The organism is Klebsiella sp. GN_Kp190 (assembly GCF_040061795.1).
Taxonomy (GTDB): domain Bacteria; phylum Pseudomonadota; class Gammaproteobacteria; order Enterobacterales; family Enterobacteriaceae; genus Klebsiella; species Klebsiella michiganensis.
Genome location: NZ_JBEAFN010000002.1, coordinates 1 through 57,671 on the forward strand (window position 1 = coordinate 1; position 57,671 = coordinate 57,671).

A 57,671-nucleotide genomic window follows, 5' to 3' on the forward strand; every position below is an offset into this window, starting at 1 on the left:
CGCGCTGCGCTTACCCGGGCTACAGGCTGGTGCGGTCTGGTTTTTTGTAGCCCGGGTAAGGCGTTACGCCGCAACCCGGGGAATGCGCCGGGGTTGATGCATTGGTGCGGTTTCTTCCCGGGTCGCGCTGCGCTTACCCGGGCTACAGGCTGGTGCGGTCTGGTTTTTTGTAGCCCGGATAAGGCGTTACGCCGCAATCCGGGAATGTTCAGCCTTCTTTCGCCGATTTATTGCTTTTTTACCCAAGCGCCGGTTTGCGCGTTAAAGCCCAGCGCCTGCATAAACGCCGCCATCACGCCGCGGTCTTCCGCGTCGGCATCCGCGATGCGCCAGCTGCTGATTTCCGGGTTATCCCTTAGCACCTCTTCCACTAAATACTGTCCGACGCCGCGACGGCGGGTCACTTCACGCACGCACAGCGCGCTGAGTTCGCTCTCAACGCCGTTTAGCGTTACGCGAACCGCGGCCAGCAGGCGCTCATTGAAGCGGGCGGCATAAATACGATGGCTCTCATCCAGAGCCAGCGCCGCGAGATCCTGCGACGGCCAGATTTTACCTAAGTCGATGCGATCCTGATCGCTGAAGTGCTGTAAACGAATAATGGTCAGTTTCATACGCGAGGGTCCAGTCAAAACAGAGGCTTTAGTGTATCCAAATTCCCTGCCAGGCGGAGCGCCGTTTTTTGCCTGTTCATCAGGGGATTCGTTTTCCTGGAAGGAGCAGGGTAGAGCAATTCATCATGGATCGAAAAATAAGCAGAATTTTAACCTGATATGTAGCGTTTTATTCCGCCTTATGTATCGTTATTTTATGCTGTTTACTGGACTTTTTTTGTTTATCTTCCAGCAAATACAGAATATTATCTTTGCTTAATCGCCTGAAAAATAGAGATTTTACTCTGTATTCAGGCAAAAAACCTCGCTAAACCATTAAAGATAATGGTAAAAGTAGCGTTGTTTAATAAAAGTACAGAATGCTTTTTAACCATAAAAATACAAAATATTTACACCACATCACGAACGGGGTTCTGCAGCATGAAAAGGAACGCGAAAACGGTTATCGCGGGGTTAGTCGCACTGGCGATGTCCCAGGCGGCTTTTGCCAAAGATATTAAGGTCGCCGTTGTTGGCGCGATGTCTGGCCCGGTAGCCCAGTGGGGCGATATGGAATTCAACGGCGCGCGTCAGGCGATCAAAGATATTAATGCCCAGGGCGGCATCAAGGGCGATAAGCTGGTTGCCGTGGAGTACGATGACGCCTGCGACCCGAAACAGGCCGTTGCGGTGGCGAACAAAATCGTCAATGACGGCATTCAGTACGTTATCGGCCACCTCTGCTCTTCTTCCACCCAGCCGGCATCCGATATCTATGAAGATGAAGGCATTCTGATGATCTCCCCGGGCGCGACCAACCCGGAGCTGACCCAGCGCGGCTATCAGTACATCATGCGTACCGCCGGTCTGGACTCTTCGCAGGGGCCGACCGCCGCAAAATACATCATGGAAACCGTCAAGCCGCAGCGTATTGCTATCATTCATGATAAGCAGCAGTACGGCGAAGGCCTGGCGCGTTCCGTCCAGGATAGCCTGAAAAAAGGCGGCGCGAATATCGTCTTCTTCGACGGCATTACCGCCGGTGAAAAAGACTTCTCCGCGCTGCTGGCGCGCCTGAAAAAAGAGAATATCGACTTCGTTTACTACGGCGGCTACTACCCGGAAATGGGCCAGATGCTGCGCCAGGCGCGCTCCGTGGGCCTGAAAACCGTGTTTATGGGCCCGGAAGGCGTGGGTAACGCGTCGCTGTCCAACATCGCGGGCGATGCGGCGGAAGGCATGCTGGTGACGATGCCAAAACGCTATGACCAGGACCCGGCCAACAGCGCTATCGTTGACGCGCTCAAAGCCGAGAAGAAAGACCCGAGCGGTCCGTATGTCTGGATCACCTACGCCGCCGTGCAGTCGCTGGCGCAGGCGATGGACCGGGCCGGAAGCCAGGAGCCGCTGGATTTAATCAAAGATCTAAAAGCTCACGGCGCGAAAACCGTGATTGGGCCGCTGAATTGGGACGAAAAAGGCGATTTGAAGGGATTTGAATTTGGTGTCTTCCAGTGGCACGCGGACGGGTCATCCACCCTCGCGAAATAAGCCATAAGACAAGTTATCCCACCGCCCGTGCAAAGCGGGCGGGTAGAAAAAGGTTACCTTATGTCCGAGCAGTTTCTCTATTTTCTGCAGCAGATGTTTAACGGCGTCACGCTGGGAAGCACCTATGCGCTGATTGCCATCGGCTATACCATGGTGTACGGCATTATCGGTATGATCAACTTCGCCCACGGCGAGGTCTATATGATTGGCAGCTACGTCTCCTTCATGATTATTGCCGCCCTGATGATGATGGGCATTGATACCAGCTGGCTGCTGGTTGCCGCCGGATTCGTCGGCGCTATCGTGATTGCCAGCGCCTACGGCTGGAGTATCGAACGCGTGGCCTACCGGCCGGTGCGCAGCTCAAAACGCCTGATTGCGCTGATCTCCGCCATCGGGATGTCCATCTTCCTGCAAAACTACGTCAGCCTGACGGAAGGTTCGCGCGATGTCGCGCTGCCGAGCCTGTTCAACGGCCAGTGGACGGTAGGCAGCAGCGATAACTTCACCGCCACTATCACCACCATGCAGCTGGTTATCTGGGTGGTGACGTTTATCGCCATGCTGGCGCTGACGCTCTTTATCCGCTATTCCCGCATGGGGCGCGCCTGCCGCGCCTGCGCTGAAGACCTGAAAATGGCCAGCCTGCTCGGCATCAACACCGACCGGGTGATTGCGCTGACGTTTGTGATCGGCGCGGCAATGGCGGCGGTTGCCGGCGTTCTGCTCGGTCAGTTCTACGGCGTAATCAACCCGTACATCGGCTTTATGGCCGGGATGAAGGCCTTTACCGCCGCGGTGTTGGGCGGCATCGGCAGCATTCCCGGGGCGATGATCGGCGGGTTGATCCTCGGTATCGCCGAAGCGCTCTCTTCTGCCTATCTCAGTACGGAATATAAAGACGTGGTCTCCTTCGCGCTGCTGATCCTGGTTCTGCTGGTGATGCCTACCGGTATCCTGGGCCGTCCGGAGGTAGAAAAAGTATGAAACCGATGCATTTTGCGATGGCGCTGCTGTCCGCGGTGATGTTCTTTATCCTGGCGGGCGTCTTTATGGGCGTGCAGCTGGAGCTGGACGGCACGAAGCTGGTGGTGGATACCGCCGCCGATATCCGCTGGCAGTGGATCTATATCGGTACCGCGGTGGTCTTCTTCTTCCAGCTGCTGCGTCCCATTTTCCAGAAAACCATGAAGAACGTCTCCGGGCCGAAGTTTATTCTGCCGGCTATCGACGGTTCGACGGTAAAACAGAAGCTGTTCCTGATCGCCCTGCTGGTTATCGCCGTGGCGTGGCCGTTTATGGTGTCGCGCGGGACGGTGGATATCGCTACCCTGACGATGATCTATATCATCCTCGGCCTGGGCCTTAACGTGGTGGTGGGGCTTTCCGGCCTGCTGGTGCTGGGCTACGGCGGTTTCTACGCCATCGGCGCCTACACCTTCGCGCTGCTGAACCACTATTACGGTCTGGGCTTCTGGACCTGCCTGCCGCTGGCGGGGCTGGTGTCGGCGGCGGCGGGCTTCCTGCTTGGCTTCCCGGTCCTGCGCCTGCGCGGCGACTATCTGGCGATTGTCACGCTTGGCTTTGGCGAAATCGTGCGCATCCTGCTGCTTAACAACACCGAAATAACCGGTGGCCCGAACGGCATCAGCCAGATCCCGAAACCGACGCTGTTCGGCCTTGAATTTAGCCGCAGCGCCCGCGAAGGCGGCTGGGATACGTTCAGCAACTTCTTCGGCGTGAAGTACGATCCCTCCGATCGCGTGATTTTCCTCTACCTGGTCGCTCTGCTGCTGGTGGTGTTAAGCCTGTTCGTGATTAATCGCCTGCTGCGTATGCCGCTGGGCCGCGCGTGGGAAGCGCTGCGTGAAGATGAGATTGCCTGCCGCTCGCTGGGCCTCAGCCCGACGCGCATCAAGCTGACCGCCTTTACCATCAGCGCCGCGTTTGCCGGTTTTGCCGGTACCCTGTTCGCCGCCCGTCAGGGCTTCGTCAGTCCGGAATCCTTTACCTTCGCCGAGTCGGCCTTTGTGCTGGCGATTGTGGTTCTCGGCGGTATGGGCTCCCAGTTCGCGGTGATCCTGGCGGCGGTTCTGCTGGTCGTCTCGCGCGAGCTGATGCGTGATTTCAATGAATACAGCATGCTGATGCTGGGTGCGCTGATGGTACTGATGATGATCTGGCGTCCGCAGGGGCTTCTGCCGATGACCCGTCCGCAGCTGAAGCTGAAAAATGGGCAGGCCAAAGGAGGAGAGCAGGCATGAGTCAGCCATTATTATCCGTAAACGGTCTGATGATGCGTTTTGGCGGCCTGCTGGCGGTCAACAACGTGTCGCTGGAGCTGCGCGAGCGGGAAATCGTTTCGCTTATCGGCCCTAACGGCGCGGGCAAAACCACCGTTTTTAACTGCCTGACCGGTTTCTATAAGCCAACCGGCGGCACCATTATGCTGCGCGACCAGCATCTGGAAGGGCTGCCGGGGCAGCAGATTGCCCGTATGGGCGTGGTGCGAACGTTCCAGCACGTGCGTCTGTTCCGCGAAATGACGGTGATTGAAAACCTGCTGGTGGCGCAGCATCAGCAGCTGAAAACCGGGGTTTTCTCCGGCCTGCTGAAGACGCCGTCCTTCCGCCGCGCCCAGAGCGAAGCGCTGGACCGCGCCGCGACCTGGCTTGAACGTATTGGCCTGCTTGAGCACGCCAACCGGCAGGCCAGTAACCTGGCCTACGGCGACCAGCGCCGTCTGGAGATTGCCCGCTGTATGGTGACCCAGCCGGAAATCCTGATGCTGGATGAGCCCGCGGCGGGGCTAAACCCGAAAGAGACCAAAGAGCTGGACGAGCTAATCGTCGAGCTGCGCAGCCATCACAACACCACCATCCTGCTGATTGAGCACGATATGAAGCTGGTGATGGGCATTTCCGATCGTATTTACGTGGTAAACCAGGGCACGCCGCTGGCCAACGGTACGCCGGAAGAGATCCGCAACAACCCGGACGTGATCCGCGCCTATTTAGGTGAAGCATAATGGTGGTGACGCATAAGATGGAAAAAGTGATGTTATCTTTTGACAACGTCAGCGCGCATTACGGCAAAATCCAGGCGCTGCACAACGTCAGTCTGCATATCAATCAGGGAGAGATTGTCACCCTGATTGGCGCCAACGGCGCGGGAAAAACTACTCTGCTGGGTACCCTGTGCGGCGACCCGCGCGCCTCCAGCGGCCGCGTGGTTTTCGACGGTAAAGATATTACCGACTGGCAGACGGCGAAAATCATGCGCGAAGCGGTGGCGATCGTGCCGGAAGGACGCCGCGTTTTCTCGCGGATGACGGTGGAAGAGAACCTGGCGATGGGCGGTTTTTTTGCCGACCGCGACCAGTTCCAGACCCGCATCAAATGGGTGTATGAGCTGTTTCCGCGCCTGCATGAGCGTCGGGTTCAGCGGGCGGGCACCATGTCCGGCGGCGAGCAGCAGATGCTGGCTATCGGGCGCGCGCTGATGAGCCAGCCGCGCCTGCTGCTGCTGGATGAGCCTTCGCTCGGTCTGGCGCCGATTATCATTCAGCAAATCTTCGATACCATCGAACAGCTGCGCGAGCAGGGGATGACTATCTTCCTCGTCGAGCAGAACGCCAACCAGGCGCTGAAGCTGGCAGACCGCGGCTACGTGCTGGAAAACGGTCACGTGGTGCTTGAGGATACCGGCGACGCGCTGCTGGCGAATGAAGCGGTACGCAGCGCCTATCTGGGCGGGTAGTGAAGACAAAACGCCCGGCATCTGCCGGGCGTTTTACTTGGCTACTACAGTTCCAGAGAGCGTTTCCACAGCATAAAATCATACTGTTCGAGCGCATCCGCTTTGGTGCGCCAGGTCCCACTGGCGGTGGCGATGATTTTCTCAAACAGGCCGTCGGCGATGTCCGCCAGCGGCGTGCCTTCGATAATCGGCCCGCAGTCATAATCGATAATATCCGGCATCTTTTTCGCCAGCGCGGAGTTGGTTGAAACCTTAAGCACCGGAACGATAGGGTTCCCCGTCGGCGTACCTAACCCGGTTGAGAAGATCACCACGTTGCACCCCGCCGCGACCAGGCCCGTTACCGCGTCCACATCGTTGCCCGGCGTGCAGACCAGCGAAAGGCCGCTTTCTCCCATCGGTTCGGCGTAGTCGCATACCGCGCTTACCGGCGCTCTGCCGCCTTTTTTCGCCGCGCCGGCGGATTTGATGGCGTCAGTGATCAGCCCATCGGCAATGTTTCCCGGGCTGGGATTATCGGCGATGGTGGTACCGAAGAAGTTCGCGACATGCTCATAGTTTTTCATCAGCGACAAAAACTTCTCTTTCAGCTCGCGGGTCGCGCAGCGTTGCACGATATCCCCTTCAGCGCCGCACAGCTCGGGGAATTCCGCCAGCCCCGACGCGCCGCCGAGGGCGACAAGACGATCCGACACTTCGCCCATCGCCGGGTTAGCGCTGATCCCCGAGAACCCGTCAGAAGCGCCGCACTTCACGCCGATTTTGAGGTGGGAGAGCGGGACGTCCTGCCGCTCGGCGACGGGGGCTTCGCGGATCGCGTTATAGGTTTCAGTCAACGCATCCTGCATCATTTTTTCTTCGCTACTCCAGTCCTGCTGTCTGAAGTAAATAATCGGTTTGTTGAAATTCGGGTTGCGCTTCGCCAGCGCGGCGTTGAAATCAACAATCCGCGCTTTTTCACAGCCGAGGGCAAAGACCGTCACGCCAAGAACGTTGGGATGATCGGAATAGGCGGCCAGCACGTCGCACATCGTCATGCTGTCCGAGGTGGCGCCGCCGCAGCCGGAATTGACGGTAATACAGCGGATGCCGTCAAGATGCGGGAAGGGCAGATGCCGGGTATCGTTTAATGCTCCTGCCGACGTCACCTGGCGAGCAAAATTTTTCAGGCCGTTATTGGCGTAGCCGAGGGCGTCGTTCAGCGCATCGGTGACGCGCTGAACGTTGCGGTTTTCACAGAATACCAGCGGAATGACCAGCCAGTAGTTCGCGGTGGCGACCCGGCCATCTTCGCGAACTATGCCCTTGAAAGTCCGCTGCTGCCAGGCGGAAACATCCGGCTGCTGCCAGTCATAGGGCGCGACGTCGTCAAGCGAAACCGGGGCCGCGTAGTGTTTGATATTCTCAGTGGTAATGGCTTCGCCGCGGGTGATGGGGCGCGTCGCTTTGCCGACCGGAACGCCGTACAGCGACACGATATCGCCGGGCGCAATATCCTCGGTGGCGAATTTATGTTTGGCTTTGACATCGCTACGCAGAACGTAGGCTTCATCGTTCCAGTGAACCCGCTGCTCTTTGCGTAAGTCCTGCAGCGCAACGATCAGGTTATCGGTAGGGTCAATTTTTAAGATGGTCTGCATGTTCATTATCCTTTGTTATAAGCGCATCAGGACTTAGTGATGGGGGACCGCGACGCCGTTTGTCGCTTTTCTGCCGGCAAGGGCGGCAATCAGCAGCGCGCAGCAGACGGTGATGAGCGACAGGGCGACCAGACCCGCCGAATCGTTGCCGAAGAAGGCATCGACCTCAACGCGAATCAGCGGCGCGAGGAAGCTGCAAAATGCGCCCATGGTGGTGCAAAAGCCGATACTGGCGGCCAGCGCCGAGCCTGACACAATCTGCGCCGGGAAAGTCCAGAAGATAGGTTGCACGGAGAGGAAGCCGATGGCCGACAGCGAGAGCGCGGCAATGGCGAGTACCGGGCCGGACCAGGCAGAAACAAACAGCCCCAGCGCCGCCGCCAGCATACAGATGACTGAAATCAGCACCCGACGGGCCGGCATTTTGTCCGCCAGACGCGGAATGTAATAGACGCCGACGGCGGAGCAGGCCCACGGAATGGCGGCGACCAGCGACTCCTTAAAGCCGAGGGTGGAGCCCATTAGCGAGGCGACTTGCGAAGGCAGGAAGAACATCAGCCCGTAAACGCTGATCTGGATGGTGCCGTAGATCAGCGCCAGGTGCCAGACTTTCAGGCTTTTCAGGGCGGTGCCGACGCTGCTGGTTTCCGTCTGCCGCTGCTCCTGCTGAAGCTGAGCAATCAGCGCCTTTTTCTCTTCGTCGTTCAGGAATCGCGCTTTGGCCGGCGTATCATCAAGCCAGAACCAGGCGAAGATCCCCATGATGACCGCCGGAATGCCTTCGATAAAGAACATCCAGAACCAGCCGGGTTTGCCGAGGAAGCCGTGCATTTCCAGAAGCGCCCCGGAGATGGGCGAGCCTAAGGTTAATGCCAGCGGCACGCCGAGCACGAAGATACCGACGACGGAGGCGCGAACTTTATTGGGAAAGTAGATTGAGGCCAGCAGCAGAATACCGGGATAAAAACCGGCTTCGCCTAACCCCAGTAAAAAGCGCAGAACAATAAACTGGGTTTCCGTCTGCACCAGTCCGGTGAGGGCAGAGAGAATGCCCCACAGCGCGGTGGTGATACTTAACCATTTTTGCGCGCCGATTTTATTCAGAATCAGGTTAGCGGGAATACCAAACAGCGCATAGGCGGCGAAAAAGATCCCCGCGCCGAGGGCGAAGGCGGAATTGGAGAGCCCAATATCCACCTGCATCGCCTCTTTGGCGAATCCCACGTTCACCCTGTCGATAAAGGCGATGAAGTACAAAATAAACATCAGTGGCACCAGGCGCTTCCATGATTTGGTAATCGCGGAATTGAGGGCCGGATTGTCGTAAGCTGTGATGGTTTTCATAATACCTCCGCGTGGGGGTCAGGCATTAATTTCAATACCAGCGCGGGAAAGTATCCGCAGAATACTTTCGGTCTGGCAGGTGGCGAGCGAGCTAAACGGTGGCGTGCAGCGGTCGGACTGAATAATTCCGCGCAGCTGTAACGCTTTTTTAAATGTTGGAATGAACGGATCGTTAACCGCGTAAATATCCATTAACCCATCCACTTTTTGCTGATACCGCGAAATTTTCTGCACATCGTTATCGTTAAATGCCTGCATCCAGTCGCGGAATATTTCAGGGCAAATATTGGATAACCCGCCAATACATCCATCGCCCCCCGCCAGGACATTGTGCGCGAAGTTATTGTCATAACCGGCATAGACTTCAAAATACGGTAGTTCAGATTTTACCTGGCGAATCACCTGCGACGTGTGATTGGTGTCCGGAATGGTGTCTTTAAGACCGACAATATTTGGGAACTCGCTGGCGAGTCGTAAACAGACCTCCGGCGAGACGGAATAGCCGGTGCGCTCCGGAAAGTTATAGATGAATATTTTGGCGGCGGTGCGGCGGGCAATCTGGCTATAAAATGTATAAATGCCTTCATCAGTCAGGCGGAAGTACCACGGGCTGATAATCATGACGCCATCCAGCCCGCACTCATCTGCATAGTTTGCCAGCTCTACGCACTCGTCAATATCCATGCGGCTGGTACCCGCATAGGCCTTTATTCCCTCGCGCGGGAACTCTGCCGCCATTTGAATTATCTGACGGGATGTTTTCATATCCAGCGAGAAAAACTCGCCGGTACTGCCCATGACGACAAATCCCGATACGCTGTTTTTAATAAAATCGTACAGGCGAAAATTTCCGTCAGGATCCAGCCTGCCCTGCTCATCAAAAACCGTTATTGCCGGGGTGATGTAACGACTTTGCATATTCAACCTCTTTGTTGTTCGTATATACAAACACTGTTTGTATTTGCGATTAAGCATAAGTAAACACGCCATCGACGTGAAGTCAAATGGCGCCAAAGTCGTGCGGATAATTGATTAAATCAATGAATAGATGGGGAATTATGCAGAAGAGACGGGCGTCACGGCGGATCATTAAATATCGGTATTGTGTGGGTAATCACAATTCCGACGGCATCGTGGGCGAATAAATCAGTAATTTTTAATATCAGGCAGCTTATTCAGCACGCTTTCGATACGACCCTTTGCCTCTTTTAACGCGCGAATAACCTGCTGCGTTTTTTCATCGCTGGCGCGGAAAGAGGGCAATGAGACGCTGATCGCCGCCAGAATAATGCCTTTCTGCAGCAGGGGGACGGCAAAGCAGATGGTATCGTCGTTGATTTCCCGATCGTCCATGGCATAACCGTTGGCGGCGACCCATTCCAGCTGCTGACGAAGCTGAGCCATATTCGTTACGCTGCGGGCGGTAACGGAAGGAAAACCCTGCGGATAGAGCTCCAGGATCTCTTCGTCGCGGTGCTTATGCAGCAGCGCCTTGCCCAGGGCAGAGCAGATCGCCGGAAGGCGAGTCCCTACCTTAGAGACCAGCTGCACGGTTTGGTCGCCCTGAACTTTATCAACATAGAGCACCCAGGCGTCATCCAGAATGCCGAGCTGGCAAACTTCATTGCATTCATTGACCACCGCGTGCATTTCGCTATTGATCGTTTTCAGCCAGAACTCTTTTTCCACCGTTGAGCTGGCCAGAACCGCGCACGAGATCCCCAGCGTATATATGCCGTTGCGATCGTCGTGGCTGATATATTTCCGGTACTGCAGCGATTTGAGGATCGGGAAAATGGTTCCCTTCGAAATATCCGTTTTGAGCGATAGCTCGGAAAGCGTCATTCCGTCCGCGTTGGCTAAGGTTTCCAGAATGAGTAAAACGCGTTCGGTAGGTTTATGAAGCGTCTTCATATTTTTCCTTATGACGGCTCGCCGGAGAGTGCTGTTTAACGCCCCCTATTTAACTACAGATCCCCGCTTATCTGTAGCCTGCACCACCTCTCTTTTTCGCTTTGCCATTTCCCTGCCACTTTTTTTTCACCGTTTCATCATGTTTTTGCCAATTTATTGTAATATTTTTGTAATGCAATAGTTATTTTTCTGTCATTCGAGCATGTCATGTTACCCCCGCGAACATAAAACGCGTGAAATCGCGCATCCGGAACAACAAGAGAGATAACCGATGATATCGTTACGACATACAGCTTTAGGACTGGCGCTCAGCCTGGCATTTGCCGGACAAGCCCTGGCGGTAACCACTATCCCGTTCTGGCACTCGATGGAAGGGGAGTTGGGTAAAGAAGTTGATTCACTGGCGCAACGTTTCAACGCAGCCAACCCGGACTACAAAATTGTTCCGGTGTATAAAGGCAACTATGAGCAGAGCCTGAGCGCCGGCATCGCCGCCTTCCGTACCGGCAACGCCCCGGCTATTCTGCAGGTTTACGAAGTCGGCACCGCGACGATGATGGCCTCGAAGGCGATTAAGCCGGTCTATCAGGTGTTCAGCGATGCGGGCATTCAGTTTGATGAAACGCAGTTCGTGCCAACCGTCTCCGGTTATTACACCGACTCGAAAACCGGCCATCTGCTCTCCCAGCCGTTTAACAGCTCCACGCCGGTGCTGTACTACAACAAAGACGCCTTTAAAAAAGCCGGATTAGATCCGGAACAGCCGCCGAAAACCTGGCAGGATCTGGCGGCGTATACCGCGAAGCTGAAAGCTGCCGGGATGAAATGCGGCTACGCCAGCGGCTGGCAGGGCTGGATTCAGATTGAAAACTTCAGCGCCTGGCACGGCCTGCCGGTGGCGACCAAAAACAACGGCTTCGACGGTACCGATGCGGTACTGGAGTTCAACAAGCCGGAGCAGGTGAAGCATATCGCTCTGCTCGAAGAACTGAACAAGAAAGGCGACTTCAGCTACTTCGGGCGTAAAGACGAATCCACCGAGAAGTTCTATAACGGCGACTGCGCCATTACCACCGCCTCTTCCGGCTCCCTCGCGGATATTCGCCAGTACGCGAAGTTCAACTATGGCGTAGGGATGATGCCGTACGACGCCGACGTGAAGGGCGCGCCGCAAAACGCCATTATCGGCGGGGCCAGCCTGTGGGTGATGCAGGGTAAAGACAAAGAAACCTATACCGGCGTCGCCAAATTCCTCGATTTCCTGACTAAGCCGGAAAACGCCGCCGAATGGCATCAGAAAACCGGCTATCTGCCGATTACCACCGCCGCTTACAACCTGACCCGCGAACAGGGCTTCTATGATAAGAACCCCGGTGCCGATATCGCGACGCGCCAGATGCTGAACAAGCCGCCGCTGCCGTTCACCAAAGGTCTGCGCCTGGGCAATATGCCGCAGATTCGCACCATCGTGGATGAAGAACTGGAAAGCGTATGGACCGGGAAGAAAACGCCTCAGCAGGCGCTGGACGCCGCGGTTGAGCGCGGTAATCAGCTGCTGCGCCGTTTCGAGCAGTCAACCAGGTCGTAATCTTATAGCCAGCCCCTCACCCTCTCCCCGTCGGGGAGAGGGGATCGCCCGGAGCCGTCTTTTCATCCTCGCCCGTTTAGGGAGAGGGCCGGGATGAGGGGAAACCAACTCAGAGTTTAACTATGTCATCATCCCGTCCGGTGTTCCGCTCGCGTTGGCTGCCCTATGTGCTGGTCGCGCCGCAGCTGGTTATCACCGTCATCTTTTTTATCTGGCCCGCGGGCGAAGCGCTGTGGTATTCACTGCAGAGCGTCGATCCGTTTGGGCTCTCCAGCCAGTTTGTTGGCCTGGATAACTTTTTAGCCCTCTTCCAGGACCCGTACTACCTGGACTCCTTCTGGACCACCATTAAGTTCAGCACGATGGTTACCGTCAGCGGCCTGCTGATCTCGCTGTTTTTCGCCGCGCTGGTGGATTACGTGGTGCGCGGCAGCCGCTTCTATCAGACGCTGATGCTCCTGCCCTATGCCGTTGCGCCCGCGGTGGCGGCGGTGCTATGGATCTTCTTGTTCAACCCCGGACGCGGGCTGATTACGCATCTCCTCGGTGAGATGGGCTACGACTGGAACCACGCGCAGAACAGCGGTCAGGCGATGTTCCTTGTGGTTTTCGCCTCGGTCTGGAAGCAGATTAGTTACAACTTCCTGTTCTTCTTCGCCGCGCTGCAATCTATTCCCCGCTCGCTGGTAGAAGCCGCCGCGATTGACGGCGCCGGCCCGGTTCGCCGCTTCTTCAGGCTGGCGCTGCCGCTGATCGCCCCGGTGAGCTTCTTCCTGCTGGTGGTGAACCTGGTATACGCCTTCTTTGATACCTTCCCGGTTATCGATGCCGCAACCGGCGGCGGGCCGGTTCAGGCGACAACAACGCTGATTTATAAGATCTACCGTGAAGGTTTTGCCGGGCTCGACCTTTCCGCTTCCGCCGCCCAGTCGGTGGTGCTGATGTTCCTCGTCATTATTCTGACGGTGGTGCAGTTCCGCTACGTTGAACGAAAGGTGCGCTACCAATGATTGAGAATCGACGCGGGCTGACGATTTTCAGCCATACCATGCTGATTTTAGGGATCGCGGTCATTCTGTTCCCGCTGTATGTCGCCTTTGTCGCGGCGACGCTGGACAGTAAAGCGGTTTTTGATACGCCGATGACGCTGATTCCCGGCGGCCATCTGCTCGAAAACATGAAGTTTATCTGGGTGAACGGCGTAGGGGCCAATAGCGCGCCGTTCTGGCTGATGATGCTCAACAGCTTCATCATGGCCTTCGGCATCACGGTGGGCAAAATTACGGTCTCGATGCTCTCCGCTTTCGCCATCGTCTGGTTTCGTTTTCCGCTGCGCAACCTGTTCTTCTGGATGATCTTCATCACGCTGATGCTGCCGGTTGAGGTGCGTATTTTCCCGACGGTGGAAGTGATCGCCAACCTGAAAATGCTCGACAGCTATGCCGGGCTCACCCTGCCGCTGATGGCTTCGGCGACCGCCACCTTCCTGTTCCGCCAGTTCTTTATGACCCTGCCGGACGAGCTGATAGAGGCCGCACGTATCGACGGCGCGTCGCCGATGCGCTTCTTCCGCGACATCGTGCTGCCGCTGTCGAAAACCAACCTGGCGGCGCTGTTCGTCATCACCTTTATCTACGGCTGGAACCAGTATCTGTGGCCGCTGCTGATCATTACCGACGTGAATCTCGGCACGGCGGTCGCGGGCATTAAAGGGATGATCGCCATCGGCCAGGGTACCACGCAGTGGAATCAGGTGATGGCGGCGATGCTGCTTACGCTGATTCCTCCGGTTGTCATCGTTTTAGCCATGCAGCGCGCGTTTGTGCGTGGTCTAGTGGATAGTGAGAAATAAAATGGCAGGACTTAAGCTACAGGCAGTAACCAAAAGCTGGGATGGCAAAACCCAGGTGATCCAGCCGCTGACGCTGGACGTCGCGGACGGCGAATTTATTGTGATGGTGGGTCCCTCGGGCTGCGGAAAATCAACCCTGCTGCGCATGGTGGCGGGCCTGGAGCGGGTCACCAGCGGCGATATCTGGATCGACCGCAAGCGCGTCACCGAAATGGAACCGAAAGATCGCGGTATTGCGATGGTGTTCCAGAACTACGCCCTCTACCCGCATATGAGCGTGGAAGAGAATATGGCGTGGGGCCTGAAAATTCGCGGTTTAGGTAAAGGATTAATTGCCGAACGTGTCCAGGAAGCGGCGCGCATTCTGGAGCTGGACGGCCTGCTGAAGCGCCGTCCGCGCGAACTCTCCGGCGGCCAGCGCCAGCGCGTGGCGATGGGGCGGGCTATCGTGCGCGACCCGGCGGTATTCCTGTTTGATGAGCCGCTCTCCAACCTCGATGCCAAACTGCGCGTGCAGATGCGTCTGGAGCTGCAGCTGCTGCACCGTCGGCTGAAAACCACCTCGCTGTACGTGACGCACGATCAGGTGGAAGCCATGACCCTCGCGCAGCGGGTGATGGTGATGAATAAAGGCATCGCCGAGCAGATTGGTACGCCGGTCGAGGTCTACGAAAAACCGGCCAGCCGCTTTGTGGCGAGCTTTATCGGCAGCCCGGCAATGAACCTGCTGGAAGGCCGGGTCAGCGACGACGGTAGCCGCTTCGAGCTTGAGGGCGGGATGCTTTTACCCATCAACAGCGAGCATCGCCGCTATGCCGGGCGTAAGATGACCCTGGGTATCCGTCCGGAACATTTTGCATTAAGCTCCGAGGCGGAAGGTGGCGTACCGCTGGTGATGGATACGCTGGAAATTTTAGGTGCCGATAACCTCGCCCACGGGCGCTGGGGCGAGCAAAAGCTGGTGGTCCGGCTGCCGCACCAGCAGCGTCCGCAGGCGGGCAGCACCCTGTGGCTGCATCTGCCGCAGGAAAGTCTGCATCTTTTTGATAGTGAAACAGGACAACGCGCATGAGTCACTGGCCTTATCCTCATATCGTCGCCCACCGCGGCGGCGGTAAACTGGCCCCGGAAAATACCCTGGCGGCCATCGATACCGGCGCTCGTTACGGCCATACGATGATTGAGTTTGACGCTAAGTTATCGAAAGACGGGCAGATTTTTTTACTGCACGATGACAATCTCGAACGCACCAGCAACGGCTGGGGCGTGGCGGGCGAACTGGCGTGGAACGATCTGCTAAAAGTGGATGCCGGCAGCTGGTACAGCGGCGAGTTCAAAGGCGAGCCGCTGCCGCTGCTGAGCGAGGTGGCCGACCGCTGCCGTCAGCACGGCATGATGGCCAATATCGAAATTAAACCGACCACCGGCACCGGGCCGCTGACCGGCAAAGCGGTGGCGCTGGCGGCGCGTGAGCTGTGGCAGGGGATGACGCCGCCGCTGCTCTCATCGTTTGACGTTGATGCGCTGGAAGCCGCGCAGGAGGCGGTGCCCGAACTGCCGCGCGGGCTGCTGCTGGATGAGTGGCGCAACGACTGGCGCGAACTGACCTCGCGTCTCGGCTGCGTCTCTATTCACCTCAACCATAAGCTGCTGGATGAAGCGCGCGTGGCGAGCCTGAAGGCCGCGGGCCTGCATATTCTGGTCTATACCGTTAACAAACCGCAGCGCGCCGTCGAGCTGCTGCGTTGGGGCGTGGACAGCATCTGCACCGATGCGATTGACGTCATCGGCCCCAACTTCCCGGCGTAATCCGCTTCTGCGTCAGGCGGCCCTTACGGGGTCGTCTGGCGCTGCAGCATCCCACCGTTGGTGTTAGGGAGAGGCTGCTCACGGGTCAGATTGTTATTCTGCTGTACCCGCTGCCGATCGTTATTCAACTGCGTCTGAAGATGCTGCTGCTGCGCGCGCGACTGGCTTTGAATACTCTGCTTAAGATTGTTTTGCTGCTGCATTTGCTGGGTCTGCATCTGATTTTGCATCCGCTGCTGGCTGGGCACCACGTACCCCGGCTGATTGGGGTTATTGTCGATATTGATCGGCTGCGCCATGACGCTCAGAGGCAGAAGCGCCGCCAGATATAACATTGCTTTCATTGTTCTCTCCTCACTTCGTGGGATCGCTTAAGTTTACTCCCTTTCCGGCGCAACAATGATTTTTTAAGACTTATCATCCAGGATTATGGGTAAATAAAAACATCATTCAGGAGTATGACAATGATAAAAACAACGCTCTGGCGTCAGGTGGTCATCGCTGCGTTGCTGGCGGGCGGCAGTTTTACCGTCGCGGCAGATCCCGCCCCTCCGCCGGTATCTTATGGCGTAGAGGAAGATGTTTTTCACCCGGTCCGCGCTCAGCAGGGGATGGTGGCCTCGGTGGACGCGCTGGCAACGAAGGTAGGCGTGGATATTCTGCGTCAGGGCGGCAACGCGGTCGATGCCGCCGTGGCGGTGGGCTACGCGCTGGCGGTCACCCATCCGCAGGCCGGTAATATCGGCGGCGGCGGGTTTATGATGCTGCGGACCAAAGACGGTAATACCACGGCGATCGACTTCCGCGAGATGGCCCCGGAACAGGCCACCCGGGATATGTTTCTCGACGATCAGGGCAACCCGGACAGCAAGAAATCGCTGACCTCGCATCTGGCTTCCGGCACGCCGGGCACCGTAGCCGGGTTCTCCCTCGCGCTGGAAAAATACGGCACGATGCCGCTCAACAAAGTGATTCGCCCGGCGATTAAGCTGGCCGAAGAGGGCTTCACGGTAAATGATGCGCTGGCCGACGACCTGAAAACCTACGGCAGCGAAGTGATCCCCGACCATGCCAACAGCCGGGCTATCTTCTGGAAAAACGGCGAGCCGCTGAAAAAGGGCGATAAGCTGGTGCAAAAACAGCTGGGGAAAAGCCTGGAGCTGATTGCCGAGCTGGGGCCGGATGCCTTCTATAAAGGCGCGATTGCCGACCAGATTGCCGCTGAGATGAAGAATAACGGCGGGCTTATCACCAAAGCGGATCTGGCGAATTACAAAGCGGTCGAACGTACGCCGGTGAGCGGCGAGTATCGCGGCTATCAGGTGTTCTCGATGCCGCCCCCATCGTCCGGGGGCATTCATATCGTGCAGATCCTGAATATCCTCGAAAACTTCGATATGCATAAGTACGGCTTCGGCAGCGCCGACGCCATGCAGGTGATGGCGGAAGCCGAAAAGCACGCCTATGCCGACCGTTCGGAATACCTTGGCGATCCGGACTTCGTCAAGGTGCCGTGGCAGGCGCTGACCAGCAAAGCGTACGCCAAATCGATTGCTGAGCAGATTGATATCAATAAGGCGAAGCCGTCGAGCCAGATTCGCCCCGGTAAGCTGGCGCCGTATGAAAGCAATCAGACCACTCATTTCTCGGTGGTGGATAAGGACGGTAACGCCGTTGCCGTGACCTATACGCTGAATACGACATTTGGAACCGGCATCGTGGCGGGGAACTCCGGCATTCTGCTGAATAATCAGATGGATGATTTCTCAGCTAAACCCGGCGTGCCAAACGTCTACGGGCTGGTGGGCGGTGACGCCAACGCCGTCGAGGCGAAAAAACGTCCGCTGTCGTCGATGTCGCCAACGATTGTGGTGAAAGATGGCAAAACCTGGCTGGTGACCGGTAGCCCCGGCGGCAGCCGCATCATCACCACCGTCCTGCAGATGGTGGTGAATACCATTGATTTCGGAATGAACGTCGCGGAAGCCACCAACGCCCCGCGCTTCCATCATCAATGGCTGCCGGACGAACTGCGTGTAGAAAAGGGATTTAGCCCGGATACGCTGAAGCTGCTGGAGAGCAAAGGGCAGAAAGTGGCGGTGAAAGAGGCGATGGGCAGCACCCAGAGTATTATGGTTGGCCCGGACGGCATGCTGTACGGCGCATCCGATCCGCGTTCCCCGGATGATTTAACGGCAGGGTATTAGGTTTAGCCTCACTCCGACCCTCTCCCTGCCGGGAGAGGGTTAGTTGAGCGTCACCCCTTCAGCCGCGCCATAAAGTAGGCATCGACATATTCGCCGTTGCGCAGGGCGTATTGCTTGCCGGTCCCTTCTACAATAAAGCCAAATTTGCGGTAAAGCGCCATCGCGGATGGGTTGTCCGTAAACACGGTTAATTCAATACGATCGACGCGCAGCCAGTTATCACAGAGATTAATCATCTCTCGCATCAGCGCGCTGCCTACGCCACGGCCGTGCGCCTGCGCGGCAACGCTGACGCCAAAGGTCGCCACGTGGCTGCGACGAGGGCTGGGTTCGATGCTGAGCCTGAGGTGGCCCACCACCTGTTCGTCGATTGTCGCGACCAGATGACGGCTACCGGGTTTCGGTAGCAGGCGTTCCTGCCACATTTCCATAGAAGGATGAGGGAGCTGTAGCGTGTCGTGATAGACCTCCGGATGCGCAGTTATCTGGCGTAAAGGTTCAGCATCCCGTGGCTCGGCGTGACGTATCACTATGTCGCTCATTCTTCATTTTCCTTGATAGGTTAATCGTCCTTCTAAACATCACTGACTTTAAAAGAGGGATCAACGACTATTTTTTGCAAAAAGAGGTGGACAAGTGCGAATGAGAATGATTATTATTGCTCTGCATTCAGGGAGACCTTGCGGAAAGCCTGAAAGCACGACATTGCTCACATTGCTTCCAGTATTACTTTAGCCAGCCGGGTGCTGGCTTTTTTTTGCTTTTTTTTCAGCCTGCACCCGAAGACGCTACTGCGCCGCTTCGGCAGTATGCGCTTCCGCTCTCTCTTTCGTTTCTACCGCGGTATCTGTGATGAATCCCACCACGTTGCTCTTATCTGCCGCCGCAGGCAGCAGCTCTGCCTGGCCGGAAAAAACGCCGCCCTTGTTAATGGCCAGCGTGCGGTAGGCCAACGTACCGGTGACCTGGCCGTTCTTATCGATTTCAATCGTCTCGCTGCGGCACTGACCGAGGATGCAGCCGTCGATAATCAGCTCGCGGCAGGTGATATTTCCCTCGACCAGGCCTCCGGCCATAATCTTAATCTGGCTCTCTTCGGCGTCGATATTGCCGCTTACGGTACCGTAAATATCGACATCTCCCTCGGCGATAATATTGCCGTCAAAGCGGATGCCGCTGGCGATAACCGTGGCGGCAGGTTTGCGGGAAACGGCTAACGGGGATGCGCTGTTGAGTACCGGCGTAGCCGCCGTCTGTGGCGTCGCTTCAATGTTTTTATTCTTTTTAAACATATGGTTAATCCGATGATATTGAAAATGAAAAACGAAAGATGACAAGGAGAAAGAGCCCGATAGCCAGGCCAGATACGTGGATTCGCAGCACCAGGCCATCAGGCCAAGCAGCCAAAAGAGAAGGGCGCTATTCAGGGCAATATACTTGCTTTCCATACGAACGAGATGGCTACTCCTTTAGTCATCGTGTTTTGGGAAACGGCGAGCGCGATACGGCGTCATGCTCCCACGCGCTGGATAAAAAACGTTCTTTTCCCGAGGGCCCTCTTATCCAGAATTTAGGCCGTAGGGTCAATGAATTTGGGCGTTAAATTTTACATTTAAGAATTTGGCACACTTATTGAAGGGGTTAAGTTCGCAGCCAGCTTGCGCTATGGTTAATAGCAGAGACCTAACAAAGGACCGCGTTATGACTTTGCACTGCGCATTTATTGGATTCGGCAAAAGCACCACCCGCTACCATCTTCCCTATGTCCTGCACCGAAAAGACCGCTGGCACGTGGCGCATATCTTTCGCCGCAGCGCAAAGCCAGAGGAACAGGCACCGGCATACTCGCATATTCACTTCACCAGCGACCTCGACGAAGTGCTTAACGATCCGCAGGTCAAGCTGGTGATTGTGTGCACCCACGCGGACAGTCATTTTGCCTATGCCAAAAGGGCGCTGGAGGCGGGCAAAAATGTATTGGTCGAAAAGCCCTTTACCCCGACCCTTGATGAGGCAAAAACGCTATTCGCCCTGGCGAAAAGCAAGGGGTTGACGGTCACGCCGTACCAGAATCGTCGCTTCGACTCCTGCTTCCTGACCACGAAGAAAGTGATTGAGAGCGGAAAGCTGGGCGAGATCGTCGAGATTGAAAACCATTTTGACAACTATCGCCCGGTAGATGGAGGGAAACCCGGCCTGCCTCAGGACGGCACGTTTTACGGCCTGGGCGTCCATACCCTGGACCAAATTATCTCCCTGTTCGGTCGCCCTGACCATGTCTCTTACGACATCCGTAGCCTGCGCAACAAGGCCAATCCGGACGATACCTTTGAGGCCCAGCTGTTCTACGGCAACCTGAAGGCGATTGTCAAAACCAGCCATCTGGTGAAGCTGCCCTACCCAAAATTCATCGTCCATGGCCATAAAGGGTCGTTTATTAAATACGGTATCGACCAGCAGGAGACCAGCCTGAAGGCCAATATTATGCCGGGCGAGCCGGGATTCGGCGCGGACGAGACGGTTGGTCTGCTGGAGTACGTCAATGAGGCGGGCGAAACCGTACGGGAAGAGATCCCGCTTGAAACCGGCGACTATGGGCGGGTCTATGATTCGCTGTATGAAACCCTCGTTAACGGTCAGCCAAATTTCGTCAAGGAATCTGACGTTCTCACGAATCTGGAGATCCTCGAACGCGGCTTTGAACAGCCATCTCCGGCCACGATTACCCTTACCCGATAAGCCCTCATGGCTCCTCTGCACTCGTTCATATTTTTTGAACAGAGGAGTCAATTTTCACCCTCTATGATCGCCAGGGGATTGGGTCCACACTTATCCCATCGAAAACATACGGGGGTGCAACATGATCTACTTACGCAAAGCTAACGAACGCGGCCACGCTAACCACGGCTGGCTGGATTCCTGGCATACTTTCTCTTTCGCGAACTATTACGACCCTAACTTTATGGGCTTCTCGGCGCTGCGGGTGATCAATGACGACGTGATTGATGCAGGCCAGGGCTTCGGTACCCATCCGCACAAGGACATGGAAATCCTGACCTACGTGCTGGAAGGGGCCGTTGAGCACCAGGATAGCATGGGGAATAAAGAGCAGGTGCCGGCGGGTGAGTTCCAGATCATGAGTGCGGGTACCGGGATTCGTCACTCGGAGTACAACCCAAGCAACACGGAAAAACTGCATCTGTATCAGATCTGGATTATGCCGGAAAAAAATGGCATCACGCCGCGCTACGAACAGCGCCGCTTTGACGCCGCGCAGGGCAAACAGCTGGTACTTTCGCCGGATGCCCGCGAAGGTTCGCTGAAGGTGTACCAGGATATGGAACTGTACCGCTGGGCGCTACTGAAAGACGAGCAGTCGGTGCACCAGATTGCCGCTGAACGGCGGGTGTGGATCCAGGTGGTGAAAGGTGAAGTCACCATCAACGGAACGAAGGCCACCACCAGCGATGGCCTGGCCATTTGGGACGAGCAGGCGATTTCCGTACACGCCGACGGCGATAGCGAAATTCTGCTGTTCGATCTGCCGCCCGTCTGATCGTTCTCCGTTCGGGTCTAAATAAATTGCGCAACCTTCCCTGATGTTAGGGAAGGTTGCGCTTTGTCCGTGATAAACTGAGAAAATGTTTCCCCGTTGATCGCAGTCAGGACGATGAAAAAGAAAAGACCCGTACTTCAGGATGTAGCCGATCTTGTCGGCGTGACCAAAATGACGGTCAGTCGCTACTTACGTAACCCGGAACAGGTTTCCGAAGCGCTGCGTGGCAAGATAGCCGTTGCTCTCGATGAACTGGGTTATATTCCTAATCGCGCCCCCGACATCCTCTCGAATGCCACCAGCCGCGCTATTGGCGTGCTGCTGCCCTCGTTAACTAACCAGGTTTTCTCAGAAGTGCTGCGCGGTATTGAAAGCGTGACCGACTCTTTCGGTTACCAGACGATGCTGGCGCACTACGGCTATAAGCCGGAAATGGAAGAAAAACGCCTGGAATCCATGCTTTCCTGGAATATTGACGGCCTGATCCTTACCGAACGAACCCATACGCCGCGCACCCTGAAGATGATTGAAGTGGCGGGTATCCCGGTTGTGGAGCTGATGGACAGCCAGTCGCCGTGCCTCGATATCGCCGTCGGCTTTGATAACTTTGAAGCGGCCCGGCAGATGACCGCGGCGATTATCAATCATGGCCATCGTCACGTTGCCTATCTTGGCGCACGTCTTGATGAACGTACTATCATCAAACAGAAGGGGTATGAGCAGGCGATGCTTGATGCCGGAATGACGCCCTACAGCGTGATGGTTGAGCAGTCTTCCTCTTATTCATCGGGGATTGAGCTGATGCGCCAGGCGCGTCGCGAATATCCGCAGCTTGACGGCATTTTCTGTACCAACGATGACCTTGCGGTCGGCGCGGCGTTTGAGTGCCAGCGGCTGGGGCTTAAAATCCCTGACGATATGGCGATTGCCGGTTTCCACGGCCACGATATCGGCCAGGTGATGGAGCCGCGTCTGGCCAGCGTGCTGACGCCGCGCGAGCGGATGGGGCGGATTGGTGCTGAACGACTGCTGGCGCGTATTCGCGGTGAAGCGGTGACGCCTAAGATGTTAGATTTAGGTTTCACATTGTCACCGGGCGGATCTATTTAAACTGACAAATTTGAAGTAGATCACACATATTCACATCTGGCACGAATGGTTATTGCTTCTCCACAACTCCGGCATGACAATGTTACCGATAACAGTTACCCGTAACAATTAATCTGTACGCCAGTATTCCACGCCGTTAAACGCTGCCAGGCTGCGCGTATGTGTCCAGTGGGAGGAAGCTTTGAGCACGACTAACCATGATCACCACATCTATGTCCTGATGGGCGTTTCCGGCAGCGGCAAATCCGCTGTCGCCAGCGAAGTGGCGCATCAACTGCACGCCGCGTTTCTCGACGGCGACTTTCTGCATCCGCGCAGCAACATCAACAAGATGGCTTCCGGCGAACCGTTAAATGACGATGACCGCACCCCGTGGCTGCAGGCGCTGAACGATGCCGCGTTTGCCATGCAGCGTACCAATAAAGTGTCGCTGATTGTCTGCTCCGCGCTGAAAAAGAGCTACCGCGACATCCTGCGTAAAGGTAACCCGAACCTCTCATTTATCTACCTGAAAGGCGACTTCGAGGTTATCGAACAACGTCTGAAGGCGCGTAAAGGCCACTTCTTTAAAACCCAGATGCTGGTCACGCAGTTTGAAACGCTGCAGGAACCGGGCGCGGATGAAAACGATGTTTTAATCGTCGATATCGACCAGTCATTGGAAGGCGTGGTCGCCAGCACCATTGAGGTGATCAACAAAGGCAGTAAATAGTGAGTACATTAACGCTTGTTTTAACAGCAGTCGGCTCCGTTTTGCTGCTGCTGTTTTTAGTGATGAAGGCGCGTATGCATGCCTTCGTGGCTTTGATGGTGGTTTCTATTGGAGCAGGGCTTTTTTCCGGAATGCCGTTGGACAAGATCGCGGCGACGATGGAAAAAGGCATGGGCGGCACGCTGGGCTTTCTGGCTATCGTCGTCGCGCTGGGGGCTATGTTCGGTAAGATCCTGCATGAAACCGGCGCGGTCGACCAGATTGCCGTTAAGATGCTGAAATCTTTCGGCCACAATCGCGCCCACTATGCGATAGGCCTGGCCGGACTTATCTGCGCGCTGCCGCTGTTTTTCGAAGTGGCGATCGTGCTGCTGATCAGCGTGGCTTTCTCAATGGCGCGCCACACCGGCACCAACCTGGTGAAGCTGGTGATCCCGCTGTTTGCTGGCGTAGCCGCTGCGGCCGCGTTCCTGCTGCCGGGGCCCGCGCCAATGCTGCTGGCCTCGCAGATGCACGCCGACTTTGGCTGGATGATCCTGATTGGCCTGTGCGCCGCGATCCCGGGGATGATTATCGCCGGACCGCTGTGGGGTAACTTTATCAGCCGTTACGTTGAGCTGCATATTCCGGACGATATTAGCGAGCCGCACCTCGGCGAAGGCAAAATGCCGTCATTCGGCTTCAGCCTGTCGCTGATTCTGCTGCCGCTGGTGCTGGTTGGCCTGAAAACCATCGCCGCGCGCTTTGTGCCGGAAGGCTCTACCGCCTACGAATGGTTTGAGTTTATCGGCCATCCGTTTACCGCGATTCTGGTGGCGTGCCTGGTGGCTATCTATGGCCTGGCGGTACGTCAGGGGATGGCCAAAGATCGGGTGATGGAGATTTGCGGTCATGCGCTCCAGCCTGCGGGCATTATCCTGCTGGTCATCGGTGCGGGCGGCGTGTTCAAACAGGTGCTGGTCGACTCTGGCGTCGGTCCTGCCCTCGGCGAAGCGTTGACCGGTATGGGCCTGCCGATTGCCATCACCTGCTTCGTGCTGGCGGCGGCGGTGCGTATTATTCAGGGCTCCGCGACCGTTGCCTGCCTGACGGCCGTTGGGCTGGTGATGCCGGTTATCGAACAGCTGCACTACAGCGGCGCGCAGATGGCGGCGCTCTCTATCTGCATCGCCGGCGGCTCTATTGTCGTCAGCCACGTTAACGACGCGGGCTTCTGGCTGTTCGGTAAGTTTACCGGCGCGACCGAAGCGCAAACGCTGAAGACCTGGACGATGATGGAAACCATCCTCGGCACCGTCGGGGCGATTGTCGGCATGATTGCGTTTACGCTATTGAGTTAAACGACAAAGTGAAACACCCGGCGGAGCGAGGCGATGCCGGGTTAATTTTTCCGCTCTACTTATATCGAAAACCCTTAGCTTTCCCCCTCTCCCGAGCTGCCACTATCAGAAATACGATAAACGTCATACGGCTCACAAACCCGCGCCACGCCTGGCTTTAACCGGTTTGGTTAGCAAGAGTAAAACAACCGAATTTCTGCCGTAATTCATAATCCTGATCAATAAAATAGCGGCGGAAAATATTTCCTTCGCGATATAAATTCCCTGATAATTATTAGGGTATTCCGGGGGGCCAGCGACGGCTGCCGCTATGCAAAATTAGTTACGTTACTGATTGCCTGGCAATCATTGATTAATTTCACTTGCGACTTTAGCTGCATTTTGTAATGTGAAGGACTAACCAGTAGGAAACTGGCCTGGAACAAACAGCACACACCTCGCAGGAATACGTTATGAAAAATGTTGGTTTTATCGGCTGGCGCGGAATGGTCGGCTCTGTCCTCATGCAACGCATGGTTGAAGAGCGCGATTTTGATGCCATTCGCCCTGTTTTTTTCTCCACCTCCCAGCTGGGGCAGCCTGCTCCATCTTTTGGTGGCAGTACCGGTGGCACGCTTCAGGATGCATTCGATCTGGAAGCACTGAAGGCGCTGGACATTATTGTCACGTGTCAGGGCGGCGATTACACCAACGATATTTACCCGAAGCTGCGTGAAAGCGGCTGGCAGGGCTACTGGATTGACGCCGCCTCTTCGCTGCGCATGAAAGACGACGCCATCATCATTCTCGACCCGGTGAACCAGGACGTTATCACCGCCGGTCTGAACAACGGCGTTAAAACCTTTGTCGGCGGCAACTGTACCGTCAGCCTGATGCTGATGTCTCTCGGCGGCCTGTTTGCTCAGGATCTGGTTGAGTGGGTTAGCGTGGCGACTTATCAGGCGGCTTCCGGCGGCGGTGCGCGGCATATGCGCGAGCTGCTGACCCAGATGGGCCAGCTTCACAGCCATGTTGCGGCTGAGCTGGCGGATCCGGCTTCCGCGATCCTGGATATTGAACGCAAGGTCACCTCGTTGACCCGCAGCGGCGAGCTGGCGGTAGACAACTTTGGCGTTCCTCTGGCGGGAAGCCTGATCCCATGGATCGACAAACAGCTGGATAACGGCCAGAGCCGTGAAGAGTGGAAAGGCCAGGCGGAGACCAACAAAATTCTCGCGACCGCCTCACCGATTCCGGTAGACGGCCTTTGCGTTCGCGTTGGCGCGCTGCGCTGCCATAGCCAGGCGTTCACCATCAAGCTGAAAAAAGATGTTTCTATTCCGACCGTTGAGGAACTGCTGGCCGCGCATAACCCGTGGGCCAAAGTGGTACCGAACGATCGTGATATCACCATGCGTGAGCTGACTCCGGCTGCCGTTACCGGCACCCTGACCACCCCGGTGGGTCGCCTGCGTAAACTGAACATGGGGCCGGAGTATCTGTCGGCCTTCACCGTTGGTGACCAGCTGCTGTGGGGGGCCGCCGAGCCGCTCCGCCGCATGCTAAGACAGCTGGCGTAGTCGTCACAAGATGAGAAAAGGGGTGTTGAAACACCCCTTTTTTTTGCGTAATACAAGGAGTAAACGCGAATGTTAGATTTTTCCCAACGGAGGTAACTCAGCCTTGGCTATGCTTTAAGTAAGGAGTCACGATGTCTCCTTACCTGAAGGTGGGACGGAGCAGGGGGACGCATAACGTGCTGCGCCGTTCAGGTCAAAAAAAAGTCGCCGGATACAGGAAAGGGCGACACCTACAACAGGATGAAACCATGTCTAATCGTATTGATAAGGACGTGATTAATGCGCTTATCGCCGGCCATTTTGCGGATCCTTTTTCCGTGCTTGGCATGCATTACACCGACGCCGGGCTGGAAGTTCGTGCATTATTACCCGATGCCACCGATGTGTGGGTCATTGAACCAAAAACCGGACGCAAAGTCGGCAAGCTGGAATGCCTCGACTCGCGCGGTTTCTTCAGCGGCGTTCTGCCGCGTCGTAAAAATCCTTTTCGCTATCAGCTGGCCGTCACCTGGCACGGGCAGCAGAACCTGATTGATGACCCGTACCGTTTTGGTCCGCTGTTGCAGGATCTCGATGTCTGGCTGCTGTCGGAAGGCACGCATCTGCGTCCTTATGAAACGCTGGGCGCGCATGCCGATACCATGGACGGCGTGGTCGGTACGCGTTTCTCCGTATGGGCGCCGAATGCCCGCCGGGTATCGGTCGTCGGCCAGTTTAACTACTGGGACGGCCGCCGCCACCCGATGCGCCTGCGTAAAGAGTCCGGCATCTGGGAGCTGTTTGTTCCCGGCGCGCTGAACGGCCAGCTGTATAAATTCGAGCTTATCGATGCCCACGGCAACCTGCGGGTGAAGTCCGACCCTTACGCTTTTGAAGCGCAAATGCGCCCGGAGAGCGCCTCGCTCATCTGCGGGCTGCCGGAAAAGGTCGCACAGCCGCCGGAGCGCAAGCAGGCTAACCAGTTTGATGCGCCGATCTCGATTTATGAAGTACACCTCGGCTCCTGGCGCCGCCACACCGATAATAACTTCTGGCTGAGCTATCGCGAGCTTGCCGACCAGCTGGTCCCGTATGCCAAATGGATGGGCTTTACCCACCTCGAACTGCTGCCGGTTAACGAGCATCCGTTTGACGGCAGCTGGGGCTACCAGCCGACCGGGCTGTACGCGCCCACCCGTCGCTTCGGTACCCGGGAGGATTTCCGCTACTTTATCAACGCCGCGCACGCCGCGGGGCTTAACGTTATTCTGGACTGGGTGCCTGGCCATTTTCCGGCGGATGACTTTGCGCTCGCCTCGTTTGACGGCACCTCGCTGTATGAACATAGCGACCCGCGCGAAGGCTACCATCAGGACTGGAACACCCTGATTTACAACTACGGCCGCCGCGAGGTCAGCAATTACCTGGTCGGCAATGCGCTGTACTGGATCGAACGCTTCGGCATTGACGCGCTGCGGGTTGATGCGGTGGCGTCGATGATTTATCGCGACTACAGCCGCAAGCAGGGCGAGTGGGTGCCGAACGAATTCGGCGGTCGGGAAAACCTTGAAGCGATTGAGTTTCTGCGCAATACCAACCGCGTGCTGGGCGAACAGACGCCGGGCGCGGTAACCATGGCGGAAGAGTCGACCGATTTTCCCGGCGTTTCTCGTCCTCCCTCCACTGGCGGGCTGGGTTTCTGGTTCAAGTGGAACCTCGGCTGGATGCACGACACCCTCGACTACATGAAGCTGGACCCGGTGCATCGCCGTCATCATCACGACAAGATGACCTTCGGTATGCTCTACAACTACACCGAAAACTTTGTCCTGCCGCTCTCTCATGATGAAGTGGTGCACGGCAAAAAATCGATACTCGACCGCATGCCGGGCGACGCCTGGCAGAAGTTCGCTAACCTGCGCGCCTACTACGGCTGGCTGTTTGCCTTCCCGGGTAAAAAGCTGCTGTTTATGGGCAATGAGTTTGCTCAGGGACGCGAATGGAACCACGACGCAAGCCTCGACTGGCATCTGCTGGAGGGCGGCGATAACTGGCACCACGGCGTCCAGCGACTGGTGCGCGACCTCAACCATACCTATCGTCACCATAAAGCGCTGCACGAGCTGGATTTCGATCCCTACGGCTTCGAATGGCTGGTGGTGGACGACCATGAGCGTTCGGTATTTATCTTTGTTCGTCGCGACAGGGCGGGCAATGAAATTATCGTCGCCAGCAACTTCACCCCGGTCCCGCGTCATGAGTACCGTTTTGGCATCAACCAGCCCGGCCGCTGGCGTGAAGAGCTCAACACCGACTCCATGCATTACCACGGCAGCAACACCGGCAACGGCGGCGTCGTTGAGAGCGACCCGATCGCCAGCCACGGTCGTGAACACTCCCTCTCCATTACGCTGCCTCCGCTGGCGACGGTGTGGCTGGTGCGGGAGGCGCAATGATCGCACTCGCGGCAGGACAGCCCGCGCCTTTAGGGGCCAGCTACGACGGTAAGGGCGTGAATTTCGCGCTCTTTTCCGCCCACGCGGAGCGGGTGGAACTCTGCGTGTTTGACGAGCAGGGTAATGAACGGCGCGTCGACCTGCCCGCGCGCAGCGGCGATATCTGGCACGGCTGGCTCGCCGATGTCGGGCCTGGCCTGCGCTACGGCTACCGCGTCCACGGGCCCTGGGACCCAACGCAAGGGCACCGCTTCAACCCGGCGAAGCTGCTGCTTGACCCCTGCTGCCATCACGTGGAGGGTGGGCTGCCTGACGATGAGCGTCTCCACGGCGGCGACTTCGCTCCCGACAACCGCGACAGCGCAGCGATAGCGCCGAAGTCGCGGGTGATCGACCTGCATTACGACTGGCGCGGCGATAAGCCGCCGCGCACGCCGTGGGGCCAGACGGTGATTTATGAAGCCCACGTCAAGGGGCTGACGTATCTGCACCCCGATCTGCCGGAGAATATCCGCGGCACCTATAAAGCGCTTGGTCATCCGGTGATGATCGATTACTTCCGCATGCTGGGCATTACTGCACTAGAGTTAATGCCGGTGGCGCAGTTCGCCAGCGAACCGCGCCTTCAGCGGATGGGGTTAAGCAACTATTGGGGCTACAACCCGCTGGCGATTTTCGCCCTCGACACGCGCTACGCCAGCGCGCCGGAGCAGGCGTTAAACGAGTTTCGCGATGCGGTAAAAGCGCTGCATGCGGCGGGCATCGAAGTGATCCTTGACGTGGTGCTGAACCATAGCGCGGAGATAGACCTGGAAGGGCCGACCTTCTCCCTGCGCGGAATCGATAACCGTAGCTATTATTGGATCAGGGAAGACGGCGATTACCACAACTGGACCGGCTGCGGGAACACCCTCAACCTCAGCCACCCCGGCGTGGTGGAGTATGCCCGCCAGTGCCTGCGTTTTTGGGTTGACGAGTGCCACGTTGACGGCTTTCGTTTCGACCTCGCCTCGGTGATGGGGCGGACGCCGGCGTTTCGTCAGGATGCGCCGCTGTTTGAGGCCATCCGTAACGACCCGCGTCTGGCGGAGGTCAAGCTGATCGCGGAACCCTGGGATATCGGCCCGGGCGGCTACCAGGTGGGTAACTTTCCGCCGCTGTTCGCCGAGTGGAACGACCATTTCCGCGATACCGCGCGTCGATTCTGGCTGCAGCAGAACGTCTCGCTGGGCGACTTCGCTCAGCGTTTTGCCGCATCCAGCGACGTTTTTCAGCGTAACGGCAGAGCGCCTTCGGCGGCGGTTAACCTGGTCACCGCGCACGATGGTTTCACCCTGCGCGACTGCGTTTGTTTCAATCAGAAACATAATGAGGCAAACGGGGAGGAGAATCGCGATGGGACTAACAATAACTACAGCAACAATCATGGTATAGAAGGATTAGAAGGGAGTCTTGCCGTGATTGAACGGCGCCGTGCCAGCGTTCACGCTCTTCTGGCGACGCTACTGCTGGCGCAGGGAACGCCGATGCTGCTGGCGGGTGACGAACACGGTCACAGCCAGCATGGCAACAACAATGCTTACTGTCAGGACAATGCGTTGACCTGGCTGGACTGGAACCATACTAACCGCGGGCTGACCGCGTTCACCGCCGCGTTAATTCATCTGCGCCAGCGCGTTCCGGCTTTAACCGAGAATCGCTGGTGGCAGGAGGGAGACGGCAGCGTTCGCTGGTTAAACCAACATGCGCAGCCGCTGTCCGCCGATGAATGGCAGCACGGTGCGCCGCGTATGCAGATCATATTGTCCGATCGCTGGCTGATGGCGCTCAACGCCACCGCCGAGGTGGCAGAGATGGTTTTACCCGCGGGGGAATGGCGCGCCATTCCACCTTTCGCCGGAGAGGATAATCCGGTCACTATAGCTGTCTGGCATGGGCCCGCGCACGGAGTGTGCGTATTTCAAAGGTCGTAACCTCGGGGCTTCCGGTTGGTCTCGAAGCGGCGGCGCGACGAGAAGGGCAGGCAAGCTGGGGAGTAAAAAAGGAGTTAATTATGGTTGGGGTAGAAAAGAACGATCCATTGATGCTGGCGCGTCAGTTGCCGATCAAATCCGTTGCGCTGATCCTTGCCGGGGGACGTGGTACCCGTCTGAAGGATCTGACCAATAAACGCGCGAAACCTGCTGTCCATTTCGGCGGCAAGTTCCGCATTATCGATTTTGCGTTATCTAACTGTATTAACTCAGGCATTCGACGCATCGGCGTCATCACCCAGTATCAATCGCATACGCTGGTGCAGCATATCCAGCGCGGCTGGTCGTTCTTCAATGAAGAGATGAACGAGTTTGTTGACCTGCTGCCCGCCCAGCAAAGGATGCAGGGGGAAAACTGGTATCGCGGCACGGCGGATGCGGTGACGCAGAACCTCGACATCATTCGTCGTTACAAGGCGGAGTACGTCGTTATCCTCGCGGGCGACCATATTTACAAACAAGACTACTCGCGCATGCTTATCGATCACGTCGAAAAAGGCGCGCGTTGCACCGTGGCCTGTATGCCAGTGCCTATTGAAGAAGCACGGGCGTTCGGGGTCATGGCGGTGGACGAGAGCGATAAGATTATCGATTTCGTCGAAAAACCGGCTAATCCGCCAGCGATGCCGGGCGATGCCAGCAAATCGCTGGCGAGTATGGGTATCTATGTCTTTGACGCGGATTACCTTTATGAGCTTCTGGAAGAAGACGACAGCGATGAAAGCTCCAGCCACGATTTTGGTAAAGACATCATTCCGAAAATCACCAAAGCTGGCATGGCTTATGCACATCCTTTCCCGCTCTCCTGCGTGCAGTCCGATCCGCAGTCTGAGCCCTACTGGCGTGATGTCGGGACCCTGGAAGCGTACTGGAAAGCCAACCTCGATCTGGCTTCGGTGACCCCGGAACTGGACATGTACGATCAGAACTGGCCGATTCGCACCCATATGGAGCCTTTGCCTCCGGCAAAATTCGTCCAGGACCGCTCGGGCAGCCACGGGATGACCCTGAACTCGCTGGTTTCAGGCGGCTGTATTATCTCCGGCTCGGTGGTTGTGCAGTCGGTGCTGTTCCCGCGCGTGCGGGTGAATTCATTCTGTAATATTGATTCGGCAGTCTTGTTGCCAGAGGTTTGGGTTGGCCGTTCGTGCCGCCTGCGTCGCTGCATTATTGACCGCGCCTGCGTGATCCCGGAAGGTATGGTTGTTGGGGAGAACGCGGAAGAGGATGCACGCCGTTTCTACCGCTCGGAGGAAGGTATCGTGCTGGTCACCCGCGACATGCTGCGGAAATTGGGGTATCCACAGGAGCGCTAATGCAGGTATTACATGTATGTTCAGAGATGTTCCCGCTGTTAAAAACCGGTGGACTGGCGGATGTGATCGGCGCGCTGCCTGCAGCGCAAATTGCCGGGGGCGTCGACACGCGCGTACTGCTGCCCGCGTTTCCTGATATCCGCCGCGGCGTGACGGATGCGCAGGTGGTGACGCGCCGCGAGACGTTTGCCGGGCGCATCACTCTGCTGTTCGGTCACTTTAACGGCGTGGGCATCTATTTGATTGATGCCCCGCATCTCTACGATCGCCCAGGGAGCCCTTACCACGATACTAATCAGCACGCCTATACCGACAACGTGCTGCGCTTTGCGCTGCTGGGATGGGTCGGTAGCGAGATGGCCTGCGGCCTGGATCCTTTCTGGCGCCCTGACGTTGTTCACGCCCACGACTGGCATGCGGGCCTGACCCCGGCCTACCTGGCGGCGCGCGGCCACCCGGCTAAGTCGGTCTTTACGGTGCATAACCTGGCCTACCAGGGGATGTTCTACTCGTGGCATATGAACGACATTGAGCTGCCGTGGTCGTTCTATAACGTTCATGGCCTTGAATTTAACGGCCAGATCTCCTTTCTGAAGGCGGGGCTCTACTACGCCGACCATATTACGGCGGTCAGCCCGACCTATGCGCGCGAAATCACCGAGCCGCAGTTCGCTTACGGCATGGAAGGGCTGCTGCGTCAGCGGCAGCATGAGGGCCGCCTCTCCGGGATCCTCAACGGGGTGGATGACCATATCTGGAATCCGGAAAGCGACCTGCTGCTGGCCGCGCGCTACGATCGCGATCGGCTGGAAGAAAAAGCGGAAAACAAACGCCAGCTGCAAATCGCCATGGGGCTGAAGGTGGATGACAAAGCGCCGCTGTTTGCCGTTGTCAGCCGTTTGACCAGCCAGAAGGGGCTGGACCTGGTGCTTGAGGCGCTGCCGGGCCTGCTGGAGCAGGGCGGTCAGCTGGCGCTGCTGGGGGCGGGCGACCCGGTGCTGCAGGAGGGCTTCCTGGCCGCCGCGGCCGAGCATCCGGGCAAGGTGGGCGTACAGATTGGCTACCATGAAGCCTTCTCGCACCGCATTATGGGCGGCGCCGATGTGATTCTGGTGCCCAGCCGTTTTGAACCGTGCGGCTTAACCCAGCTGTACGGCCTGAAGTACGGCACGCTACCGCTGGTGCGGCGTACCGGCGGACTGGCGGACACCGTGTCCGATTGCTCGCTGGAGAATCTCGCCGACGGTCTGGCTACCGGCTTTGTTTTTGAAGATAGCAACGCTTTGTCGCTGCTGCGGGCTATTCGACGTACATTCGTCCTGTGGTCGCGCCCGTCGCTCTGGCGCTACGTCCAGCGTCAGGCGATGAATATGGATTTTAGCTGGCAGGTTGCCGCAAATTCTTACCGCGAACTTTATCAACGCTTGCTGTAACCAGGAGCCAAAGCTATGAATGTACCTTTTAGCTACTCATCACCCACCCTGAGCGTTGAGGCGTTAAAGCACTCTATTGCTTATAAGCTGATGTTTATCATCGGCAAAGATCCGGCTATCGCTAACAAACATGAATGGCTCAACGCCACGCTGTTCGCCGTTCGCGATCGCATGGTTGAGCGCTGGCTGCGTTCAAACCGGGCGCAGCTCTCTCAGGAAGTGCGTCAGGTTTACTATCTGTCGATGGAGTTTTTGATTGGCCGTACCTTGTCCAATGCGCTGCTATCGCTCGGTATTTATGAGGACGTGAACAGCGCGCTGGAAGAGATGGGGCTGAATCTTGAAGAGCTGATTGACGAAGAGAACGACCCGGGCCTGGGCAACGGCGGTCTTGGTCGTCTGGCTGCCTGCTTCCTCGACTCGCTGGCGGCGCTGGGTTTGCCGGGCCGCGGCTACGGTATTCGCTACGACTACGGGATGTTTAAGCAGAATATCGTCGACGGGCGGCAGAAAGAGTCCCCGGACTACTGGCTGGAGTACGGCAACCCGTGGGAGTTCGAGCGCCACAATACGCGCTACAAAGTGCGCTTCGGCGGCCGCATTCAGCAGGAAGGTAAACATTCCCGCTGGGTGGAGACCGAAGAGATTATTGCCGAAGCCTACGATCAGATCATCCCGGGTTTCGACACCGATGCCACCAACACGCTGCGTCTGTGGAGCGCGCAGGCCAGCAGCGAGATCAACCTCGGTAAATTCAACCAGGGCGACTACTTCGCGGCGGTGGAAGATAAAAACCACTCTGAGAACGTGTCGCGGGTGCTCTATCCGGATGACTCCACCTATTCCGGGCGCGAGCTGCGCCTGCGCCAGGAGTATTTCCTCGTGTCGGCGACGGTACAGGATATCCTCAGCCGTCACTACCAGCTGCATAAAACCTACGCCAATCTGGCGGACAAAATCGCGATTCACCTCAACGACACGCACCCGGTGCTGTCGATTCCGGAGCTGATGCGCCTGCTGATTGACGAGCATAAGTTTAGCTGGGATGAGGCGTTCGAGGTGACCTGCCAGGTCTTCTCCTATACCAACCATACCCTGATGAGCGAAGCGCTGGAGACCTGGCCCGTCGATATGCTGGGTAAAATCCTGCCGCGTCATTTGCAGATTATTTTCGAGATTAACGACTACTTCCTGAAGACCCTGCAGGAGCAGTATCCCAACGATACGGCGATGCTGGGCCGTACGTCGATTATCGACGAGTCTAACGGGCGTCGCGTACGCATGGCGTGGCTGGCGGTGGTGGTAAGCCACAAGGTCAACGGCGTGTCGGAGCTGCACTCCCGGCTGATGGTCGAGTCGCTGTTTGCCGAATTTGCCAAAATCTTCCCGATGCGCTTTACCAACGTCACGAACGGCGTCACTCCGCGCCGCTGGCTGGCGCTGGCGAATCCGCCGCTGTCGAAAGTGCTGGATGAAAATATCGGCCACACCTGGCGTACGGATTTAAGCCAGCTGAAGGAGCTGGAGCAGCATATTGACTATCCGAAGGTTAACCAGGCGGTGCGCCAGGCCAAGCTGGAAAACAAGCAGCGGCTGGCGAACTACATCGGCCAGCAGCTTAACGTGGTGGTCAACCCGAAAGCCCTGTTCGATGTGCAGATCAAGCGTATTCACGAGTACAAACGCCAGCTAATGAACGTGCTGCATGTGATCACCCGCTACAATCGCATTAAGGCCGATCCCGACGCCGAGTGGGTACCGCGGGTGAATATCTTCGCCGGCAAGGCGGCTTCGGCTTACTACATGGCGAAGCATATTATTCATTTAATCAATGACGTCGCGGCGGTGGTGAATAACGATCCGGACGTTGGCGATAAGCTGAAAGTGGTGTTCATTCCTAACTACAGCGTAAGCCTCGCGCAGCTGATCATTCCAGCGGCGGATCTCTCCGAGCAGATCTCGCTGGCGGGGACGGAGGCGTCCGGTACCAGCAACATGAAGTTCGCGCTTAACGGCGCGTTAACCATCGGTACCCTGGACGGGGCTAACGTTGAGATGCAGGAGCACGTCGGGGCGGATAATTTCTTTATCTTCGGTAATACGGCGGAAGAGGTTGAAGCCCTGCGGGCTAACGGCTACAAACCGCGTGATTACTATGAGCAGGATGAAGAGCTGCACCAGGCGCTGACGCAGATCGGCACCGGCCTGTTCAGCCCATCGGAGCCGGGACGCTACCGTGACCTGCTGGATTCGCTGATTAACTTCGGCGACCACTATCAGGTTCTGGCGGATTACCGTAGCTACGTGGATTGTCAGGATAAGGTGGATGAGCTGTACCGTCATCCGGAGGAGTGGGCCAATAAAGCGATGCTGAATATCGCCAATATGGGCTACTTCTCTTCCGACCGCACGATTAAGGAGTATGCCGACCATATCTGGCATATCGATCCGGTAAGGTTGTAACGGATTAGTCATAAAAAACGGGGCCTACAGGCCCCGTTACTGTTTGCGGTGTTACGACGCCAGCGACAGCTCAGACTTTCCCGCGTGCTGCGCCAGCCACTCGCTGATGCGCGCCTGCTGCTCGTCATTCAGCCACATACCTTGTTTAGTGCGACGCCAGATCGCGTCATCCAGCGAACGAACCCATTCGTGCTCAACCAGATAGCGCAGTTCGGCTTCAAAAAACTCATGGCCGAAATGCTCACCCAGATCGTCCAGTGAGGTCGCCTTATCAAGGATTAGCTCACTGTTGCTGCCGTAGGTGCGGGCGTAATGGCGGGCCATCGATTCGCTGATAAACGAAAAGCGGCGGCGCAGTTTCGCCGCGTAGTCGTCACGGTCGCTGCCGATATCGCCGCCGGGCAGCACCGCGGTTTTGGTCCATGCCGGGCCGATGCCTTTGTAGTAAGGCGTCAGTTTCTCCAGCGCATGCTCGGCCAGCTTGCGATAGGTGGTCAGCTTGCCGCCAAAGACCGACAGCAGCGGCGCCTGCCCGTTATCATCATGGATATCAAGAGTGTAATCGCGGGTGATCGCCTGCGGCGAGTCGGATTCATCGTCGCACAGCGGGCGCACGCCGGAGTAGGTCCAGACGATATCGTCCCGCGTGAGAGGCTTTTTAAAGTGGGCGTTATAGACGTTCAGCAGGTAGTTAACTTCGTTGTCGTCGATCGCTACCGCTTTAGGATCGCCTTTATACTCCACGTCGGTGGTGCCGATGATGGAAAATTCATCCATCCACGGGATCACAAACACAATGCGTTTATCTTCATTTTGCAGGATGTAGGCCTGTTTCTGCGTGTGCACGCGCGGTACCACGATATGGCTGCCCTTGATCAAGCGAATACCGTACGGCGAGCGCAGATGCATCCCTTCGTCGAAGAACTGTTTGACCCACGGGCCGGTGGCGTTAACCAGACCGCGCGCCTGCCAGGTAAACTTCTCGCCGCTATCAATATCTTCGGCTTCGACAATCCACAAACCGTTTTCACGTTTTGCCGAGATGGCGCGGGTCCGCGTGCGCACTTCCCCGCCTTTACGCACAACCATCTGGGCATTGGCCAGCACCAGACGCGCATCGTCAACCCAGCAGTCGGAATATTCGAAACCGCGCACGATTTCAGGTTTAAGTACCGATTCTGTGCCAAAACGCAACCCGGTTGAGCCGGGTAAGCTGGTGCGCTTGCCCAGATGATCGTACATAAACAGGCCAATGCGGATCATCCACGCCGGACGCAGGTGCGGGCGATGCGGTAAACGAAAGCGCATCGGGAAGGCGATATGCGGGGCCATTTTCAACAACACTTCGCGTTCGGCCAGCGCTTCGCTCACCAGGCGGAACTCATAGTGTTCAAGGTAGCGCAGCCCGCCGTGAATCAGCTTTGAGCTGGCGCTGGATGTGGCGCAGGCAAGGTCGCTTGCCTCCAGCATCAGTACGGACAAACCACGCCCTGCGGCGTCTGCCGCGATACCGGCACCGTTGATGCCTCCCCCTATCACAATCAGATCTTTGGTTTCCACGCTCGCCACCTCTTACACTTTCGTTTAAGCTCACAAATGTTCGATATCGCTCAATATAGCAAACAATCGCGCTATTGGTAACATCAAAAAAACATTTCAGAGTGATGCGTGTAACATATTGGCGTTTATTTAGCGCCAGGCTGTACACTAGACGCTAAAATCCAGGGCGTTTCGCCGCCTGCCTGTATATCCGTATATAAAGAAGAGAGCTTATGGATCGCTTTGAATGTATTAACGTAGAAGAAGCCCACCAGAAAATGCACCAGCAGACGGCGGTGCTGGTCGATATTCGCGACCCGCAAAGCTATGCGATGGGCCACACGCCGGGCGCATTCCATCTGACCAACGATACGCTGGGCGCGTTTATGCGCGACAACGACTTTGATACGGCGGTCATGGTGATGTGCTATCACGGCAATAGCAGCAAAGGCGCCGCGCAGTATCTGCTGCAGCAGGGTTACGACAAGGTTTACAGCGTGGACGGCGGGTTTGATGCCTGGCACCGGCATTTTCCGGCGGAAGTCGCGCATGGCGCACTTTAGGCGTTAGCGCCGGTTGTGGCTATAATATCTCCCTTTGTGTGGAATAAGCGATCCGCTGCATGTTAATGATTACCTCTTTTGCCAACCCGCGCGTGGCCCAGGCGTTTGTCGACTATATGGCGACGCAGGGCATTATTCTGACTATTCAGCAGCATACGCAGAGCGATATCTGGCTGGCTGATGAGTCCCAGGCCGGACGCGTACAGGCCGAGCTGGCCCGCTTTCTGGAAAATCCCGCCGATCCGCGTTACCTCGCCGCCAGCTGGCAGTCGGGGCACACCAATAGCGGGCTGCACTACCAGCGCTTTCCCTTTTTAGCGACGCTTCGCCATAACGCCGGGCCGGTGACCTGGGGCGTGCTCTTCGCCTGCATCGCCGTCTTTGTCCTGCAAACGGTCATTGGCGATCAACCGGTCATGCTGCTGCTGGCCTGGCCCTACGATCCTTCGCTGAAATTTGAAGTCTGGCGCTACTTTAGCCATGCGCTTATGCACTTCTCGCTGATGCATATTCTGTTCAACCTGCTATGGTGGTGGTACCTCGGCGGAGCGGTAGAAAAGCGCATTGGCAGCGGCAAGCTGGTGGTGATTACGGTGATCGCCGCTTTGCTGAGCGGCTTTGTGCAGCATCAGTTCAGCGGCCCGTGGTTTGGCGGACTCTCCGGCGTAGTCTATGCGCTAATGGGCTATGTCTGGCTACGGGGCGAGCGCGATCCGCAGAGCGGCGTTTATTTACAGCGCGGCTTGATACTCTTCTCTTTAGTATGGTTAATTGCTGGATGGTTTGATGTTTTCGGCATGTCGATTGCGAACGGTGCGCACGTGGCCGGTCTGGTGACCGGGCTGGCGATGGCGTTTGTTGATACGCAGAATATGCGAAAACGAACGTAGAGATTCCCAGGGATATTTCATGAAACAAACACAACGTCATGACGCGATTATCGAGCTGGTAAAAAAACAGGGATACGTCAGTACCGAAGAGCTTGTCGAGCAGTTTGCCGTCAGCCCGCAGACCATTCGCCGCGATCTGAATGATTTAGCCGATCAGAAAATGATTCTGCGTCATCACGGCGGTGCTGCGCTACCGTCCAGCTCGGTGAATACGTCCTGGCACGACAGAAAATCGACCCAGACCCATGAAAAAGAGCGCATCGCCCGCAAGGTGGCGAGCGAAATCCCCGATGGCGCGACGCTGTTTATCGATATCGGTACCACGCCGGAAGCGGTGGCCCACGCGCTGCTTAACCATAACGATCTGCGCATCGTCACCAATAACCTCAACGTCGCCAATACGCTGATGGTGAAAGAGGACTTCCGTATTATCCTGGCCGGCGGCGAGCTGCGCAGCCGGGATGGCGGTATTATCGGTGAGGCCACCCTGGACTTTATCTCCCAGTTTCGCCTTGATTTCGGCATTCTCGGCATCAGCGGTATCGACAGCGATGGCTCGCTGCTGGAGTTCGACTACCACGAAGTGCGCACCAAACGGGCGATTATTGAAAACTCCCGCCACGTGATGCTGGTCGTTGACCATTCTAAATTTGGCCGTAATGCGATGGTCAACATGGGCAGCATCAGTATGGTTGATGCGGTCTACACCGATGTGATGCCGCCCGCCGGCGTACTGAAGGTGATTACCGATAACAACCTTCAGCTGGAGCTGTGCTGAACCTTTAGCATTTCCGGGTCATGCCAGAGCGTTGCTCCGCCTGACGCGCGCGATTGATGGCGTGATGTTGATGAGTGACGGGATTATCTCCGCCGCCAGGCGGAGGGAAACCTGCCGCCGGCGATGACGTAACGGTTATGTTGCCTGAAGCGAGCCGATAGCGGCTTAAACCCCGTATCCCATCATTTTCAACAGCTGCTGGGCATGCTGAACGGCATCCTGGCGGTGCGCCACCCCCAGCTTCTGATACAAGTTACGGATATGCGTTTTAATCGTAGTGGCGGCCACGTCCAGCTCACCGGCAATCTGCTCGTTGCTGTAGCCGGAATAGATAAGTCCCAGGACCTGCCATTCGCGCTGGGTCAGCGGGCTGGTGCGGATAAGCTCCGGCACTTCCGGGTGGTTCAGCAGCCGTTCGACGAAGCTCTCGTCAAAGTGGGCGAACTTATGCCGATGATGCTGGTTGATATCGCGCAGAATACGCTGGGCGCGGTGCTGCTCCAGCTCCGGCAGCGTATTGAGCTGAATCAGCTGGCGCAGCTGCTGCGCCATCGCTTCGCCTTCAATGACAAAATGATTAATAAACCCGGTGCGGTTAGCGAGGGTGAGCGCTTCCAGCAGCGCTTTTTGCGCTTCGCTCTTACGCCCGGCCTGCCAGTAGAGCTGGTTGAGCAGCAGCAGGTTGCGGTTCAGGTCGCTCATCAAACGCAGCGAGCGGGCGTTATCGTTTAGCTCTTCCAGCACCATTTCGGCGGAATCAAAATCGCCGAGCAGGATCTGCGCGCGGGCGATATTGCGCCACTGGCTCTGCAAGAAATGGTTGTTAGCGAATTCCGGTTTTGGCGTCTGGCGCAGCCAGTTTGCCGCGGCGGCTTTATCGCCGATCATCTGCCAGTAGATCACCCGGACTTTGTCGGCATTGGATACCCAGTCGCTATGGTAATGGCCGTTGCCCAGCAGGTTTTCCAGGCGATTCAAATGGCTGCGGGCGTTATCCAGGTCGCCCCGTGCCAGCGAGCACTGTACCATCAGCGTCAGGCACTGCAGCTGCTGCTGCGGCTGATAGGAGGAAAGCACGTTCATGCCGCTGCGCGCGGAGGTCTCCGCTTCATCCAGCCGCGCCCAGGCCCACAGCAGCTGGGAGCGAATCCGCAGCAGGAACTCGTGCATCGGCAGCTGCTCAAGGTGCTGTTCGCGAATCAGCTGGAACGCTTTTTCCTGAATTTCCCAGGCGGCCTGCAGGAACCCCTGCGCAAAGAGGATTTCGCTTTGCTGGATCATGCTCCATAACGCGTAGTGCCAGACGTCATGACGGCGGGCCATCTGTTCCGTCTGCTGCATGACCGCCAGCGATTTGCTCAGCTGGCCTTTGCAGTGCAGAACTTCACCGTGTACGGATGTGGCAACGATACGGCTGTAGTAGCTGGCCAGCGGCAGTTCATCAAGGGCCACCATCGCCAGGCGCTCGGCTTCGTCCTGATCGCCTGCGTTGATCGCCACCTGGGCGCGCAGGGCGTTGAAATCCCCGTGCATGGCGGTGTCCATTTCCGTATCCATCTCCTGCTCGGCGCGCGCCAGCAGGGTATTCACTTCGCTATAGCGGTGCTGGCTCTGCATCAGCCAGGCCTGCAAAAGAATTAAACGCGGGTTTTCCAGCAGGTTTGACCACGGCAGCGCGGCGAGGGACTGCTCCAGCAAACTCAGTTCGCTGTGGTTAAACATGCCCCACGCGTGGTTGAGCAGAATATCGCGCAGCATTTTGGCGTCACCCGCGGCCAGGGCGTGGTGAATGGCTTCGCTCGGGAAGCCTTGCGCCATCCAGCTTTCTGCCGCCGCACGGTGAATTTCCGGCAGCTCAACCGCCAGCTCCCACTGGCAGCGCTGGCGCAGGAAGTTGCCGAACAGCGGATGGTAGCGGAACCATTCGCCGGAATCGTCCATCCGCTGCAGGAATAAGCCCTGACGTTCAATTTCTTCCAGCTGCATCTGGCCATTCTCTTCGCCGGTAACGCGGACGATGAGCGCATCGTTCATTGAACGCAGTAGCGAACTTTTCAGCAGGAAATTACGCGTCCGCGGGTCCACGTTATCCAGCACCTCATCGACCAGATAGTCAGAAAGATGGCTGGCGTTAATGCCGGCAAGACGACGAGCGGAGTGGTGGGCGGAAGTATTGTTCTGGCGCGCCGAGAGGGCAATCAGCTGTAGCGCGGTGGCCCAGCCGGCAACATCGTCGCACAGCCTTTTGCTGTCGTCGGCCTCAATGGGCGAACTGAGACGACAATCGAAAAACTGCTTGGCTTCCTGATGGGTAAAAGCCAACTGCTGGCTGCCGATTTCCAGCAGCTGATCGCGCACGCGCAGGTTGGCGATACCCAGCTGCGGCAGATTACGCGACAGCACCACCAGCGTCATATTTTCTGGCTGATGGCGGAGGAAGAAACGCATTGCGTCATGAATCACCGGATTGCTGATCAGATGGTAATCATCAATCACCAGGAACAGCGGGCGCTGCCAGTCGGCCAGTTCAATAAACAGTTGTGCGAAGAGGGAAGGCAGGCTGGCGTACTGGCGCTTTTGCACCATCGCTTCGCTGGCCGCGCAGTGGCCGCCGGTTGCCTGTTGAACGGCGGCGATAAGATAGCTGGCAAAACGCTCCTGTTGGTTATCGCCTTCATCCAGGGAGAACCAGCCGAGATCGTTTTTCCCCGCCGCCCATTGAGACACGAGCGTGGTCTTACCGTAGCCAGCCGGGCTGGTCACCAACGCGAGACGATAATTGTTCGCGCCGGAAAGTTTCGCCAGCAATCGCTCACGAACCACAGTGTGTTCAAGGCGGACCGGGCGACTTAATTTAGACGGAATCAACATAGTTCTTCATTTCGCTGTGCAAGGGAGGAGTTGCGAATTTTTTTGCGCTTCGTAATTAATATCCAATAAGGTCGGCCATAATGAATTTTATTGCAAGTTATGTCCGAGTTTTATGCTCTTGAATTTGCTCTATGTCACAAATTTGGACATAGAGAGAAATTCACAGAAATCCGCGTCAGCGTGCGCGGTTATTGGGATTGCGCAGGTTACAGGCACGATAAGCTAATCTTTTATTACAAAATTAGTAGCTGTTTGTTTTTAATAAAATATTATCAGCGAAATCTTATAAGTCATCTTTTTGAGCTATTTCTACATTAAAGTACGTTTATTCCCCTGATATTTACTTTTATTTGGCAATATTTACAAAACAGCATTTCGCTTGCTTTTATCGTCCTGGCTTGTAACAAAATTTTGAGCGCAAGGCGGGCCGGTTTGTTGTTTCGGTATGGCGAATTTTGCAGCATAATTTTTGCCGGTAGGCTAACGTAATAGTGGCCACGATCACACTTTTCGCTCATCCCTGCTACTCCTCCCCGGCTAATCCCTGGCGGGATGAGGACGCGACTCCGGGAGGTCGGCACACTAACGCTAACGTTTTAGTAAAGGACCCGGATTACTTATGTCACAGACTTCTTTTAACAAAGCTCAGTTTCAGGCTGCACTGACGCGTCAGTGGCAGCATTTTGGTTTACAGTCCGCTTCCGAGATGACCCAGCGTCAGTGGTGGCGCGCCGTTAGCGGTGCGCTGTCCGAGCTGTTGTCGGCTCAGCCGGTAGCAAAAGCGGCCGAAGGGCAGCGCCACGTAAACTATATCTCCATGGAGTTTTTGATCGGTCGCCTGACCGGCAACAACCTGCTTAACCTTGGCTGGTATCAGCAGGTCAGCGATGAGCTTCAGGCCCACGACATTAATTTGACCGACCTGCTGGAAGAGGAAATCGACCCGGGTCTGGGCAACGGCGGTCTTGGCCGTCTGGCGGCTTGTTTCCTTGATTCAATGGCTACCGTTGGCCAGTCGGCGACCGGCTACGGCCTGAACTACCAGTACGGTCTGTTCCGCCAGTCTTTCGCTGACGGCCAGCAGATGGAAGCGCCGGATGACTGGGGGCGTAATAGCTACCCGTGGTTCCGCCACAACGAAGCGCTGGACGTGCAGGTTGGCCTCGGCGGTAAAGTGACCAAAAGCGGTGAGTGGATACCGGCATTCGTGATTACCGGCGAAGCCTGGGATCTGCCGGTTCTGGGCTACCGCAACAACGTGGCTCAGCCGCTGCGCCTGTGGCAGGCTAAGCACGCGCATCCGTTTAACCTGACCAAATTCAACGACGGCGATTTCCTGCGTGCCGAACAGCAGGGCATTGACGCCGAAAAACTGACGAAAGTTCTCTACCCGAACGATAACCATCAGGCGGGTAAAAAACTGCGTCTGATGCAGCAGTACTTCCAGTGCGCCTGCTCGGTTGCCGATATTCTGCGTCGCCATCATCTGGCGGGCCGCAAGCTGGCGGAGCTGGCGGATTATGAAGTCATCCAGCTTAACGATACTCACCCGACGATTGCGATTCCGGAACTGCTGCGCGTGCTGATTGATGAGCATCAGCTGAGCTGGGACGACGCCTGGGCGATTACCAGCAAAACCTTCGCGTATACCAACCACACCCTGATGCCGGAAGCGCTGGAGTGCTGGGATGAGAAGCTGGTGAAAGCGCTGCTGCCGCGCCACATGCAGATCATCAAACAGATTAACGACCGCTTTAAAACGCTGGTGGATAAAACCTGGCCGGGCGATAAGCAGGTATGGGCGAAACTGGCGGTGGTGCACGATAAACAGGTTCGCATGGCGAACATGTGCGTGGTGAGTGGCTTTGCGGTTAACGGCGTTGCCGCGCTGCACTCCGACCTGGTGGTGAAAGATCTGTTCCCGGAATATCACCAGCTGTGGCCGAATAAATTCCATAACGTCACCAACGGTATTACCCCGCGCCGCTGGATCAAACAGTGCAACCCGGCTCTGGCCGCGCTGCTGGATAAAACCCTGAAGAAAGAGTGGGCCAACGATCTCGACCAGCTGATCAACCTCGAAAAATATGCCGATGACGCTAAGTTCCGTCAGACGTATCGCGACATTAAGCTGGCCAACAAGGTTCGTCTGGCGGAGTTTGTGAAGCGGCGTACCGGTATCGAGATTAATCCGCAGGCGATTTTCGATATCCAGATTAAACGTCTGCACGAGTACAAACGTCAGCACCTCAATCTGCTGAACATCCTCGCGCAGTACAAAGAAATCCGCGAGAACCCGCAGGCGGACCGCGTACCGCGCGTGTTCCTGTTCGGTGCGAAAGCGGCGCCGGGCTACTACCTGGCGAAGAATATTATCTGGGCGATCAACAAGGTTGCCGCAGCGATCAATAACGATCCGCTGGTTGGCGATAAGCTGAAAGTGGTATTCCTGCCGGACTACTGCGTCTCGGCGGCGGAAATGCTGATCCCGGCGGCGGATGTCTCCGAGCAGATCTCTACGGCGGGCAAAGAGGCCTCCGGTACTGGCAATATGAAGCTGGCGCTGAACGGCGCGCTGACCGTGGGAACCCTGGACGGGGCGAACGTGGAAATCGCTGAGCAGGTGGGTGACGAAAACATCTTTATCTTCGGTCATACCGTGGAAGAAGTGAAAGCGCTGAAGGCCAAAGGCTACGATCCGCTGAAATGGCGTAAGAAAGACAAGCTGCTGGACGCGGTGCTGAAAGAGCTGGAGAGCGGCAAATATAGCGATGGCGATAAACATGCCTTTGACCAGATGCTGCATAGCCTGCTGAAAGGCGGCGATCCGTACCTGGTGCTGGCTGATTTTGAAGCCTACGTGGCGGCGCAGAAGCAGGTTGATGCGCTGTATCGCGACCAGGAGGCCTGGACGCGCGCAGCGATCCTGAACACCGCGCGCTGCGGCATGTTCAGCTCCGACCGCTCGATTCGCGATTATCAGCAACGTATCTGGCAGGCAAAACGCTAAGGACAGGCCTATGGAGACTAAACGCCTTGATAACGCTGCCCTGGCGGCGGGAATAAGCCCAAGCTACATCAACGCTCATGGAAAGCCGCAGTCCATTGCTGCGGTGACCAAGCAGCGGCTGCTTGATGCGATGCATCGTACTGCGACCGCCGTGAAGGCGGCGGTTAACCCGCTGCCTGCGGTGCAGGTGTTCACCTACGGCAAAAAGATGTCTCTGCCGGTGGCGGGCCAGGGGGAGTTCCACTGGATCCTCACCACCGAAGAAGGGAAACAGTATCAGGGCCAGGCGCGCGGCGGTGAAACGCTGCCGCTGCCGGCAAGATTGCCGGAAGGGTACCACACGCTGACGCTGACTCAGGACGGCGACCGCTGGCACTGCCGGGTCATCGTCGCGCCCGCGCGCTGCTACGAACCGCAGGCGCTGAAGGATGGCAAGAAGCTGTGGGGAACCTGCGTACAGCTGTATACGCTGCGCTCGGAGAAGAACTGGGGGATTGGCGACTTCGGCGATTTACGCGCGATGCTGCCGGAAATCGCCCACCGCGGCGGTGCGTTTATCGGGCTTAACCCGATTCACGCGCTCTATCCGGCTAATCCGGAGAGCGCCAGTCCGTACAGCCCCTCTTCACGCCGCTGGCTCAACGTTATCTATATTGATGTCAATGCGGTAGAGGATTTCCGACACAGCAAAGAGGCGCAGAAATGGTGGCAATCACCGGCTACGCAGCAGGCCCTACAGGCCGCGCGTCAGACCGATGATGTTGACTACACCGCCGTGACCGCCCTTAAGCTCACTGCGCTGCGCATGGCCTGGAAAGGTTTTTCCGCACGTAACGATGAGACGACGGCGGAGTTCCGTCAGTTTGTGGCGCGCGAGGGGGAAAGCCTGTACTGGCAGGCGGCGTTTGACGCGCTGCACGCCTGGCAGGTTAAGCAGGATCCGCTGCGCTGGGGCTGGCCCGCGTGGCCGAAGGCTTATCAGGATACCGATAGCCCGGAGGTTAAAGCGTTCTGCACCGAACACGCCGATGAGGTGAATTTTTACCTGTGGCTGCAGTGGCTCGCTTTCACTCAGTTTGCCGAATGCTGGCATACCAGCCAGAACGACGCTATGCCGATCGGCCTGTATCGCGACCTGGCGGTGGGCGTTGCGGAAGGCGGGGCGGAAACCTGGTGCGATCGCGAGCTGTACTGCCTGAAAGCCTCCGTCGGCGCGCCGCCGGATATCCTGGGCCCGCTGGGACAAAACTGGGGCCTGCCGCCGATGGATCCGCATATCATCGTGGCGCGCGCCTATGAGCCGTTTGTCGAACTGCTGCGCGCCAACATGCAAAACTGCGGGGCGCTGCGCATCGATCACGTGATGTCGGTGCTGCGTTTGTGGTGGATCCCTTACGGTGAAACGGCCGATCACGGCGCCTATGTGCAGTATCCGGTCGACGATCTGTTGTCGATTCTGGCGCTGGAGAGTAAACGTCATCGCTGTATGGTGATCGGCGAGGATCTGGGAACCGTACCGGTAGAGATCGTCGGTAAGCTGCGTAAAAGCGGCGTTTACTCTTACAAAGTGCTCTATTTCGAAAATGACCACGAGAAGACTTTCCGTGCGCCGAAGGCGTATCCGGAGCAATCAATGGCTGTGGCTACGACGCATGACCTGCCAACGCTGCGCGGCTACTGGGAAAGCGGCGACCTGACGCTGGGTAAATCGCTTGGCCTGTATCCGGATGCGGTGGTACTGCGCGGACTGTATCAGGACCGCGAGCGGGCGAAGCAGGGGCTGCTGGACGCTCTGCACCGCTACGGCTGTCTGCCGAAGCGTACCGGGCACAAAGCGTCGCTGATGGCGATGACGTCGACCCTCAATCGTGGAATGCAGCGCTATATTGCCGACAGCAACAGCGCCCTGCTGGGCCTGCAGCCGGAAGACTGGCTGGAGATGGCCGAGCCGGTCAATATTCCGGGCACCAGCACGGAGTATCCAAACTGGCGTCGCAAGCTCTCCACCACCCTCGAGGCGATGTTTGCCGATGAGCAGGTGAATAAGCTGCTTAAGGATCTGGATAAGCGGCGTAAGGCGGCGAGTAAGAAGAAGCCAGCGTGATGTCAACGCGATAAAAAAGCCGGGAAGCGATTCCCGGCTTTTTCATTTCTGCGGACCCGATTAGCGTTTCGGCCCTGCGGCCACCAGCGCAGCGCCCGCCGGCGTATCGGTGTACTTCTCGAAGTTCTCGATAAACAGCTTCGCCAGCTGTTCCGCTTTCTCCTGCCACTGCTCCGGCGATCCGTAAGTGTTGCGCGGGTCAAGGATATGGGTATCCACGCCGGGAAGCTCGGTCGGGATCTGCAGCTCAAACATCGGCAGAGTGAAGGTTTCGGCGTTGTCCAGCGAACCATCAAGAATGGCGTCGATAATGGCGCGAGTATCTTTGATAGAGATACGTTTACCGGTACCGTTCCAGCCGGTGTTGACCAGATAGGCCTGCGCGCCGGACGCCTGCATGCGCTTCACCAGTACTTCCGCGTACTGCGTCGGGTGCAGCGACAGGAACGCCGCGCCAAAGCAGGCGGAGAAGGTTGGCGTCGGCTCCGTAACGCCGCGCTCGGTACCTGCCAGTTTGGCGGTGAAGCCAGACAGGAAATGGTACTGGGTCTGGTCGGCGGTCAGGCGAGAAACCGGTGGCAGGACGCCAAAGGCGTCGGCGGTCAGGAAGATAACCTTGGTGGCATGACCGGCCTTAGAGATCGGCTTAACGATGTTCTCGATATGGTTGATCGGATAAGAGACGCGGGTGTTTTCGGTCTTCGAACCGTCGTTAAAATCGACGGTGCCGTCGGCCAGCACCACCACGTTCTCCAGCAGCGCATCGCGGCGAATCGCATGGTAGATATCCGGCTCCGCGGCTTCGGAAAGCTTAATGGTCTTGGCGTAGCAGCCGCCTTCGAAGTTGAAGACCCCGTCGTCATCCCAGCCGTGTTCGTCATCGCCAATCAGACGGCGTTTCGGATCGGTAGAGAGGGTGGTCTTGCCGGTACCGGAAAGGCCGAAGAAGATGGCGACATCCTCTTTTTCCCCTACGTTGGCGGAGCAGTGCATGGAGGCGATGCCCTTCAGCGGCAGCAGGTAGTTCATGATCGAGAACATCCCTTTTTTCATTTCGCCGCCGTACCAGGTGCCGCCGATGAGCTGAATGCGCTCGGTCAGGTTGAACGCGACGAAGTTCTCGGAGTTCAGACCCTGTTCTTTCCACTGCGGGTTGGTGCACTTGGCGCCGTTCATCACGATGAAGTCCGGCTTGAAGTTTGCCAGCTCTTCATCGCCTGGTCGGATAAACATGTTCTTCACGAAATGCGCCTGCCAGGCGACTTCGGTAATAAAGCGGACGCTCAGGCGGGTGTCGGCATTGGCGCCGCAGAAGGCGTCAACGATAAACAGACGCTTGCCGGAGAGCTGGCGGGTCACCAGCCCCTTCAGGTGCTGCCACGTTTCCTCAGAGAGCGGCTTGTTGTCGTTCTTGCCTTTGCCTTTATCAGCCCACCACACCGTATCGCGGGTGGTGTCGTCACGAACGATATACTTATCTTTTGGAGAACGGCCGGTAAAAATACCGGTATCTACGGCGATTGCACCAAGATTTGTTAATACGCCACGTTCATAGCCTTCCAGATTGGGGGCGAGCTCTTCTTCATACAAAGTATCGTAGCTGGGGTTATGAACGATATCCTGGACGTCATTGATACCATAAGCCTTGAGATCCTGCGGGGTTAAACCATTATTAACGCGCATGTCACTGCTCCTTAGCCAATATGTACTGCTTTAAATTGTAGGGTTTATTACGGGGTATAGACCGCGACCAGGCTCATAGATTTACGTATCTCGACAAACGGCGGACTTACGAAAAACGTTGTGACTCCTGTCACGAGGCGTAGGGGATTATCTCAGGAATTGGGGCATAGTTGGGGGTAGATGTTTCTTAATGGTTAAAAAGTAATTAAAAAAACTGTTGAAATGTGAATGTAATCGCTTACCTGAAAGAAAATTACGTAACTCTTTCATGGGGAATCGATTCACCACGCGCAGAAAAAGCGTTGACGCCAGGCGCGAAAAGGGAAACCGCGCCTGGCGAAGCGATGATTAGTGGAGCTGCGGGTCGGCCGGGGAGGCGTTGTTACGAATTTCGGCAATATCCATCGCATTAAAGATGTAGTGATTACCGCAGTAGTCGCAGTGCATATCGATTTCACCTTCATCGGCCAGGATGCTATCGATCTCCTCATCCGGCAGCGTTTTCAGCGCGCCGGCGCAGCGCTCGCGAGAGCAGGTGCATTTAAACTCGACGTTCTGCGGCTCGTAAACGGTGACTTCTTCTTCGTGATACAAGCGCCAGAGCACATCGTTCGCTGGCAGGGTAAACAGCTCTTCAGCTTTGATGGTCTCAGTCAGGGTGCTCAGATGTTCGAAATCCGCCGCCTGTGCGTCCTGCGCCGGCAGAACCTGCAGCAGCATGCCGCCGGCCATCGGTTTACCGTCGTGTTCGCCGCTACGAATGATCAGTCGGGTCGGCAGCTGTTCGGAGCGCTGGAAGTAATCTTCGAGGCAGGCCGCAAGGGTATCCCCCTCGAGGCCGACCACGCCCTGATAGCGCTCGCCCTCTTCCGGAGAGATGGTAATGACCAGATATCCGTTACCGACCATGGTTTTCAGGTCCGCCCCTTCCGGGATCTCGCCCTGGACGCGGGCTACACCGCGCATCTGCTGCTGGTTGTTGCCGTTGATCACCGCCAGCGACAGCGGGCCATCGCCCTGCAGCTGAACGGTAATATCGCCGGCGAACTTCAGCGTGGCGGTCAGCAGGCTGGTGGCAACCAGCAGTTCCGCCAGCACGGTTTTCACCGGCTGCGGGTAGCTATGGTTGGTCAGAATCTGTTCTAAAGTTTCTGAAACGGTTACCAGCTCACCGCGTACGGCATAGTTTTCAAACAGATAGCGGTGTAATTGATCGTGTTGAGTCATAATCATCTCTCTTGCGGGCCACAGTTATTCACTATCGCCGTGTTTAAATCTCATCAGGTCGCGGCGCTCTTTCTTATCCGGTCGCCTGTCGGGATGCGGCATGGTTAACGCGTTCATCTTCCGCGCCAGCGCCATTTTCTCGCGTTTCTCGATGCTCTCCGCCGTCTCTTCATAAAGCGCGACGGCTTCACTGGCGGGTCTGCGCTGTTCGGTAATGCCCTTTACCACGATGGTTCGTTCGTCATTACCCTGGCGAAGCAGCAGGGTCGCGTTCAGCTCGACCACTTTGCCCGGCTTACTGCGTTGTCCGTTATAGTGCACCTTGCCGCCTTCAATCATCTCGCGCGCCAGCGCACGGGTTTTATAAATGCGGGCCGCCCACAGCCATTTGTCCAGCCTGACGGCTTCGACGGGTTTTTCTTTCATGGCCTCTCCTGTTATAGGGTCAGCGAGGGGATCAGATGCCGGTAGTCATTCAACCCCGGATGGCGAGCGTAGCTTTTTTCCGCCAGCCCGGAATCGGGGTTGGTGATACCGAGGCAATAGCGGATGCCGTACTCCGCCGCCGCGTCCAGAATCGCCTCGTTATCGTCGACGAAGAGCGTATTACGCGCGTCGAAGCCGGTTTCTTCAGCCACGGCGTGCCACAGCCGCTGATCTTCTTTCGGATAACCAAATGTGTGGGTGGAAAGCAATAAATCAAGGTGTGCATCCAGCCCGGTGTGCTTTAGCTTCACCGCCAGATTATGCGGATGGGCGTTGGTCAGCAAAATCCGCCGTTTGCCGCTGTTTTTTAGCGCCTCGAGGAACGGCACGGTATCTTCACGCAGCGCGGCCCTTGGCCCCTGCTCGCTGGTCATCGCACAAATATCCAAACCCAGGCGCTCGCTCCAGTAGTCCAGGCAGTACCAGTTTAGCGTATGTTGCACCGCGTGGTACTCCTGGCGCATTGCGTCCTTGGCTTCCTGCAGGTTGAGACCCCGCGCGGCGCCCCAGGTTTCCGGCACCAGTTTTTGCCAGAAGTAGTTGTCGAAGGCGAGGTCGAGCAGCGTGCCGTCCATATCCAGCAGAACGGTATCAACCTCCTGCCAGGCGATATCAAAATGCATGGTGAGTCTCCAGCGAGGGGGAAATTGCGCGACAGGGTATCATACCCGGTCGCGCAGAGAATTATTCTTGCGGTTCCGGCGAGGAAAGGAGATCCGGATTCAGGCAGCTTTCGTAGTATTTCTGAATCTCTTCCTGACGCTGGCGATGGCGCTGATAGCGACGAAAAGCCTGGAGGCCGTGATACGCCGTGCAGCCCAGCATGGTCAGCAGCAGCAGAGTGGTGCCGAGATAGCGCCACAGACCGGTGCGATCGGGAATACGATGCAGGTTGATGTGCTGCGTCCCGTTGGCATCGGTATAAAGATTGGTGACGATGCCTTCTGCCTGGAACGGCGTGTGCATTAACATGCCCGCCAGGCGCTGCAGTTCGCTCCACTGCTGGTGTGCAGGGAAGTCGTATAACCCGGTGCCTGGCCATGGCTGATTCACCAGGTCGCTGCCTTCATCGCTGGCAATCAGGAAACCGCCGGGCGCCGGGCTATTCAGCGCCTGCGCCGCGCGCGAGGTTTCACGGCTGATGAACGGGGCGGTGGAGGTGGTGACCAGATTCTCCAGCGACTCCGCGCTTACCGGGCGTAACAGGACGTTGACGCCATCCAGCTTACCCGCGTTTGCGCGTTTGGTCAGGGTTTCCCAGTTGCGGGTATTACCGAGGTTAACCAGCGCATTCTTCAAACGAACGCAATCGTCTTTCGCAGAGCACAGGTCGTTAGTTTTGGTGACGATATCGCCAAAGTCATCCAGCAGCACCATGCCTGACTTCTGAATGGCGGAACGCAGCGCCGGGCTGACGCGCGAATCGTCATCGGATTCGGGATGGAGCTGGCGCTGAACTGTCTGCATCAGGGCGGTGGCTTTACTGACGATATCTGACTCCGGCAGCGGCAGGGGAGGGGCATCATTCCAGACGATTTGTGAACAATCGAACGGCATAAACGGCGAGTTCTCTTTTGCCGTCCAGGCGCCCGGCGAGTGGATGTTGCACATTCCAGTGCCTTTCAGGCGCAGCGTGTCGCCGATGCGAATCTTTGACTTCTCCAGCTGGGCAACCGTCGTGGCTTCGATAGTTTGTGCGCCCTTGAGCCATGAAAGGGTGAATTTAAAGGGCATATTCAGCGGTACGCTGGCCCACAGCATCACGACGACCAGCAGCGCGCCCAGGGCGATAATCGCGCTGCGGAGCCAGTACTGAAGCGGGAAGTTTTTAACCTCATCATGTAGCGACAGGAAGCGCCCCTGGCGGACAACGTGGCGGCTAAGATAGATGTCGATATCCGTTTGTTGGCCGAGGTCCTGCGCGATCCACGGCTGCCAGTGGCGCGGGTAGATAAGATCGATAATACCGAGGGAAATATTATTGATATGTTCCTGGTCGTTTTCACCAAACAGCCCCCAGCGTTTAGGCATGCCGCGCAGGCAGTGAATTTCCCGCAGCGATGTTTTACGTGGGGGGGCGTAAATACCCCATATGCCCGCAAGCAGGAGAAGCAACCCGCCGCCCAGTAGCCAGGGGGAAAAAACGTTGGGAGTCATCAGGCTGCAATAAAACAGCAGGAAAGCGGTGACCACCAGGATGGCTTCGCGCAGACCGTCAGGGCGGCTGAGCGCGTACTCTTCAGGGGTTTCCGGGCGGATGTTCAGCAGCTCAATTTGTTCGCTCTCTTCTCCGCGGATGGAAGCCTGAGGCACGGAGGATTTTTCAAGCGCCAACCCTCGGGACTCGTGCGGGTAGTCGCTGAGAGTTTGCCCGTTGAGAGCAATCACCAGCGGCAGGCTATCGGTGGAGATTAATTCGACGCTGTTTTCATCATTGATGTGTTGTTCCCAGAAGGGGGGAAGATGAATTTCAACGGAATCAAGGAAGTAGCGCCATTTGTTGAGGTCGTCGGTGGTGATGCCGTAGCGAGTGATGGCTCGGGTGACGCTATAAACGGTGCCACTCTGTTCGTTCAGGGTCAGGTTTACCGGCGCGCTGCTGGCGCCTGATGCCGGCAGCTGCTGGTTGCGGCTGAGACGGTCGAGGTATTTTTCTACGGCGCTGCGCTCTTCATCGGAAAGCTTGCGCGTCGCGGCATCGCTAAAGGCCTGCAGCAGCGGCAGGCGACGACGTCTTGCATGCGTGCGATACCACCACCCGATAATCAATGCGCAGATTAGCAGAGCTATCAAAAATATCAGAAAGGTGCCCATGCCCATCCCATCATAGTTATTCTTTTCTTACTGGTATCGTCGGTTGCCATTCATCAATGGAGGTAAAACAGCCGTCGCAATCGGCACTCTGTTAAAGCGGGAACATCTCTTATGCAAAGCAGCAGCATACAACCTTATCAAAAACGTTAAAATCCAGGAATCAGTATATTCTCAAATACTATTCAACCTATTGACTTTTTAGTCATTGTGATAATCGGGCTCGGGACGGGAAAGTTGCAACTATGTAAATTAGTAGCGATTAGGATTGCCGAAACCGTGCTGCGTATCGCACAATGGCCGCTGTAATCACAGCATAGACCGATGACAATGAGCAAATCATTACAAAAACCCACTATTCTCAACGTTGAAACAGTCGCGCGCTCGCGCCTTTTTAATGTTGAAAGCGTGGACCTCGAGTTCAGCAACGGCGTGCGCCGAGTGTATGAACGGATGCGGCCTTCTACCCGTGAAGCCGTGATGATTGTGCCGATTGTCGATGACCATATAATCTTGATTCGCGAATACGCTGTCGGTACGGAATCCTATGAACTGGGCTTCTCAAAAGGCCTGATCGATCCGGGTGAAAGCGTACTGGAGGCCGCCAACCGCGAGCTAAAAGAAGAGGTCGGCTTTGGCGCGCAAAAACTGACGTTTTTGAAAAAGCTGAGCATGGCCCCCTCCTACTTCTCCAGCAAGATGAACATTCTGGTGGCGGAAGATCTTTATCCGGAATCGCTGCCCGGCGACGAGCCCGAGCCGCTGCCCCAGGTTCGCTGGCCGCTGTCGCAGCTGATGACGCTGCTTGATGAAGAAGACTTTAACGAAGCGCGTAACGTTAGCGCGCTGTTCCTGCTGCGCGAATGGCTGCAGGCTCAGGGGCGGCTGTAACGTCACTCCCGGATAACGAAAAATGCCCCACGGCGGGCCCCACGGAGCCGTTGCGGTAGGTCGTGGTAAAGGCGCCAGCCGTGGCACGATATCTACAACCGGTTTTCCGTCAGCCAAAAAAAAGCGCCCGCAGGCGCTTTTTTTGTCAGAACAGTTCGTGGGTTTCCCCCCCGCCATCGGTAATGGTGGTGCCGACTTCATGAACCGCCTGCTGGGTAGGCTGAGTGCCCTCAATAAAGTACTCAGCGCGGCTGTTACCGCCGCTGGCCAACTGACCGGTACTGCGGTCAATGTTGACCGTAATAATACCCGGCGGCGGCGTAAGCGGTTCTTCCGGTACGCCTTGCAGCACGTTTTTCATAAAGTCATCCCAGGCCGGCTGAGCGCTTTTGGCGCCGCCTTCATAGCCCGATATCTGATCTTTGATTGCCCCGGAGGCGGTGGTGCGGCCAAGGTCGCGACGGTGGTCATCGAAGCCAATCCATACCGACGTCACCACGCCAGGGCCGTAGCCCGAGAACCACGCATCTTTTGAACTGTTGGTGGTCCCGGTTTTGCCGCCGATATCGTGACGCTGCAGATCGCGTCCCGCTCGCCAGCCGGTGCCCATCCAGCCCGGTTCGCCGAAGATATTAGTGTTCAGGGCGCTTTTAATCAGGAACGCCAGCGGGGTGTTGATCACGTGCGGCGCATACTCCGGTGCGCCACTTTGCGCCACCAGCGACTGGTTCGCCTGCGCCAGCTGCGGCTGCGGAGGAACGCCGGGGTTTTGCGGGTCCTGAGAGGTCGCTACGTCCTCAACGTCTTTGTTCTCGAGCACATCGGACTTCGGCGTATCGCCATAAATCACCGGAATATTGCACTGCGGGCAGGCAATTTTTGGCCGCTCTTCAAAAATGACGCCGCCCTGATCGTTCTCGATTTTGCTGATGAAATAAGGGCTGACCAGGAAACCGCCGTTAGCCATCACCGAATAGCCGCGAGCAACCTGAAGCGGGGTGAAAGACGCGGAGCCCAGCGCCAGCGATTCTGTCCGCACGATGTTCTGCGCCGGGAAGCCGAAGCGCTGGAGATACTCAGCCGCGTAGTCCACGCCCATGGCGCGCATCGCGCGAACCATGACAACGTTCTTTGATTGACCCAGCCCCTGACGCAGGCGGATAGGGCCCGCATACTGCGGCGGGGAGTTTTTTGGCCGCCAGTCGGAGCCGGAGCCGGCATCCCAGCGGGAAATCGGCACATCGTTGAGCATGCTCGCCAGCGTTAAGCCTTTATCCATTGCCGCTGTGTAGAGGAACGGCTTAATGTTAGAACCGACCTGGCGCAGCGCCTGAGTCGCGCGGTTGAACTTGCTCTGGTTGAAATCGAAGCCGCCGACCAGCGCAATGATCGCCCCGTTTTGCGGGTTGATCGATACCAGCGCCGAGTTGACATCAGGCACCTGCGATAGCCACCAGCTGCTACCCACCTGGCGAACCCACACCTGCTGCCCGGCCTGTACCACATCGTTCACTTTACGCGGCGTGGCGCCCTGTTGGGTATCAGAGATAAACCGACGCGCCCAGCGGACGCCTTCCATATTCAGCGACACCGAGGTGCCGTTGCTCATGAGTGCGACGGCTTCCTGCGGGCTTGCCGAAGTGACTACCGCCGGAGAGAGCGGTCCGGTACTCGGGGTTTTTTTCAGGGTATCGAGGATTTTCTGGTTATCCCACGGCGTTTCGCCCACCTTCCACAGCACCTTTTCCGGGCCGCGATAGCCGTGGCGCATATCGTAATCCAGCACGTTATTCCGCACCGCCTGCTGGGCTGCCTGCTGATTTTTACGGGTAATGGTGGTGTAGACGCGATAACCGTCTTCATAAGCCTGCTCGCCGTAGCGGCTGACCATTTCCTGACGCACCATTTCGCTAAGATACGGGGAGGAGAAGGCGATTTCCGGCGTATGGTAGCTGGCGTCAATCGTCTGGCTACGCGCCTGATCGTACTGCGACTGCGTGATGTAGCCTTCGCTCAGCATCCGTGAGAGAACAACGTTGCGGCGGGCGGTTGCGCGATCCATGGAGTAGAGCGGGTTAAACGTCGACGGCGCTTTAGGCAGGCCCGCAATGACCGCCATTTCGCTCAGCGTAAGCTGATCGACGGATTTCCCAAAATAGACCTGCGCGGCCGCGCCGACGCCGTAGGCGCGGTAGCCAAGATAGATTTTGTTCAGGTACAGCTCAAGGATTTCATCTTTATTGAGCAACTGCTCGATGCGGATCGCGAGGAAGGCTTCTTTCACCTTACGCATCAGCGTCTTCTCAGGGCTCAGGAAGAAGTTGCGCGCCAGCTGCTGAGTAATCGTACTGGCGCCCTGCGAGGCGTGGCCGGAGAACATCGCGACGCTGGCCGCGCGGAAAATTCCGACCGGGTCAACGCCATGATGCTCATAAAAACGGCTATCTTCGGTGGCGATAAACGCTTTTATCAGCTCAGGCGGCATTTGCTGCAGCGTGACGGGAATACGGCGTTTTTCGCCATATTGCGCAATCAGCTCGCCATCCGCGCTATAGACCTGCATCGGGATCTGCAGGCGCACATCCTTCAGGGTTGCGACGTCGG

General features: G+C 56.9%; 44 protein-coding genes (1 of these 44 running past the window's edge). 28 read left to right on the forward strand and 16 right to left on the reverse strand.

Translation table 11 applies throughout. The annotated features are described in order from the left end of the window. Window positions 1-227: 227 nt before the first annotated feature. Window positions 228-614 (reverse strand): aspartate 1-decarboxylase autocleavage activator PanM, encoded by a 387-nt coding sequence (gene panM / locus ABLU67_RS00470; protein WP_102803184.1) that lies wholly within the window; start codon window positions 612-614, stop codon window positions 228-230. 420 nt (window positions 615-1,034) lie between these two features. Here panM and livK point away from each other — a divergent pair, with 420 nt between their 5' ends. Genes livK through livF form a run of 5 tightly spaced genes read left to right on the forward strand, consistent with a single transcriptional unit; the run spans window position 1,035 to window position 5,903 of the window. After that, on the forward strand, window positions 1,035-2,144 hold the full coding sequence (gene livK / locus ABLU67_RS00475) for a high-affinity branched-chain amino acid ABC transporter substrate-binding protein LivK (RefSeq protein WP_032751577.1): 1,110 nt from the start codon (window positions 1,035-1,037) through the stop codon (window positions 2,142-2,144). Between the two features lie 60 nt (window positions 2,145-2,204). Next, complete coding sequence (gene livH / locus ABLU67_RS00480) at window positions 2,205-3,131, forward strand: high-affinity branched-chain amino acid ABC transporter permease LivH (protein WP_014227088.1); 927 nt, start codon at window positions 2,205-2,207, stop codon at window positions 3,129-3,131. After that, window positions 3,128-4,408: a branched chain amino acid ABC transporter permease LivM gene (gene livM, locus ABLU67_RS00485; RefSeq protein WP_148842242.1), complete on the forward strand. Its 1,281-nt coding sequence runs from the start codon at window positions 3,128-3,130 to the stop codon at window positions 4,406-4,408. The genes livH and livM overlap by 4 nt, the downstream gene beginning before the upstream one ends. Then, complete coding sequence (livG, locus tag ABLU67_RS00490) at window positions 4,405-5,172, forward strand: high-affinity branched-chain amino acid ABC transporter ATP-binding protein LivG (RefSeq protein ID WP_004855045.1); 768 nt, start codon at window positions 4,405-4,407, stop codon at window positions 5,170-5,172. The genes livM and livG overlap by 4 nt, the downstream gene beginning before the upstream one ends. 17 nt (window positions 5,173-5,189) lie before the next feature. Further along, window positions 5,190-5,903, forward strand: coding sequence for a high-affinity branched-chain amino acid ABC transporter ATP-binding protein LivF (livF, locus tag ABLU67_RS00495; RefSeq protein ID WP_004126158.1), 714 nt, complete (start codon window positions 5,190-5,192; stop codon window positions 5,901-5,903). Between the two features lie 44 nt (window positions 5,904-5,947). Here livF and ABLU67_RS00500 read toward each other — a convergent pair whose 3' ends face one another. The 4 genes from ABLU67_RS00500 to ABLU67_RS00515 all read right to left on the reverse strand — a co-directional run bounded on the left by ABLU67_RS00500 (window position 5,948) and on the right by ABLU67_RS00515 (window position 10,801). Beyond that, window positions 5,948-7,543 carry an altronate dehydratase family protein gene (locus ABLU67_RS00500; RefSeq protein WP_014839706.1) on the reverse strand — a complete coding sequence of 532 codons (1,596 nt, stop codon included), beginning with the start codon at window positions 7,541-7,543 and terminating at the stop codon, window positions 5,948-5,950. 33 nt (window positions 7,544-7,576) lie between these two features. After that, window positions 7,577-8,887 carry an MFS transporter gene (locus tag ABLU67_RS00505; RefSeq protein ID WP_048263517.1) on the reverse strand — a complete coding sequence of 437 codons (1,311 nt, stop codon included), beginning with the start codon at window positions 8,885-8,887 and terminating at the stop codon, window positions 7,577-7,579. Between the two features lie 18 nt (window positions 8,888-8,905). Beyond that, window positions 8,906-9,805: a dihydrodipicolinate synthase family protein gene (locus ABLU67_RS00510; protein WP_049084383.1), complete on the reverse strand. Its 900-nt coding sequence runs from the start codon at window positions 9,803-9,805 to the stop codon at window positions 8,906-8,908. Window positions 9,806-10,033: 228 nt separating this feature from the next. Next, entirely contained in the window at window positions 10,034-10,801 is a 768-nt protein-coding gene (locus ABLU67_RS00515; RefSeq protein WP_014839703.1) for an IclR family transcriptional regulator, read from the reverse strand. Between the two features lie 271 nt (window positions 10,802-11,072). On the opposite strand from ABLU67_RS00515, the gene ugpB reads away from it, so the two are divergent. The 5 genes from ugpB to ugpQ all read left to right on the forward strand — a co-directional run bounded on the left by ugpB (window position 11,073) and on the right by ugpQ (window position 16,050). Further along, a complete protein-coding gene (ugpB, locus tag ABLU67_RS00520; protein ID WP_004855028.1) occupies window positions 11,073-12,389 on the forward strand; it encodes a sn-glycerol-3-phosphate ABC transporter substrate-binding protein UgpB in 1,317 nt (438 codons plus the stop codon). 122 nt (window positions 12,390-12,511) lie between these two features. Continuing rightward, window positions 12,512-13,399, forward strand: coding sequence for a sn-glycerol-3-phosphate ABC transporter permease UgpA (gene ugpA / locus ABLU67_RS00525; protein WP_004126134.1), 888 nt, complete (start codon window positions 12,512-12,514; stop codon window positions 13,397-13,399). Continuing rightward, window positions 13,396-14,241 carry a sn-glycerol-3-phosphate ABC transporter permease UgpE gene (ugpE, locus tag ABLU67_RS00530; RefSeq protein WP_004116045.1) on the forward strand — a complete coding sequence of 282 codons (846 nt, stop codon included), beginning with the start codon at window positions 13,396-13,398 and terminating at the stop codon, window positions 14,239-14,241. Before ugpA ends, ugpE begins: the two co-directional genes overlap by 4 nt. A gap of 1 nt (window position 14,242) precedes the next feature. Next, window positions 14,243-15,313, forward strand: a complete 1,071-nt coding sequence (locus tag ABLU67_RS00535) for a sn-glycerol-3-phosphate import ATP-binding protein UgpC (protein WP_116280684.1) — start codon at window positions 14,243-14,245, stop codon at window positions 15,311-15,313. Further along, window positions 15,310-16,050 (forward strand): glycerophosphodiester phosphodiesterase, encoded by a 741-nt coding sequence (gene ugpQ / locus ABLU67_RS00540; protein WP_201993530.1) that lies wholly within the window; start codon window positions 15,310-15,312, stop codon window positions 16,048-16,050. Before ABLU67_RS00535 ends, ugpQ begins: the two co-directional genes overlap by 4 nt. Window positions 16,051-16,073: 23 nt before the next feature. Here ugpQ and ABLU67_RS00545 read toward each other — a convergent pair whose 3' ends face one another. Next, window positions 16,074-16,394 (reverse strand): DUF2756 family protein, encoded by a 321-nt coding sequence (locus tag ABLU67_RS00545; RefSeq protein ID WP_014227081.1) that lies wholly within the window; start codon window positions 16,392-16,394, stop codon window positions 16,074-16,076. Window positions 16,395-16,514: 120 nt separating this feature from the next. Here ABLU67_RS00545 and ggt point away from each other — a divergent pair, with 120 nt between their 5' ends. Further along, window positions 16,515-18,257 (forward strand): gamma-glutamyltransferase, encoded by a 1,743-nt coding sequence (ggt, locus tag ABLU67_RS00550; protein ID WP_201993528.1) that lies wholly within the window; start codon window positions 16,515-16,517, stop codon window positions 18,255-18,257. Window positions 18,258-18,307: 50 nt separating this feature from the next. On the opposite strand, the gene yhhY is transcribed toward ggt, so the two are convergent. Together yhhY and ABLU67_RS00560 are read right to left on the reverse strand one after the other, a co-directional pair. Further along, window positions 18,308-18,799: an N-acetyltransferase gene (gene yhhY, locus ABLU67_RS00555; RefSeq protein WP_025107856.1), complete on the reverse strand. Its 492-nt coding sequence runs from the start codon at window positions 18,797-18,799 to the stop codon at window positions 18,308-18,310. A 246-nt stretch (window positions 18,800-19,045) separates the two neighbouring features. Then, window positions 19,046-19,705: a polymer-forming cytoskeletal protein gene (locus ABLU67_RS00560; protein WP_201993527.1), complete on the reverse strand. Its 660-nt coding sequence runs from the start codon at window positions 19,703-19,705 to the stop codon at window positions 19,046-19,048. A gap of 253 nt (window positions 19,706-19,958) precedes the next feature. On the opposite strand from ABLU67_RS00560, the gene ABLU67_RS00565 reads away from it, so the two are divergent. The 11 genes from ABLU67_RS00565 (at window position 19,959) to glgP (ending at window position 36,214) form a co-directional block, all read left to right on the forward strand. After that, window positions 19,959-20,996: an oxidoreductase gene (locus ABLU67_RS00565; RefSeq protein ID WP_032751563.1), complete on the forward strand. Its 1,038-nt coding sequence runs from the start codon at window positions 19,959-19,961 to the stop codon at window positions 20,994-20,996. Between the two features lie 121 nt (window positions 20,997-21,117). Further along, a complete protein-coding gene (locus ABLU67_RS00570) occupies window positions 21,118-21,813 on the forward strand; it encodes a pirin family protein (RefSeq protein WP_004855003.1) in 696 nt (231 codons plus the stop codon). A 114-nt stretch (window positions 21,814-21,927) separates the two neighbouring features. Next, window positions 21,928-22,923 carry a gluconate operon transcriptional repressor GntR gene (gntR, locus tag ABLU67_RS00575; protein WP_004106498.1) on the forward strand — a complete coding sequence of 332 codons (996 nt, stop codon included), beginning with the start codon at window positions 21,928-21,930 and terminating at the stop codon, window positions 22,921-22,923. 181 nt (window positions 22,924-23,104) lie between these two features. Further along, window positions 23,105-23,635 carry a gluconokinase gene (gntK, locus tag ABLU67_RS00580; protein ID WP_004854998.1) on the forward strand — a complete coding sequence of 177 codons (531 nt, stop codon included), beginning with the start codon at window positions 23,105-23,107 and terminating at the stop codon, window positions 23,633-23,635. Beyond that, entirely contained in the window at window positions 23,635-24,975 is a 1,341-nt protein-coding gene (gene gntU, locus ABLU67_RS00585) for a gluconate transporter (RefSeq protein WP_014227075.1), read from the forward strand. The genes gntK and gntU overlap by 1 nt, the downstream gene beginning before the upstream one ends. A 452-nt stretch (window positions 24,976-25,427) precedes the next feature. Further along, window positions 25,428-26,534, forward strand: coding sequence for an aspartate-semialdehyde dehydrogenase (asd, locus tag ABLU67_RS00590; protein WP_004854992.1), 1,107 nt, complete (start codon window positions 25,428-25,430; stop codon window positions 26,532-26,534). A gap of 248 nt (window positions 26,535-26,782) precedes the next feature. Then, on the forward strand, window positions 26,783-28,969 hold the full coding sequence (gene glgB, locus ABLU67_RS00595) for a 1,4-alpha-glucan branching enzyme (protein WP_316540752.1): 2,187 nt from the start codon (window positions 26,783-26,785) through the stop codon (window positions 28,967-28,969). After that, a complete protein-coding gene (gene glgX, locus ABLU67_RS00600) occupies window positions 28,966-30,942 on the forward strand; it encodes a glycogen debranching protein GlgX (RefSeq protein WP_102803174.1) in 1,977 nt (658 codons plus the stop codon). The genes glgB and glgX overlap by 4 nt, the downstream gene beginning before the upstream one ends. An 80-nt stretch (window positions 30,943-31,022) precedes the next feature. Beyond that, window positions 31,023-32,318 carry a glucose-1-phosphate adenylyltransferase gene (glgC, locus tag ABLU67_RS00605; RefSeq protein ID WP_004106488.1) on the forward strand — a complete coding sequence of 432 codons (1,296 nt, stop codon included), beginning with the start codon at window positions 31,023-31,025 and terminating at the stop codon, window positions 32,316-32,318. After that, a complete protein-coding gene (glgA, locus tag ABLU67_RS00610) occupies window positions 32,318-33,751 on the forward strand; it encodes a glycogen synthase GlgA (protein WP_004854984.1) in 1,434 nt (477 codons plus the stop codon). The genes glgC and glgA overlap by 1 nt, the downstream gene beginning before the upstream one ends. 15 nt (window positions 33,752-33,766) lie before the next feature. After that, window positions 33,767-36,214: a glycogen phosphorylase gene (glgP, locus tag ABLU67_RS00615; protein WP_014227071.1), complete on the forward strand. Its 2,448-nt coding sequence runs from the start codon at window positions 33,767-33,769 to the stop codon at window positions 36,212-36,214. A gap of 51 nt (window positions 36,215-36,265) precedes the next feature. Here the strand turns inward: glgP and glpD are convergent, their stop codons facing one another. Then, window positions 36,266-37,774, reverse strand: a complete 1,509-nt coding sequence (gene glpD / locus ABLU67_RS00620; RefSeq protein ID WP_004854978.1) for a glycerol-3-phosphate dehydrogenase — start codon at window positions 37,772-37,774, stop codon at window positions 36,266-36,268. Window positions 37,775-37,986: 212 nt separating this feature from the next. Between glpD and glpE the strand changes: the two genes are divergently transcribed. The 3 genes from glpE to ABLU67_RS00635 are packed head-to-tail and all read left to right on the forward strand — an operon-like array spanning window position 37,987 to window position 39,984. Next, window positions 37,987-38,316: a thiosulfate sulfurtransferase GlpE gene (gene glpE / locus ABLU67_RS00625; RefSeq protein WP_004126086.1), complete on the forward strand. Its 330-nt coding sequence runs from the start codon at window positions 37,987-37,989 to the stop codon at window positions 38,314-38,316. A 59-nt stretch (window positions 38,317-38,375) separates the two neighbouring features. Further along, complete coding sequence (gene glpG, locus ABLU67_RS00630) at window positions 38,376-39,206, forward strand: rhomboid family intramembrane serine protease GlpG (protein ID WP_348852105.1); 831 nt, start codon at window positions 38,376-38,378, stop codon at window positions 39,204-39,206. 19 nt (window positions 39,207-39,225) lie between these two features. Then, complete coding sequence (locus tag ABLU67_RS00635) at window positions 39,226-39,984, forward strand: DeoR/GlpR family transcriptional regulator (RefSeq protein WP_025107850.1); 759 nt, start codon at window positions 39,226-39,228, stop codon at window positions 39,982-39,984. Between the two features lie 165 nt (window positions 39,985-40,149). Here the strand turns inward: ABLU67_RS00635 and malT are convergent, their stop codons facing one another. Then, window positions 40,150-42,855, reverse strand: a complete 2,706-nt coding sequence (gene malT, locus ABLU67_RS00640) for an HTH-type transcriptional regulator MalT (RefSeq protein WP_014227069.1) — start codon at window positions 42,853-42,855, stop codon at window positions 40,150-40,152. A gap of 619 nt (window positions 42,856-43,474) precedes the next feature. Here malT and malP point away from each other — a divergent pair. Next, window positions 43,475-45,865, forward strand: a complete 2,391-nt coding sequence (gene malP / locus ABLU67_RS00645) for a maltodextrin phosphorylase (RefSeq protein WP_025107849.1) — start codon at window positions 43,475-43,477, stop codon at window positions 45,863-45,865. A gap of 10 nt (window positions 45,866-45,875) precedes the next feature. Continuing rightward, window positions 45,876-47,969, forward strand: coding sequence for a 4-alpha-glucanotransferase (malQ, locus tag ABLU67_RS00650; protein ID WP_047722858.1), 2,094 nt, complete (start codon window positions 45,876-45,878; stop codon window positions 47,967-47,969). Window positions 47,970-48,029: 60 nt separating this feature from the next. Here the strand turns inward: malQ and pckA are convergent, their stop codons facing one another. The 5 genes from pckA to ABLU67_RS00675 form a co-directional block, all read right to left on the reverse strand. Continuing rightward, the gene (gene pckA / locus ABLU67_RS00655) at window positions 48,030-49,652 is read right to left on the reverse strand and encodes a phosphoenolpyruvate carboxykinase (ATP) (protein ID WP_014227066.1); all 1,623 of its coding nucleotides are present in this window, start codon (window positions 49,650-49,652) and stop codon (window positions 48,030-48,032) included. A gap of 348 nt (window positions 49,653-50,000) precedes the next feature. Beyond that, window positions 50,001-50,885, reverse strand: a complete 885-nt coding sequence (hslO, locus tag ABLU67_RS00660) for an Hsp33 family molecular chaperone HslO (protein WP_160741635.1) — start codon at window positions 50,883-50,885, stop codon at window positions 50,001-50,003. Window positions 50,886-50,903: 18 nt separating this feature from the next. Further along, window positions 50,904-51,305: a ribosome-associated heat shock protein Hsp15 gene (gene hslR / locus ABLU67_RS00665; protein WP_014227064.1), complete on the reverse strand. Its 402-nt coding sequence runs from the start codon at window positions 51,303-51,305 to the stop codon at window positions 50,904-50,906. An 11-nt stretch (window positions 51,306-51,316) separates the two neighbouring features. Next, a complete protein-coding gene (yrfG, locus tag ABLU67_RS00670; RefSeq protein WP_316540753.1) occupies window positions 51,317-51,988 on the reverse strand; it encodes a GMP/IMP nucleotidase in 672 nt (223 codons plus the stop codon). A 61-nt stretch (window positions 51,989-52,049) separates the two neighbouring features. Continuing rightward, window positions 52,050-54,179, reverse strand: a complete 2,130-nt coding sequence (locus ABLU67_RS00675; RefSeq protein ID WP_316540754.1) for an intracellular growth attenuator family protein — start codon at window positions 54,177-54,179, stop codon at window positions 52,050-52,052. Window positions 54,180-54,506: 327 nt separating this feature from the next. Between ABLU67_RS00675 and nudE the strand changes: the two genes are divergently transcribed. Continuing rightward, window positions 54,507-55,067: an ADP compounds hydrolase NudE gene (nudE, locus tag ABLU67_RS00680; RefSeq protein ID WP_004854946.1), complete on the forward strand. Its 561-nt coding sequence runs from the start codon at window positions 54,507-54,509 to the stop codon at window positions 55,065-55,067. Window positions 55,068-55,212: 145 nt separating this feature from the next. On the opposite strand, the gene mrcA is transcribed toward nudE, so the two are convergent. Then, window positions 55,213-57,671, reverse strand: partial view of a peptidoglycan glycosyltransferase/peptidoglycan DD-transpeptidase MrcA gene (gene mrcA / locus ABLU67_RS00685; protein WP_009654857.1) — the 3' portion only. It continues 100 nt past the right edge of the window; 2,459 of the gene's 2,559 nt are visible here — the last part of the coding sequence; the start codon falls outside the window, past its right edge; its stop codon occupies window positions 55,213-55,215.

Coding starts and splice junctions, on each gene's coding strand:
- panM (WP_102803184.1), bottom strand. CDS start 614: ATGAAACTGACCATTATTCGTTTACAGCACTTCAGCGATCAGGATCGC.
- livK (WP_032751577.1), top strand. CDS start 1,035: ATGAAAAGGAACGCGAAAACGGTTATCGCGGGGTTAGTCGCACTGGCG.
- livH (WP_014227088.1), top strand. CDS start 2,205: ATGTCCGAGCAGTTTCTCTATTTTCTGCAGCAGATGTTTAACGGCGTC.
- livM (WP_148842242.1), top strand. CDS start 3,128: ATGAAACCGATGCATTTTGCGATGGCGCTGCTGTCCGCGGTGATGTTC.
- livG (WP_004855045.1), top strand. CDS start 4,405: ATGAGTCAGCCATTATTATCCGTAAACGGTCTGATGATGCGTTTTGGC.
- livF (WP_004126158.1), top strand. CDS start 5,190: ATGGAAAAAGTGATGTTATCTTTTGACAACGTCAGCGCGCATTACGGC.
- ABLU67_RS00500 (WP_014839706.1), bottom strand. CDS start 7,543: ATGCAGACCATCTTAAAAATTGACCCTACCGATAACCTGATCGTTGCG.
- ABLU67_RS00505 (WP_048263517.1), bottom strand. CDS start 8,887: ATGAAAACCATCACAGCTTACGACAATCCGGCCCTCAATTCCGCGATT.
- ABLU67_RS00510 (WP_049084383.1), bottom strand. CDS start 9,805: ATGCAAAGTCGTTACATCACCCCGGCAATAACGGTTTTTGATGAGCAG.
- ABLU67_RS00515 (WP_014839703.1), bottom strand. CDS start 10,801: ATGAAGACGCTTCATAAACCTACCGAACGCGTTTTACTCATTCTGGAA.
- ugpB (WP_004855028.1), top strand. CDS start 11,073: ATGATATCGTTACGACATACAGCTTTAGGACTGGCGCTCAGCCTGGCA.
- ugpA (WP_004126134.1), top strand. CDS start 12,512: ATGTCATCATCCCGTCCGGTGTTCCGCTCGCGTTGGCTGCCCTATGTG.
- ugpE (WP_004116045.1), top strand. CDS start 13,396: ATGATTGAGAATCGACGCGGGCTGACGATTTTCAGCCATACCATGCTG.
- ABLU67_RS00535 (WP_116280684.1), top strand. CDS start 14,243: ATGGCAGGACTTAAGCTACAGGCAGTAACCAAAAGCTGGGATGGCAAA.
- ugpQ (WP_201993530.1), top strand. CDS start 15,310: ATGAGTCACTGGCCTTATCCTCATATCGTCGCCCACCGCGGCGGCGGT.
- ABLU67_RS00545 (WP_014227081.1), bottom strand. CDS start 16,394: ATGAAAGCAATGTTATATCTGGCGGCGCTTCTGCCTCTGAGCGTCATG.
- ggt (WP_201993528.1), top strand. CDS start 16,515: ATGATAAAAACAACGCTCTGGCGTCAGGTGGTCATCGCTGCGTTGCTG.
- yhhY (WP_025107856.1), bottom strand. CDS start 18,799: ATGAGCGACATAGTGATACGTCACGCCGAGCCACGGGATGCTGAACCT.
- ABLU67_RS00560 (WP_201993527.1), bottom strand. CDS start 19,705: ATGGAAAGCAAGTATATTGCCCTGAATAGCGCCCTTCTCTTTTGGCTG.
- ABLU67_RS00565 (WP_032751563.1), top strand. CDS start 19,959: ATGACTTTGCACTGCGCATTTATTGGATTCGGCAAAAGCACCACCCGC.
- ABLU67_RS00570 (WP_004855003.1), top strand. CDS start 21,118: ATGATCTACTTACGCAAAGCTAACGAACGCGGCCACGCTAACCACGGC.
- gntR (WP_004106498.1), top strand. CDS start 21,928: ATGAAAAAGAAAAGACCCGTACTTCAGGATGTAGCCGATCTTGTCGGC.
- asd (WP_004854992.1), top strand. CDS start 25,428: ATGAAAAATGTTGGTTTTATCGGCTGGCGCGGAATGGTCGGCTCTGTC.
- glgB (WP_316540752.1), top strand. CDS start 26,783: ATGTCTAATCGTATTGATAAGGACGTGATTAATGCGCTTATCGCCGGC.
- glgX (WP_102803174.1), top strand. CDS start 28,966: ATGATCGCACTCGCGGCAGGACAGCCCGCGCCTTTAGGGGCCAGCTAC.
- glgC (WP_004106488.1), top strand. CDS start 31,023: ATGGTTGGGGTAGAAAAGAACGATCCATTGATGCTGGCGCGTCAGTTG.
- glgA (WP_004854984.1), top strand. CDS start 32,318: ATGCAGGTATTACATGTATGTTCAGAGATGTTCCCGCTGTTAAAAACC.
- glgP (WP_014227071.1), top strand. CDS start 33,767: ATGAATGTACCTTTTAGCTACTCATCACCCACCCTGAGCGTTGAGGCG.
- glpE (WP_004126086.1), top strand. CDS start 37,987: ATGGATCGCTTTGAATGTATTAACGTAGAAGAAGCCCACCAGAAAATG.
- glpG (WP_348852105.1), top strand. CDS start 38,376: ATGTTAATGATTACCTCTTTTGCCAACCCGCGCGTGGCCCAGGCGTTT.
- ABLU67_RS00635 (WP_025107850.1), top strand. CDS start 39,226: ATGAAACAAACACAACGTCATGACGCGATTATCGAGCTGGTAAAAAAA.
- malT (WP_014227069.1), bottom strand. CDS start 42,855: ATGTTGATTCCGTCTAAATTAAGTCGCCCGGTCCGCCTTGAACACACT.
- malP (WP_025107849.1), top strand. CDS start 43,475: ATGTCACAGACTTCTTTTAACAAAGCTCAGTTTCAGGCTGCACTGACG.
- malQ (WP_047722858.1), top strand. CDS start 45,876: ATGGAGACTAAACGCCTTGATAACGCTGCCCTGGCGGCGGGAATAAGC.
- pckA (WP_014227066.1), bottom strand. CDS start 49,652: ATGCGCGTTAATAATGGTTTAACCCCGCAGGATCTCAAGGCTTATGGT.
- hslO (WP_160741635.1), bottom strand. CDS start 50,885: ATGATTATGACTCAACACGATCAATTACACCGCTATCTGTTTGAAAAC.
- hslR (WP_014227064.1), bottom strand. CDS start 51,305: ATGAAAGAAAAACCCGTCGAAGCCGTCAGGCTGGACAAATGGCTGTGG.
- yrfG (WP_316540753.1), bottom strand. CDS start 51,988: ATGCATTTTGATATCGCCTGGCAGGAGGTTGATACCGTTCTGCTGGAT.
- ABLU67_RS00675 (WP_316540754.1), bottom strand. CDS start 54,179: ATGGGCACCTTTCTGATATTTTTGATAGCTCTGCTAATCTGCGCATTG.
- nudE (WP_004854946.1), top strand. CDS start 54,507: ATGAGCAAATCATTACAAAAACCCACTATTCTCAACGTTGAAACAGTC.